A 57,671-nucleotide genomic window follows, 5' to 3' on the forward strand; every position below is an offset into this window, starting at 1 on the left:
ATAAGGTCAAATGCGTTTCAAAACTCTCCACCAATACCAGTTGACAAAGAGCCAAACCAATCGGCTTGAGCCTCAAAAATGATGTTATCAATGTTGCGATTGTCTGACTGAGTTTGTTGAGCATACTATAAGTCGGTGGTGTCCACAGAAACCCGGTAGTTATAGCTGCATAGTTCACTGCTGTTGACCACCAAGCTTATAAGCCTGAAATAAGCGATTCCGTAACCGAACATCATGCGCATACAAATAAAGTCCCTTAACACCACGTTTCATAATGACGTTGATTGCGTTTAGCATCAACGTCATTTTTGCTTCGTGAATGTCCTTTTCTGCTTGCATATCAGGCCGTTTTTTAAAGGCCTCTGGGTCCGTAATTTTAGTGGTATCAATCATAATATGTTCACCATCTGGAGCGAGGTGTACGGGGGGACCAAGTATTATGCCGGTGTAGTTTAAATCAAAGCCCTGACAAGTGTAGATAGACCCAACTTCGTTAATGGATTCGGGAAGCTCCGCCCATGGCGTGGCGGTATAGTTGTATTGATCCCATGGGAGACTAAAGTTGCCCTCAACGATGTAGTGATTACCGCCGTCTAATATGGAAGGGTAACCCGTAGTGGATAGAATCCGCGAAAGGCCAACTTCATTATTTCTCGCCACAATCTGTTGATGCATCTTTTCAGCATCATTGAAGACCCGAAAATCGTAATGATTTGAAAATGAAGGCGTAATTGAATCAAGTCGACCTGAAGTTGTCAGGGTGTTTATCCAATCAATGAGCGCATTGTCCGCATGCATTCGAAACTGCGCATGCAAAGTGACCCACTGTTGGGAATAAGGGGCTAATACTTGTTTTAATCGCGTTTCTGTCCAGTACGTTTTGAGACGCAATACTTGATGCGCGTCAAAAACGATAATTAACACTCGGCACAGTTTCAATAAGTCTACTAATTGATTATCACCGTAAAAATTATTGTAATGATCAGGCTGCGAGAGCAAAAGATGCGCTTCATCAATGATTCCCACATCAAATCCGGTACCATTTTTACGGCACTGATTAATGAGGGTTGTGGGTCGCTGAAAATTCTTTTTATACTCATTCGGCAGACGCCCCGCAATGTTACGATAGACCTTTAATAACTCCGGGTGATTGACGATGAAATAGTTCGTGCTGCCGGATAGTCGGCCTTCTGGAGATTTCGCTGCGGATTGAAGATCATAGTAAAGCTGACTCAAAACGACACTTTTACCGGTCCCAGCTTCGCCAGAGATGACAAAAACACTGGGGCGCTTGTCCAAAAAATGATTTTGCACAAAGGTTTCAGCCTCTGAGACGAGCATCTGTTGTTCAGCGGTGAGCTGTTTTAACGGTGCTAATTTTTCATTTGCTTGATTGGCCAATTGCAACCCTCCTTTTCATTGAATATCACTAGTGTACCGCAATACAATTAATTGACAAATATTGTCTACAATTGTAACCTATAGACGTAGAGTTTACATATGTAGACAGCAAATGACACAAGGAGGCCTGAATCATGAAAATGAGTGGTGAACAACATGAGACGATGCACGATATGGCAGACATGGCGCGGATGAATCATGATAAGATGTCCATGCCTGGTGGGGCGCACATGATGATGGATACCGCCAGTCTGCGGCGAAAATTTTGGATCTCATTAATTTTGACGATACCTATCGTGCTTTTTTCACCAATGATGGGCATGACGCTTCCGTTTCAAATGACTTTTTCTGGCTCTGATTGGCTGGTTGCATTGATTGGCAGTTTCATTTTCGTTTACGGTGGGCAGCCATTCTTTTCTGGCGCGCGTGAGGAACTGAAGACGCATCAACCGGCCATGATGACGCTGATTACGATGGGGATATCTGTGGCGTATGTTTATAGTATCTATGCGGTTATTGCAAACGATGTCTTTGTCGTTACACCAACTGTAACTGACTTTTTCTGGGAACTTGCGACATTGATCGACATCATGCTGTTGGGGCATTGGATCGAAATGGGCGCCGTGATGAATGCGGGGTCTGCTGTTGATAAGTTAGCCAAATTGCTGCCCGACACCGCACACCTTGTTGTTGAAGACGGGACAGTGCAAGACGTGAAGGTGGGAAATTTGCAATTAGGCCAACATGTTCAAATTAGAGCTGGTGAAAAGATTCCAGCTGATGGGACTGTTCTTGAAGGCGCCACAAGCGTCGATGAGGCGATGGTTACTGGAGAGGCTAAAGCGGTGGCTAAACAACCAACCGACACGCTGATTGGGGGCACCATTAACGGAACTGGTACCGTTACTATCGTAATCACTGGTACGGGCGATACCGGATATCTGTCCAAAGTGATGACACTGGTGCAATCGGCGCAGGATAACAAATCACAAACTGAGACAATGGCAGACAAAGTGGCTGGTTATCTCTTTTATGCCGCACTCATCGTCGGCGTTGGGTCGTTTGTAATCTGGTTGATGACAAATAGTTTAGCGGCGGCACTGTCCATCGCTGTGACGGTCTTTGTGATTGCCTGTCCGCATGCACTGGGGTTGGCGATTCCCCTAGTCGTCGCACGTGTGACTTCGTTAGCCGCGACTAATGGGTTACTGATTGCAAACCGGTCTGCGCTGGAACAGATCAATCGTGTCAGATTTGTGTTGATGGACAAGACCGGGACACTGACGGCTGGAAAATTTAGTGTAAATGCTGTTCAATCGTTTACGGATCAGTTTAGCGAAAACGATATTCTAGGAACGATGGCAGCCCTTGAGGGACAGTCGACGCACCCGCTCGCAACCGGCATTATTAGTGCAGCAAAGGCAGCTTCTCTGCAAGTGGCGACTGCTGCAAATGTGCGGCAACAGACTGGTATTGGCTTGATGGGGGACTTAGACGGTCACCACTATCAGATTGTTTCACCCACCTATGTGGCCAAACATAATCTGACAGTGCCGTCAGGTCATTCTGGCAAGCGTGGCGATACGCTGAGTTACCTTGTTGGAAATGAGCAGGTGCTTGGACTGGTTGCACAGGGTGATCAGATTAAGTCGGAAGCACCAGCCATGATTCAGCAGCTTAAACATGACGGCCTGACACCCGTCATGCTGACTGGGGATAATCGTCAGGCAGCACAGGCTGTGGCCGCGGCGCTAGGTATCGATGATGTTCAGGCAGAATTGATGCCGGAGGACAAGGATCGGCTTGTGACCGGGTATCAAAAACACGGCGGGGTCTTATTTGTCGGTGATGGTGTCAATGACGCCCCAAGTCTTGCTCGGGCGGATATCGGCGTGGCAATCGGCTCCGGAACAGACGTGGCCATTGACTCAGCTGATGTGGTTCTAGTCAACTCGAATCCTTACGATATTGTGAAACTGATTGTTCTCGCTAAAACCATGACTCGTAAGATGACGCAAAACATTTGGTGGGGTGCCGGGTATAACATTGTTGCAATTCCGTTGGCAGCTGGTATTTTAGCGCCAATCGGGTTTATTCTGTCACCAATGGTCGGTGCGGTATTGATGTCTTTGAGCACAGTAATTGTTGCGTTAAATGCTTTGACAATCAGACGGGTATAATTACAAAAACGCGTTTCAGCTGGTTGGAAACCCAACCGCTGAAACGTGTTTTTAGATTGCGTCAAATAATTGCAGGTACTTTGTGTTGAAGCGTTGGTGAGAATGCGCATCTGGTACAGACCCAAACCAGCAAACACCAAATGACTAGCTTTGCTGTCCTCGCTTGATTATCAGAAAAAGGTCGCAACAACGCACATACTAAGCGTCTTGTTCGGCACCCTGATAACTTGCTTCATGATAGTTGTTCAATGGGCGCTGGAAGTAGGCGAACGGCTTGAAGCGCTCATCTCGTTTCCATACTGCGAAGTCTTCACTGGAATCCCAAACGGTTAAAATGATATTGTTGGACCGATTCAGTGCCTCTTTCATAAAGTAGATGGCGTGCAAGCCTTCAGGCATTTCGTCAGTAGTGACAAAGTGGTTGGCTTTTGAGTTAAAGACTTTTTGATCATCTGGCGACAAGTTGTCAAAATACATGAAATTAACAAACCTGCCCCAATCAGTTGTTCCCCGATGAAGTTTAATGTCATAATGGACGGGTGAGGTAAACACTGATTCTTGACCAGAAACGTCTAACAAAGCCAGCTGGTCACCAGCTGTATTGGCTTCCAGTAGCAGCATTGGCCGGTCTGGGTTCTTAGCACGAACCTTTTCTAGAACGTCTTTGCTGCCAAAAGTGATACTGAGTTGAGTAATCATAGTCATTCCTCCTTTACTTCATCACATTCATTATACAAGTGATGTGCACTAAATGAAAACGTAAACAACTTATTTATTCTTATTTGAAAGGAAGTTTTTAACTTATGAAACTGACAGTGATTGGGTATTACGGGGGTTACCCGGCTAATGGCGTCGGTACTAGTAGTTATTTAATCGAGGCGGAAAAGTATAAATTACTGCTTGATTGCGGCAGTGGGGCACTTTTGAGTTTACAAGAGCTGCTTGATCCGCTGACACTTGACGGTGTGATCATTTCACATTACCATCACGACCATCTGGCCGATCTCGGGGTGCTGCAGTACTACTGGCAACTGCATGAGGAACGGCCGAATCAAGACGTTTTGCCGATTTATGGGCCAACAGCGGACCCGTTGAATTTTGGCAGCCTGACCTGGCCGCATGCCAGCGTTGGTCGCGGATATACTGCGGATGATACTTTGACGATCGGACCGCTCACGATTTCATTTTTGGAGACCCACCACCCAGTGCCTGCATACGCAATGCGAATCACCGAAACAGCCACGGGTGAGGTCCTTGTTTTCACGGCCGACACGGCATATTTTCCCGAATTAGCACCCTTTGCGCACGACGCTGATCTGTTATTGACGGACACGAATTTCTACGATGACAAGACTGGTAAAAAATGGCATTTAACGGCTGGCGAATCGGGGCAGGTCGCCCATGACGCCAACGCTAAAAAACTCGTACTGACTCACCTGCCACAATGGGGCGACCTTGATCAGCTTGTTGCCCAGGCACAAGCTGCGGCCGGTTCAGGCGTGCAGGTCAGTCACGCCCAGCTTCGGCAAACCTATTCTGTGAAGTAATTGTGACGAAAAACCGAGATTAGTTTGACCTTTTAGTGAACATGGTTTTAAAAGCCGTCAGTCTTCGTTATACTGTGGGTAGAGGTAATCACAGACGACACCGACAAGTTTGGAGGCTAGTGCTATGACGGTTACATTATTTACTTCACCTAGTTGTACTTCCTGCCGAAAAGCCAAAAGATGGCTGCAGGACAATGACATTCCCTTTACTGAACAGAATATTTTTGTGCAGGCGCCTAGTGTTCGCCAACTCAAGTGGATCCTGAGCTTGACCGAAAATGGAACTGAAGAAATCATTTCGAAGCGGTCGAAGGACTACAAAAAATTGAACCTTGATATCGATAAGATGTCAGTGAGCAGTCTCATTCAATTAATTACGGAATACCCAGGGTTGTTGCGTCGACCAATTCTTTTTGATGAGAAGAGATTGCAGGTCGGCTACAACGACGACGAAATTCGACGATTCTTGCCGCGTCACGTAAGAACGGTGGAATTGGAACGGGCCAAAAAACGTGCTAATTTACTGTGACGTCTTCCTTGACGTGGGGCCAATCGCTTGATATACTTGCACTTACTATGGGGATTTTATAAAATCATGTGAAATAACACTCAGGTACTTTACAAACGCGTAAAATCCTTTAAAATTGTAATTAGCAAGATAAGGTACCGGCAGAAAGAGGTGTTGGGTCATGGAAATGGAAAGAATTAACGAAAATACAATTCGTGTTTTGATCGGTAATGACGATTTAACCCAACGGGGAATTACCGTCCTTGATCTGCTTGGTAACCACAAGCAAATAGAAAACTTCTTCTATAGCATTTTGGAAGAGGTCGATGTTGATCATCAATTTCAAGAAACTGATGCCGTAACTTTTCAAGTATTACCAAATCGAAACGGCCTTGAATTGTTTATCAGCAAGAGTAACGCTTCTGATGACCAAGCGGATCCAGACCAAACCGATGACGATGATGATACACCCCAGATTCAATCAATCAAACAAGAAGAGGTGCCTGATTTTCTTAAACGGCAACTCATGCAGACGGATGATGACCAGGGCGTAGCGGATGATGATCAGACTGACAATGGGTCAACTGATCAGACAACTGGCAAGCCAGGTGGCTCACCGCTGCACACGGTTGTACTCAAACTGCACGCGTTTGACGACTTGATTGCCATCGCAAATGTTTTGAATTTGACCGATGTTAAGTCAAGCCTGTATCACTACCAAGACAGCTATTATCTTGAATTTGCTTTTCGGATCAACGAACAATCACCGGAAAGTATTAAGGATGAATTGGCTGTTGCTTATGAATATGCTGAGCAAACCACGATCACTGCGGATGTATTAGATGAACATGCAAAAAAAATCATGGATCAGACAGCGTTAGAGCTCACACGGCGGTATTTTAACAATTAATATCGCGTGTTAATAAGCAGCTGAAACACCACGTCTTCTTTAGCGGAAGATGTGGTGTTTTTTTATGTTCTTTGTCAGCCAGCGTTGTTTTTTGTATTTGTATGTGGTGAGTGCGACTTTCTGGTCAAAAAAGGACCATTCCGGTTTTTCTGAGCGTAGTTACTGAGCAAAGGGGAGGATGAAAAAATGCTTACGGCTCTGGATCACCAACATCAGCTCATACTAGCGACCGATGCATCGCGGGCAACTCATTATTATTGTCCGGGGTGTCGGCACGCAGTCACCCTTCGCAAAGGCCAACGGGTCGTGGCGCATTTCGCCCATCAACCAGGCAATCGATGCAACGTGACCACTGAATCAGAAAGTCAGCAGCATTTAACCGGGAAGTGGCAATTGGCCCGCTTTTTTAAGCATGATGAGGTGCGGTTGGAACCCTATTTATCAGACATTCAACAACGGCCTGACCTGTTATTAATACAGCCCGGCAAACGCGTTGCGATTGAATTTCAGTGTTCACCGCTATCACCATCTAAATTGGCAGCCAGAAACGCCGGTTACCAAAAATTAAATGTCACGCCGGTCTGGGTATTGGGTGATTACTATTTTCAGCACATGAAGTCGCAGTCTCAAGTTGCGTTATTTGCCAATTGGTCCCGAAAATGGGGTTGGTACCTCTTATTTTGGCATACTCAAACGGCCAGAATGGAACTCTGGAGCCAGCTTAAAATAGACCTATTGGGCCGGATCGGGTATCAGCGTTATCAATTGACAGCCGCTGGTGAAAGCCGGTTTATCGAATCCCGGGCGCTTTGTTTTGATGTTTGGCAAATTAAGCAGCTTCGACAGCAAATTACCTACGGGCTTCGTTTTCGAACACATAAATATATGAAATGGCAAAACTTTTGTTACATGCACAATTGCCTATTACAAACGATTCCCAATTGTTGTTTTGAACACGCAATCGTGCCACCGCTGTTTGGAGACTCAATTGCTATTTTACGATATTGCCTGCTGATCTTAATTTCGGACTTGGGACAGCAAAGTGTGTTTTCCTTACAGGACGTCTGGGAGATGGTTGCTGAATTAGGCCAGTTGGTGCCGGTGGGGCAATTTGCAAACTGCAATCAGCGAGTGGTTCGCAATCAGCTGCAGCTGGTTTTAGAGGCGTGGCTCCAAACACTCACGGTGGCCGGTTATCTGCAGCCGCTCACCCATGACACCTGGCAGGTGACGCGACAATTTATCACTGATCCCTGATGGTTTCCATACCGTCTGCGGCTTGTTTTATGCTAAAGTAGGCTTAACACCTGAATTTAAGGAGGAATTATTTTGGCAGATGTAAAACAATTACCGACACGCGATGAAGTCGATCCCGAATTAACCTGGGATCTGACACCTATATACCAAACAACAGCTGACTTTGAGAGTGATTTTAAGGCTGTGCAGGATGCCATTCCTGAGCTTGAACAATTACGCGGCACACTAGCCGGTGGTGCCGACAACTTGTTACATGCAATTACCGCCATATTAGCCGTTATTCGACGAGCCGAGAAGGTCTATGTGTACGCATCTTTAAAACATGATGAAGATACAGGCAATGCCGAAAATCAAGCGTTGAGCGGGCGAACTCAGACACTCTTTACTACGCTGGAAAGTGCCATCGCTTGGTTTGACCCGGAATTATTGGCCCTCGATCCTGATAAATTAACAGCAATGATTACAGAAAATCCCGAGCTTGCAAATTACAAGCACTACATTGACACGATTACTGATCAACGCGAACATGTGCTGGCACCCAGCGAAGAAAAACTGTTAGCTCAAGCTGGTGATGCACTGGGAGCGGCCAGCAATACCTTTGGTGTGTTAAACGATGCTGACCTGGAATTTCCTGTCGTTGAAGATAATGACGGACAGGCAGTTCAATTGTCCCAAGGCGTTTATGATCAGTTGATTCAATCCACCAAACCAGAGGTGCGTCAAATGGCCTTTAAACAGCTCTATGCGGTTTACCATCAATTTCGCCATACGTTGGCTTCAACACTGGCGGGCAACGTTAAAACGCATAATTTTAACGCTCAGGTGCGCCATTATTCAGATGCGCGGCAGGCTGCGTTGAGCGGCAACCACATTCCTGTCAGTGTTTACGATGCCCTGGTTAAGGCGGTAAATGCACATTTGCCGTTGCTGCACCGTTACGTTGCCCTGCGAAAGAAGATTTTGGGACTGTCTGAATTGCACATGTATGACCTATATACACCAATCACTGGTGAACCAAAACTGTCGTACACTTACGCGCAGGCACGCGATGAGGCGGTGAAGGCATTATCGGTTATGGGACCGGATTATTTGGGCAACGTGAAGACAGCGTTTAGTTCGCGGTGGATCGACGTTGTTGAAAATCAGGGCAAGCGCTCCGGCGGCTACTCTTCAGGTATGTACGACACCGCGCCTTACATCTTGTTGAACTGGCAGGACAATCTCGAGAGCCTGTACACGCTGGTCCACGAGATGGGACACACCATGCACAGTTACTACAGCAGTCATAACCAGCCATACCAGTACGGCGACTATTCGATTTTTGTTGCTGAAATTGCTTCTACGACCAACGAAACGCTGCTCACGGATTATCTGTTAAAAACATACGATGATCCGCAAGTACAGGCGTTTGTGCTGAATCACTATCTGGATGGGTTTAAGGGAACCGTGTTCCGCCAGACACAGTTTGCTGAGTTTGAACAGTTCATTCACGAAGAGGACGCTGCCGGTCATCCACTGACAGCGGATCATTTGAGTGACCACTACCTCAAACTGAACCAACGTTACTATGGTGAGGCGGTTATTTCGGATCCTGAAATTGCGGATGAGTGGTCGCGAATCCCGCACTTCTATTACAACTACTACGTTTATCAGTACGCGACCGGGTTTGCAGCTGCTAACACCTTGGCTGACCGAATTTTGAGCGGTGACACGAGCAAACGTGACGCCTATTTGACTTATCTGAAGTCAGGGAGTTCCGATTATCCAATCGAAGTCATGAAAAAGGCCGGCGTTGACATGTCCCAAACGGCTTATCTGGACCAGGCATTTGATCAATTTGAAAAGCGGCTGGATCAATTTGAAGCCTTGATTAATACACTTAATAAATAATGCTCATATCAATAAACGTCATCATCTCCAGAGCGGTTTTTGTCCTCTGAAACGATGGTGACGTTTTATTGCGGTCTGCGTGATGCCCAGATTACAGGATTGCAGTTGATTTGGGCACAGTCATTGACAAAAAAGCACCAGACAAACGGTTGCATTATTGCAATCGCTTGTCTGGTGCTTTGGGTACTTAGACGACGTTTATAAAATATGAAAAGTCGGGTGGTCTTCTTGTTTTTGCTTCGCTAGGGCTTGATTTGCCAGCAAACCTTGGTTTTCGCAGACTTCAAATAACGTCTGATCCGTCACATCGTTTAACATGAGGCCATAGTCTGAAACATCAGCGTTATACAAGATTGCTGTTGACGGGGCATCGACTTTCATTTCTGAAGCCAGCCGCTGATCAGCTTGGAAAGCGCGCTTTGCAATATCTGAGCGCCGGTCTTCACCGAACATATCCACGTCCAGGTGCGTATCATCCGCTAAGCTCATCACCAAGTCATCGCAGTAACGCTCATCGTCATTAATCAAAGCATCCTGCAGTGCCATCAAAAATTGACGACCCCGTTTCTTACCCTGAAAAAGGGCAGCCTTATAGTCCAGAATGGCTTGATAGTGCAGTTGAAAGACCCGGTTTCTCAGGCTCAAATTGTGGCCGTCTTCCTGGTCACATTTCAATTGCTGGTCAATCATTTGCGGCGTGAGCAGCGGGATAAATTGGTAAGAAATGTGGTCGAATATTTCGTCAGCCAGCTTGAGAATACACTGTTCAGACTTCATACATCGACTCCCTAGTGGGTTTATAAATAAGTACACTTCTAACACATTAATTTCCTCCATGTTTGGTCGTGGCCTGACACGACCATCGATTCAAAATAATGATAAAGCATTTTGACGGAATTGCAAGTAATGGGCTTTATTTTAAACATTTCAAAAAATAATGAATCGCCTGTGCTTGCTTTCATGTCTATAATGATGCAATAAAATCATTGATTCGTAAAGTGATTTGAATTAAAGTTTAAGGCGACGTTATTGATTTTAGGTTTGACACATCTATGCTAAAATATAAACTATGTTTGTTTACTATTAAACAAGCGAGTAGTTGAAACTATCGAGGTGACCGTGTTGATTGAAAATTGGGATCATTTTCTACTACCTTATACGCAGGCAGTGGATGAACTAAAGATAAAATTAAGGGGTATTCGCAAACAATTTCAGAATCAAAATCAACGACCTCCGATTGAATTTGTGACTGGCCGGGTCAAACCCGTTGCCAGCATTCAGGAAAAAATGACACGGCGGCATGTAACTGAAGAACGTTTGGAACAGGACATGCAAGACATTGCCGGCCTGCGGATTATGTGTCAGTTTGTTGAGGATATTTATCAGGTTGTGGGTCTGTTGCGGAAACGCTCAGATCTGACCATTCTTGAGGAACGTGATTATATCCATAACGAAAAGCCGAGCGGGTACAGGTCGTACCACATTGTTATTGAATATCCCGTTCAGATGGTGACTGGGGAGAAAAAAATTTTAGCGGAAATTCAAGTTAGAACATTGGCGATGAATTTCTGGGCCACTATCGAACATTCATTGAATTATAAATATCAGGGCGCCTTCCCTGAAGAATTGAGCGCGCGGTTACAGCGCGCAGCGGAAGCCGCATTTAAACTCGATACTGAAATGTCCGAAATTCGTGAAGAGATTCAAGAGGCGCAACACTTGTTTTCATATGGCAAGCGCCCGGATCAGGGGGACAACGAAACGTCATCTCAGCAAACGGATCGTGAAAAGGATGATAACTCTTGAAAATAGCAATTTTTAGTAATGAAGGGCCTGCTTCAAAAAAGGTGGCGGATGCGTTACGGGCTAAGACCAATGCCGAAAAACTGACCATTGATGACGCTCACCCGGATATCGTTATCACAGTTGGCGGCGATGGCACACTGCTGATGGCGTTTCACCACTATCAGGATCAGCTGGCCAATATTCGGTTTGTCGGTATTCATACTGGTCATCTTGGCTTTTATACCGATTGGCGCGACTATGAAGTGGACCAGCTAATTGATAGTCTGGCAAATGATAATGGACAATCTGTCACTTATCCGCTTTTGGATATTGGCGTTGAGTACCAAAACGGCTCGTATGAAAAGTTGCTAGCACTGAATGAGTCAACGCTAAAACGGGCAATGGGTACCATGCAGGCCAATGTTTATATTAAGGATAAACTGTTTGAACTTTTTCGTGGCGATGGCCTGTGCGTGTCAACGCCAACTGGGTCCACTGCCTACAATAAATCAGCTGGCGGTGCTGTTTTAAGCTCGGAACTGGAAGCCATTCAAATGTCAGAGATTGCTTCCATTAACAACCGCGTGTTCCGGACGCTGGGCTCACCATTAATTATTTCGCCGAGCGAATGGGTGCGCGTTGAACCTGTTGAAAAGGGTGAAATGCTGCTGACCTGCGATACGGAGTTGGTCAGCAATCAAGAAGTAAAAGCCATTACGTACCGTATTTCCAAACAGAAGATCGCGTTTGCACAATACCGGCATACCCAGTTTTGGCAACGCGTCTCAGAATCGTTTATCGGGGTCAAACCGAATGACTGAATTTTCCTGGCAATATACGAAAACGACGCCAATTCACGTGCGGACTTTTATGCGCCAAAACGGTATCAGCCGTACGTTGTTAAAACAGATCAAGTTTCAGGGCGGCCAGATCATGGTTAACAGCGAAGCACGCCGCGTGAACACCATGATGGCCGCTGGTGATGTACTGACGGTCGTCTTACCGCCTGAAATCGGCAGTGACCGGATCGTTGCATCGGCCACACCGCTCGATATCTTGTACGAAGACGCGCACTTCTTGGTGGTCAACAAGCCAGCAAAAGTGGCCTCGGTGCCGTCCCATCTGTATCCGGATGATGCGCTGGTTAACCGGGTCAAAGGCTATCTTGTGCGCACACATGCACCTAATCAGGTCACGCATATTGTGACGCGGTTGGATCGAGAGACCAGCGGCGTGGTTCTTTTTGCTAAGCACCATTTTGCGCACACTGTTTTGGATACTCAGCTGAAACAGCATCAAATCAAAAAAACGTATGTCTGCGTCATCAAGGGTCAGCTGCCGGAAAATCATGGCCTAGTTGATGCACCGATTGGCCGTGAACCCGGTTCGTTTATCAAGCGCGCTGTCCGTTCTGATGGTCGACCGGCTCTGACAGAATATTGGCAGATCAAGCGGATGCCACAAGCAAGCTTATTGCGCGTTCAGCTTCACACCGGCCGGACACACCAGATTCGGGTACACCTAACCAGTTTGGGACACCCGCTGTTAGGGGATTTTTTATATGGACAGCAGACGAATCCGTGGATTCACCGTCAGGCGTTGCACTGTGCTCGAGTCAGCTTCTATAATCCGTTTGTACAACAGCAGGTGACCTGTTACGCGCCCTTGCCACAGGATCTCGCAGATTTAATTACCCATGAAGCAGCATTGTGATCATGAAAATTAAATAATTGGTTATCATTAAATTGTGTCAAATGAAAAACATCTGTCTGGCAATCATGTCATTTCAGATGCTTTTTTTGTTCGACATTGTCGTTCTGGGGCTTACATGGCTGTCAATAATTACCGAAAACATGTAACTTAATAAATAGTTGAGCCATTTAACAGTTAATCGTTGCGCTTTCATTTGTGATTTTGTACACTAGTGTTGTAGTCAGTTACTTCAGTCAGCAATTTGGGAGGCCTTTTGAATGAAAGCTGTACGAATCTATGGTGAAAAGGATATTCGAGTTGAAGATGTGACAATTGATGACCCAAAGGACGATAAAGTCCAAGTTCGGGTTAAATATTGCGGGATTTGCGGCAGTGATTTGCACGCTTATCTGGAAGGATGGGGGTTGCCAACCCAACCGCATCCAATCACCGGCAAGACTGTTCCTATTACGCTTGGCCATGAATTTTCGGGTGAAGTGGTGAAGGTCGGAAAAGACGTTGACACCCTCAAAATCGGTGATAACGTTGCCATCGAACCGTTAATTGCCTGCGGCGAGTGTGAAAACTGCCGGAAGGGTGATTATAACTTCTGTAACAAAGCGGTGGCGGCCGATGGTGCCGGGAACTTCCTAGGTTTTTCACAAGACGGCGGTTTCGCCGAATTTGCCAACGTTCAGGGCGTATTTGCTCACAAGCTGCCTGAAGGTATGGATCCCGAATTAGGAGCCGTTGCTGAACCAACAGCCGTGGTTTACGAAGCGGTGAAGCGTTCCGGGTTGCGTGAAGGTCAAAACGTGGCGGTTATGGGTGCCGGGCCAATTGGGCTCCTGATGGCCTTACTCGCTAAGATCAGCGGTGCTAACCATGTGTACATTGTCGATGTTTCCGAAGTACGGTTAAACAAGGCTAAGGAACTGGGCATTGAAAATACCATCAACCCAAACGAAGCTGACGTTAACGATGTGATTCGTAAAGACCTGCCTAATGGCGTGGACATTACTTTTGAATGTGCGGGCGTTCAGGCTACCTTTAACACAGCACTCAAGGTCACTAAACGGACCGGGGTTCTTCAAGTCGTTGCATTGTTTGGCAAGGACGTTTCGATGAATATGACGGATGATGTCATCATGCAGGGTATTAATATCACAACAACTCTGTGCTACAACAACAGCTTCCCTGCAGTACTGGGAATCATCAACAACCACCCAGAGACATTCCGGAAGATCATCACTAAGGAAATTGGTCTTGATCAAGCCGTGGATGAGGGCATCAAAGCACTGGCAGAAGATAAATCGCAAGTGAAAATTTTGGTGTCACCAGATCTGTAGGCCAGAGAGTGGCGTAAGGCGTTTTGAGGCTCCTGCGTAATTCGTTTCGGTACGGCTGTCTAAAAGCACGTCGCAATGACTACAAAGATGGCTGTACCCCCAAAAAGGCTTATAAAAACAACAGTTTGTCTGGTCGTAGAAAACGGGCGACTAAAACAAAAGCGTTTGTGTTTCAAGAAAAAGGCACCTCAGACTAAAACTCATTCCGAATTTTAGTCTGAGGTGCCTTTTATCATTGGAAGCGGTTATTTGGGTTAGGTGATCCGGACGTGTTAAAAGGCTCGTTCCAGTACATTTTAGAAAGAATAAGGGACTGTTGGCCCAGCCGTTACTTCCTACAAAAAAACGTTGAAAAAGGGTTAACCTAAAACACCTAAATTTAAATGATGCTGTGCTGTAAACGCGCTCAGTTTTTTACTGTCTTTGCTGACGGGCACTGGAATCAGCTGTTGTGCAGAGGCTTTACTGATGAAGCCTGCCCAGTCGTCCTGATCCTTTGTATCAAGGTCAAACAAGACATGCTCAACGCCGCTATCTGCCAACTGCGAGAACGTCTGGAAATCTGGTGTGCTGACCGAGGCCCAAATAGCTGCCAAAGTAATGGTCATACCGCCTGCAGCAGCGATGAGGTTGGCCATGGCTTCGGCGTCGATTTCGTGGTTGGCGGTGGTGGCCGCAAAAATCACTTCATCGGCGCCAAGTTGCTGGGCTTCTAACAGGTCGGCTTCCATGATCTTCAACTCAGTATCCGTGTACGTATAATCACCCTGACGCGGTTTAATGATAAAGGTGATACTGCCATCGTGGTCGTGAACGTAAAGGGTGCTTTCAGCCATGACGCCCTTGCTGGGGGTGGTTCCGCCAGCGGTTAAGTTGTCCGCAATGATCACCCGCTGATGGTCAGTGATTATTTCCGGCAATGTTGTGTAATTTTCGATTATTGGAACTTCAATCATGATGGTGCCTCCTATTTTTATGCTAAAATGATTATAGCAAGTTTTTGGGGAGGGTGTGCGATGAAACAATCTCGGCAGCCAGTTCGAAGTTGGTTTTCAAACTGGTTCTTAAACAATAAAGCAGTGGTGTCGCTGATTATTTTACTGTTGATTCTGCTCAATTTATTTATGCTGAGTAAATTACCTTGGCTTTGGTCACCATTAAAGGGCGTTGCCACACTGCTGGGTATCCCAATAATGATTGCTGGGGTTGGGTATTACTTGTTAAACCCGCTAGTGGATCGGTTGGAAAACCAGTTTCACGTGAATCGGCTGATTACGATTGCCGTCGTTTTTATTTTAATTCTGGGACTGATTATCTGGGGTGTCGTGACGCTCATTCCCATCGTTCAGGCACAAGTGGTGAGTCTGCTGGCTAATTGGCCGCGGTACTGGTCTCACCTGGAAGATTTTTTGACGCAGTGGGTGCCGGGATTGCCTTTTGAAGCCTTACATAAACAACTCACGAATTTTAACGATGAAATTGCTAACGTGCTCAAGGGTCGCGGTTCAACGCTTGTGTCCACCTCGCTGACGTCGATCGCAGGGGTGGTGTCACGGGTCTCCACCGCATTGATTGCGGTGATCACCGCACCCTTTATCCTGTTTTATCTGCTCAAAGACGGACATCAGTTGCCAAAGTATTTAACCCATTTCGTACCGTTTCGCAAGCGTGCCTCGGTGCTGCGGGTATTAACGAACATGAATCGCCAAGTCAGCAACTATATTCGTGGTCAGCTGACCGTTGCTTTTTTTGTTGGTGCCATGTTTGCGTTCGGTTACTGGGTTATTGGGCTAAAATTTGCCTTGTTACTGGGAATCGTTTCTGGTATCTTAAATTTGATCCCATACTTAGGGTCATTTTTGGCGATGGTGCCGGCCATTACCGTTGGCGCGTTCGTTTCTCCGCTGATGCTGGTGAAAGTTCTCATCGTGTTTGTGATTGAACAGACCCTCGAAGGCCGGGTGATTTCACCGCTGGTTTTGGGCAATACGCTGGCGATTCACCCAGTGACTATCATTTTTATCCTGCTGGCTGCCGGGAAATTGTTTGGGATTGCCGGTGTCATATTGGGCATTCCGGGCTACGCGGTGATTAAAGTCATCGTTAATGAGTGGTTTGACTGGTACCGGCAACATTCTGACTTTGATGCCGGGGATCCAGACAGCTCGCCGTCAGAAAAGCAGGACGTTCATTCACAAGTGCCGCCTGGAAAATAGTCGGAGGTCTTAATGAAACCTTCATCAAACTTTAAAAGAAAACTTGCATATTTTACAAATCCATGTTAAATTACTGGTTGAGAAATCGTTCGGGAGTAGATGTCGAGAAATCGTCAGCTTCTGTCGAATTTGCACTTCATTAACGCAGTTCCTCGCCGTGCTAACACCGAGGGGTTGCGTTTTTTTATGCCCCATAACATTGTGATATATATCTAAAAGGAGAGTTTTGATGGCTAATCATATCGTATTATTTGAACCATTGATGCCGGCAAACACCGGTAATATTGCGCGGACCTGTGCCGGGACGGATACTATTTTGGACTTGATCGAACCGCTTGGGTTTTCCGTGGACGATGCACACCTGAAACGTGCCGGGCTGGACTATTGGGATAAGGTCGATATCCGTTACCACAAGACGTTGCAAGATTTCATGGCAACTGTGCCTGATTTGAGCCGGTTGTTCTTAGTGTCAAAGTTTGCCGCTCATGCTTATTCTCAACGTGATTACACAGACGTTGCAGGCGGTGATTTTTACTTCTTATTCGGCAAAGAAACAACGGGCCTGCCAGAGCCGTTTATGCGACAACATGCTGAGCAAGCTATTCGGATTCCCCAAGATGACAGTCATATTCGGGCACTGAACTTATCGAACTCGGCTGCTATTGTGATTTATGAAGTTTTGCGGCAACAAGACTTCAATCATCTGGAAGTCAGTCACTTATACGATAATGATAAATTAAAATAACGCGTGGCCAAGTGACATGTGTACACTTAGGATGTAAACAGGAAATTTTATCTCGAAAAAGGGGGCAGTTTTGTGGCACAGAAACGGCGACGAAAAACAACCAGTAAGCGTGGAACAAAACGGCCAACGAAACGCAGGTCCAGTGCTCAGCAGCATCAGTATACTGGAAACATCATCGGGTTGGTGCTTTTGTTGATCTGTCTATTAGCGTTATTACAAGCGGGCATTATTGGTACGCTTGCGGCGAACCTCATTCGTTTCTTTGTGGGAGATACTTACCAATTTATTGGGTTGGTTGGCGGTGCAGTGGGACTTGCTTTACTCATCACCGGTAAATTGCCAACGTTGAAGCGACACTTTATTGTCGGGGTTGGTATTGCGTACGTTGGCTTACTGTTGTGGCTTCATACCGCACTGTTTTTGGCAACTAATCAGCACACCGGTTTTGTTTCGTACACCATGCAATTATTAAATTCAGATATTGGAAACGGCAGTGTCTCGCAACACCTTGGTGGCGGGATGATTGGGGCCGTATTGTTAACGATGACCAATTTTTTGGTCTCATTGATCGGCACACAGATTATCGCGGTTATTTTGATGCTGGTTGGGGTCATGGTGTTCTTTAATATTCCAATGGCGGTCCTTTTTCAGAGCCTTTCAAAGGGCTGCCACGTGGTCTGGCAAGGCATCACGCACGTTTCAACGGGCGTTGTTCATGGGATTCAGGAGATGGCTGCCAAACGACGTGAACGAGCAGCGCAAAAACCGCATGATGATAGCCCAAAGAAACAGCGGCAATCTAAGGTGCCCAATCAGGAGACGACTAGTAAATCGCCGCTCACTGCACCTGAAGACAAGGTATTGCCGACACCCATCGCGGAGCGCTCAGACAACCGGCAGACGGCAAGTGATGACATTCCAATCAGTGTGGCGAGCCAACCAAAGCCTGAGACAGCTGACAAGTCCACAACGGACGACGATGATGACATTGCTATGATTCAAACAGCGGATGACGATCCTAATTATCAGTTGCCAGATTCATCGTTGCTGACGCCGATTCCCAAAAAGGATCAAACGGATGACTATCAAACCATTGAAAAAAACACGAAGATCCTCAAACAGACGCTGACAAGCTTTGGTGTAGATGCCGAAGTGAAACACGTTAATTTAGGGCCATCTGTGACAGAGTATGAACTGCACCCGGCGATTGGTGTAAAGGTGTCGCGAATCGTGAACCTTGCCGATGACCTGGCCCTCGCATTAGCGGCCAAGGACATTCGAATCGAAGCTCCGATTCCGGGTAAGTCACTGATTGGCATCGAAGTCCCTAACCGGGAAATTTCAACGGTTGCTTTCAGGGACGTCAGCGAGGCCGTATCGCATGGGTCTGCCCATATGTTAGAGGTACCGCTGGGCCGTGACGTGACGGGGAAGGTCATTACCAGTGACTTGACTAAAATGCCGCATCTGCTCATTGCCGGGTCGACCGGGAGTGGGAAGTCGGTTGCTATCAACGGTATCATTACCAGTATTTTAATGAATGCTAAGCCAAGTCAGGTCAAACTGATGCTGATCGACCCCAAAAAGGTTGAATTAAGCGTCTATAATGGCATTCCCCACTTATTGACACCAGTTGTATCGGAACCAAAGAAGGCAGCTAGAGCGCTGCATAAAGTCGTGCACGAAATGGAACAGCGGTACGACTTGTTTGCGAAGGTCGGCCAACGGAAAATTTCCGGCTATAACCAATTTGTTCAGCAGCAGAATCAGGAGACGGATAAACCGATGCCGACGTTACCGTACATTGTCGTGATCGTGGATGAATTAGCTGATTTGATGATGACCGTTTCAAACGAAGTTGAGGATGCAATTATCCGCCTTGCACAAATGGGCCGGGCTGCTGGAATCCACATGATTTTGGCGACCCAGCGACCGTCCGTAGACGTCATTACCGGGCTGATCAAGGCTAACGTGCCGTCACGGATTGCTTTCGCAGTTTCAAGCGGGGTGGATTCCCGAACCATTTTGGACACGAACGGTGCCGAAAAATTGCTTGGTCGTGGGGATATGCTGTATCTGCCAATTGACCAAAATTCGCCAGTCCGGGTCCAGGGGGCGTTTATCTCAGACCAGGATGTTGAACGCGTCACTGACTTTATTCGAGAAGAACAACCGGCTGAGTATGATGAACAAATGATGGTCAGCGATGAGGAGGTTGCGGAAGGCGCTGCTGATTCCTCAGAGGATGAGTTATTCAATGATGCTTTAGACTTTGTGGTCGACCAGCAAAAGGCCAGCACATCGTTATTGCAACGTCATTTCAGGATTGGCTACAACCGGGCAGCCCGGCTGATTGATGATTTGGAGCAGGGCGGCTTTATCGGCCCGCAGGACGGCAGCAAACCCCGTCAGGTTTATAAACAAAAATCAGCTGACACGAGTGAGTAAAATTCCTCAGTTTTTAGAATTGCAATTCTCTTCAGTCCACGTTACACTGTTTAGATAGAGAAAAGCCTTTAGAAAGTGGTGCAAACTTCATGCAAAAGAAAAAGAAATCGACCTTTCAAAAAATCACTATGGTCTTCGTGTGGTTAATGATTATCGTTACTGTCGGCTCTCTGGTTGCGACTGCTATCGGATCCTTAGGCGGGTTTTAAACACGCTGCAAGACGGATAAATAAGATTATTAATATGACTGGCCAAGGACACCGCACGTTTGTGAGGTGTCCTTTTTCGATTTGTACGCGGTGAAAGGTGCATTCTGGATGAACTAGGTAACCGCATTTGACCTGTTTCTACAAGAACAATCTTGAGTTGCGCGCTCACTCGCAAGTGACCGAAAGAAAGCAACCGCCTTGACCGGCAAGTAAATTATTCGCGCTGCTATGTGTTTCGTCCCGAGGGGGCAGCCTGCACAACGGGGTCAAGGTTAGTGCTGATGTTAAAGAATTCTTCGTTAATTCATTATCATTGGGCACTTGCATGTTACCCACACAATCTATATAATGTAGTGGTTATTTTATTGAGGGGTGTGAAAAGGTTGACTAATCCACTGATTCAAATCGTTGTATTGCTCGTAGTCTTGGTGGTTTGGCAACTGTTAAAACGGATCAAACCGCTTTCGAAAATGAAAAATGGCCCGTTGTTGGATCTGATTCCAGTGATCTTACTCGCGTTTATGTGGTTTTTAACGCATTCGTGGGATGCACCATGGTTTGCCACGGTGATCTGTATCTGGATGATTGGGGCGATTTTTTTGACCATTGTGTGGGGATTGGCTCGCGGAGAGATATTATGGGATCAATTTTTGCTTCTCTTCTGGCGTGCCAGCCTGATTTTTTTAACGATTGCTTACCTTGTGACAATAAGTGCCAGTTTTTGGATTGTGTAACAAAAAACAAATGGTTTCGTGAAGCCAACACGTGTTCATGAAATTGTTGCACAAGCTCGGAAAATTTAATGAAAATGAACCCTATTGGAAACCCGCCAAACGTACGTTTGGCGGGTTTCTTGGTTTTTTAAAACAATTTGTTAAAATCTTGATATAAAAGTTGGGTGACGTGTGGTAGAAAGTGGGGGCTTGTGGTAAACTTTAGGTAAATTAGTTGACAAAGGGGGAGATTGAATGTTCATGGGAGAATTTGAGCATGCAATTGACACCAAGGGTCGGCTGATAATTCCAGCAAAATTTCGTGAGCAACTTGGTGAAACGTTTGTGATTACACGAGGGATGGATGGTTGTTTGTTCGGCTATCCAATGGCCCAGTGGGAAATTCTACAGAAACGTTTGGCAGCGCTACCGTTAAATAAACGCGATGCCCGGGCGTTTGTGCGCTTTTTCTATTCTGCAGCGACCGAGTGCGCGTTTGATAAACAGGGGCGGGTGAACTTGCCCAAGCCACTGTTGACTCACGCAGAGATTCAAAAACAGTGTGTCATTGTTGGGGTGTCCGAACGGTTCGAAATTTGGAGTCAGGAACGTTGGAACGCCTTTGCCGACAAAGCTGAAGAGAATTTTGATGATATTGCTGAGAACTTAATTGACTTTGACATTTAATGATTCAGTCACACGGTGGGAGGTGACCGCAACACACATGGCAACATATGGACACGTGACGGTATTGTTAAACGAAGCCGTTGCAAACTTACAAGTCGCACCAGATGGACAGTACGTTGACTGCACACTAGGGGGTGGCGGTCATACGGGGAAAATCTTAGCCCAGTTGCAAACTGGCAAGTTATTCTCCTTTGATCAGGATCAAGCGGCCATTACATTTAATCAAAAACAGTACGCCGCTGAGATTGCGGATGGCAGATTGACCTTAATACATGATAATTTTCGTGAGTTAACTTCAGAATTAAGCGCTCACGGGGTTTCAAAAGTCGATGGGATCTTATATGATCTTGGGGTTTCATCGCCCCAGTTCGACGATGCACAGCGGGGCTTTAGTTACCGCTATGATGCACCCCTAGATATGCGAATGGATCAATCACAGAAACTAAGTGCTAAAACGGTAGTCAACGAATGGTCGTATCAGGACCTGGTTCGTATTTTTTACCGTTATGGTGAGGAGCACTTTGCTAAGCAGATTGCCAGAAAAATTGAGCAGCACCGGCAAGATGCACCGATTGAGACCACAGAACAATTAGTTGAGGTCATTAAAGAAGGTATTCCGGCGGCGGCACGCCGGCATGGCGGACACCCGGCTAAGAAAGTTTTTCAGGCCATTAGAATTGCGGTCAATGATGAATTGGGCGCCCTTGAACAGTCTTTGGAGCAGGCTTTAACACGACTCAATCCCGGGGGTAGGGTTTGTGTCATTACGTTTCAGTCACTTGAAGACCGCTTGGTGAAAACCATGTTTAAGGAAAAGAGCAGTTTACCAGAATTACCAGCTGGGTTGCCGGTAATTCCAGACAATATGAAACCGGATTTTAAGTTAATTACGCGCAAGCCAATCTTACCAAGCAAATCGGAGTTAACGGAAAATCATCGCGCACACAGCGCAAAGTTACGAGTCATTGAGAGGAATTGAATGATTGACCATTAATTTTTAAGGAATAGGATGATGAAGTATGGCTCTGAACAATTTGGCAAGACAAACGACGCAAACACCGCAGCCGTTCCAGGCAACGCCTGACGAACAGCCTTTACATAAAGCGGCTACTCGAACCGTTAAGCTCCCAAAGTACTTAGCGACTTCGAAATTTGAAAAATGCTTACTGCTGGTTGGCAGTTTAATGGTGGTTACGATGATGGTTTGGTTGGTCAGTCTGAAGATTGGGGTATCTTCAGCACAACAGCGGTTACAGGACGTGAACACACAGATCACTACCCTGCAAACCAAGAATACGAACAAACGTCAAGAAATTAACGAACTTTCCAACCGGTCCCGGTTAGAAAAGATTGCTAAAAAGGACGGCCTGTCACTCTCGAACAACCAAATAAGGAACGTGAATAAATGAAACAATCACCTAAACGAACGGTGACTAGTCAACAAGCACGACGTAATCGGAGAGTCTTCGGACGCGTTTTATTTCTCATCATTACGTTATTGTTTGTACTATTCATTGCTCGTTTTTCTTATATCGCAATTGGAAAAAATGTTGAAAATGTCAACCTATCGGCGCGGGCTAAGAAACTATATACAGATACGCAAACGGTTAAAGCCCAGCGGGGAACGATTTATGATGCTTCGAACCAGCCGATTGCTGAAGACACCAGTACCTATTCACTGTACGCTGTGCTGGATCACAGTCAGCGCAGTACGGAAGGCAAACCGATGTACGTTCAGAACAAGAAAAAGACGGCCGCTGTTTTGGCGAAGTACTTGCCGATCAGTAAGAAACGGGCGTTGAAATATCTGACACCATCGAGTTCCAAAACATTCCAGGTTGAATTCGGGTTGGCAGGGCAAAACATTTCTCTAACGACTAAAAATAAAATTGAAAAGGCACACTTGACTGGTTTGAATTTTGTCCAGCAACAGGCACGATTATATCCTAACGGGGCGTTTGCCTCCTACTTGATTGGCAATACGTCAACCAGCAGTAAGGGTGTTTTGACTGGTACCATGGGTATCGAGAGCGCGTATAATAAGCTCCTGACCGGGACCAACGGATTTAAGACCATCAAACAGGATAACAACGGGTACAAGATTCCAGGCACGACTCAGAAGGACAAGAAGGCTAAGAATGGCGATAACGTTTATACTACGTTAGATTCACGTTTGCAGACACTGCTGGAAACAGAAATGTCAGCTTTGCAGTCGAAGACGCATTCAAAGTCGTTAAATGCCGTTTTGATGAATGCTAAAACCGGCGCGATCGTTGCTTCGACACAACGGCCAACGTTTAATCCGGAAACTGGTTCAGGCCTGAGCTCGACCAGTACCTGGCGTGATAGTTTGGTACAGGACTTGTATGAACCTGGTTCGGTCATGAAGGTGTTTACCATGGCGGCTTCCATTAATAGTGGGAACTACAACGGGACAGCGACATACCAATCGGGGAAGTATGAAATTGACGGTCAAACGGTACCCGATTGGGAAACCTCTGGTTGGGGCATCATTACCTACAACAAAGGGTTTGCACTCTCCAGTAACGTCGCGATGGCGCATCTGGAACGCCAAATGGGCTCAAAAACTTGGTTAAAATATATTAAACGTTTTAAATTCTTAAAGTCGACCCACTTTGGGTTACCAGGCGAGCAATCAGGCAGTATCCAGTTCAGTCAGGCTATTGACCAGGCTGATACGTCGTTTGGCCAAGGTATTCAAGTCACTGCCATTCAAATGCTGCAGGGATTGTCTGCTATTGCGAACAATGGTAAGATGTTGAAGCCGTATCTTGTTCGTAAAGTGGTGAATCCAAACACTGGTAAAACGGTTAAATCATACGGGAAAAAGGTCATTGGTCAACCAATCAAATCCTCGACTGCTAAGGCGGTCCTAAAGCATATGCAAGACGTTGTGTACAAGTCTTACGGGATTGGTTCTGATTACAAGATCAAGGGTGTCCGCATTGCCGCTAAAACTGGGACTGCTGAAATTAGTAACGGGAAGTCCGGCTATTTAACTGGCGATGACAACTATCTGTATTCCGTTGCCGCAATGGCACCGGCCAATAATCCAAAGTACATCATGTACATTACAATGAAGCGGCCAACGTTACCGGGTACCGAAACGGCGACACAGCTGTTGGCAGGTGTGTTTAAACCTGTGATGAAACGGACATTGTTGGAAGATTCATCAAGCTCATCAACTGAAACCAGTACTAAGATGGTTTCTTACGTTAACCGGTCAGCAAAGGCTTCTGAAGAAACGTTGAAGAAGGCTGGCTACAAGGTCACTGTTCTAGGTTCTGGCAGCAAGGTGGTTAAACAGTCGCCGGAATCTGGTCAGGTGATGATGACGGGGCAACGGGTCATTCTGTTGACGAGCGGCGCCCAAAAGATGCCAAGTATCAGCGGCTGGTCCAAGAGCGATATTCTGCGCTTGGCCGACCTACTTGGGATGAAGGTCACCTTTACGGGCAGCGGCTACGCAAAAACACAAAGTATCAAAGCGGGTCAGGCCGTGAGCGATGAGGAGAACTTAAAGGTCACTCTCGGGAACTGATTCGCAGCAAAAAGAGTGAAAGAGGAGAAATCAATGAGTTCAACAATTGCGTTTGTGATTAGCTTTATCATTACGCTGGTCTGTATGCCAGCCTTGATTCGGTATTTCCGAAGTAAACATGAGGGTCAAATGATTCGTGAAGAGGGGCCTTCATGGCACGAAAAAAAATCGGGGACACCAACGATGGGTGGTCTGATGTTTATCATCGCAATTATTGTAGGCTCATTAATTGCAGGGATGGTTGGCCATATGCTGACACCCGTTTTGTTGATCCTGTTATTTATTTTGATTCTCTACGGCCTGCTAGGCATGTGGGATGACTCAATCAAGCTGTTTCGGCGGCAAAACGAAGGCCTAAAGGCTTGGCAGAAACTGCTGGGCCAAATCGTTGGTGCGGTGGTGTTTCTTCTGGTCTACCTGCACGAAGGCTTACCGCTCGGTATTTTAATTCCTGGATTGGGGAACTTAAATCTGGGGTGGCTCTACTTCTTCTTTGTCGCCTTTTGGCTGGTCGGTTTTTCAAACGCCGTCAACCTGACAGATGGTCTTGACGGGTTAGTTGCAGGACTGGCAACGATTTCGTTTGCAACCTACGGGATCATCGCTGCGCACCAGCACCAGTATGACGTTATGCTATTCTGTTTTGCCGTTGTCGGCGGTGTCCTCGCTTTTTTGGTGTACAACCACAAACCAGCGAAGATCTTCATGGGTGACATGGGGTCACTGGCATTAGGCGGGGCGTTAGCAGCGGTTTCAATTTTATTGCACCATGAGTTGTCACTGCTTTGGATCGGTTTGATCTACGTGTGTGAGACGGCAAGTGTTATTTTGCAGGTTGCTTCGTTTAAACTGACCGGCAAACGAATCTTCCTGATGTCGCCCATTCATCACCACTTTGAAATGAAGGGTTGGAGCGAATGGCGCATTGATTTAACTTTTTGGGCAGTCAGCCTAGTTACCGCTGTAACTGGTATTTGGGCCATGTGGTAATCAGTATTTAGGATATCAATTTAAATTCAAATAGGTGGCGGAATAAGAATAATGAAGGCAATTAAGACGTATCAGGGTAAAAAAGTGATCGTAGTGGGACTTGCGAAGAGCGGGTTCAATGCTGCCAAATTGCTGCACCAGCTTGGCGCTGTTGTGACGGTCAGTGATCAGCAGCCCCTCGATAAAAACACAGAAGCACAGGAATTAACAGCAACCGGAAACTTTACGGTGCTGACCGGTAAGCAAACACCAGACCAGCTCGATGCTGGTTTTGATTTAATGGTGAAAAATCCCGGCATTCCTTACGATGTGCCGATCGTGCAGGCGGCACTTGAACAAAAACTGCCAATTATTACTGAAATTGAACTTGCCAGTGAGATCAACGAAGCGGAGTTGATTGCTGTCACAGGCAGTAACGGTAAGACGACAACTACAACCATGATCACAAAGATGCTCAATCAGGAACGAACCGCTGGCCGCAGTGCCTATGCCGGCAACATTGGAATTCCTGCAAGCAAGGTTGCGGAAACGATGACCTCTGATGACACCTTGGTGCTTGAAACGTCGAGCTTTATGCTGCTTGGGGTTACCGCGTTTCATCCTCACGTTGCTGTTCTGATAAATATTTTCTCAAACCATTTGGACTACCACAAAACCCGTGAAAACTACGTGAAAGCGAAAATGCGGATCACGATGAACCAGACCGCTGACGACTATTTTGTCGTTAACTTTGATTCCAAAGAATTGATTGGGTTAAGCAAACAATCCAAAGCTAAGATCGTGCCGTTTTCACGTGAAGGCGTTACCCATGAAGGTGCCTACGAATCAGATGGCAACCTGTACTTCAAAGATGAATTGGTTATGGCCGCTGCCGATATCAAGGTACCAGGGGACCACAACGTTGAAAATGCGCTGGCCGCTATTGCAGTGGCTAAGATCCATGGCAAATCAAATGAAGCAATCAAACACGTCTTAACGACTTTTGGCGGTGTTCGGCACCGGACGCAATACGTGCTGACCAGTGAGGGTCGGCAGTTTTATAACGATTCAAAGGCGACTGATATGGAAGCCACAGAGATGGCATTGAAGGGCTTCAAACAACCAGTTGTCCTGTTAGCCGGCGGGCTAGACCGCGGGTACACATTCGAACGGTTAGTCCCATTTTTTAAGGCCCATGTGAAGGGTATCGTTTTATTCGGTGAAACCAAGGATCTGTTGAAAGATGCTGCGGAACAGGCGGGCGTACCAACCATCAAGATGAGCGAAAATGCTGAAACAGCTGTACCAACGGCTTATGAAATGAGTGCTCCTGGTGACGTGATCTTACTGTCGCCAGCAAATGCCAGCTGGGATCAGTACCCTAATTTTGAAGTACGCGGGGACAAGTTTATCCAAGCGGTTGAAACACTGACCGGCAAGAAGGAGGAACAATAATGCGATTAATGGTATCGGGTGGCGGTACCGGCGGCCATATTTATCCGGCCCTAGCCGTTATCAATGAACTCAAACGCCAGGACCCGACTGCTGAAGTTATGTACGTCGGCTCACAGCGTGGCATTGAAAGCACCATTGTTCCCGAACTCGGAATTCCGTTTAAGGAAATGGAGATTCAGGGATTCAAACGGTCACTGTCGCTAGAAAACTTTAAGACCGTTTACTTGTTTTTAAAGAGCGTGCACCGCGCCAAAAAACTCGTGCGGGATTTTAAACCAGACGTTGTCCTCGGAACCGGGGGCTATGTCTCTGGTGCTGTACTGTACGCAGCAGCCAAACAGCACGTGCCCACGGTTATTCACGAACAAAACAGTGTTGTCGGGATGACTAACAAATTTTTGAGCCGTTATGTCGATAAAATTGCCATCAATTTTGAGATGGCGCGCGACCAGTTTCAAACTGAAAAAGTTGTGATGACCGGGAATCCGCGGGCGCAAGAAGTGGCCAATATTGAAAGTCATTTTGACTTGGCAACGTTTGGGCTGGATAACACCAAACCAACGCTGCTGGTTGTCGGCGGGTCTCAAGGGGCTTTGAAACTCAATAAGGTCATGGTGGATAGCCTGAAAACCTTTGCGACAAAGGACTATCAAGTCATTTTTGTGACTGGCCCTAAACGCTATGACGATGTGATGGCGCAGGTTAAGGAACTGCAAGCACCCAACATCGCCATTAAATCCTACATCAGCAACATGCCGGAAGTCTTACCGAAGATGGCAGCAGTGGTTGGACGCTCTGGCGCAACCACACTGGCTGAACTTACAGCGCTGGGTGTGCCATCGATTCTGATTCCCAGTCCATACGTGACCGCGGATCACCAGACAAAAAACGCTCAGAGTTTAGTAAACGCCAACGCGGCGTTGATGATCAAAGAAGCGGACCTTTCTGCTGAGACTTTGATCAGTACGGTTGACCAATTAATGACTGATCCTGAAAAACAAGCGGCCATGGCTGCAGCTTCCAAGAAGCTGGGCAAGCCGCACGCGGCTACAGAAATGGTTGATTTGTTGAAGTCGGTGATCAAGACGCACCAGGCTTGATGCCGGCTTCACAATAAATGAAATGACGGCGCTGTTAGTCATATTAGATATCAACTCAAGATTGAATGTGCTGCTGAATTCAGTTTGACCGTACTTGCGACGGTGTTTAATTGCAGATAGCTGAAATGTTTTCCGCAGGGTGGGAGACTCCTGCTGGCGGGACTTTGGACATCAACTCAAGATTGAATGTGCTGCTGAATTCAGTTTGACCGTACTTGCGACGGTGTTTAATTGCAGATAACTGAAACGCGTTCCGCAAGGCAGAGGGCTCCTGCATAAGTGACTCTGGGCACAAAAGTCAGGCCCGGACTTTTATGCCCAGAGTCGCTTATGCTCCGCCCTCTAGGCGCCTTGCTCCACACTCTTGAAAGGAGGCGAACTGAGATGCCCTTTAAATTGGATCGAAAACGGTCGAATCGCAAAGTTGCGGTGACACCGTGGGAGAAGTATCAAAATCGACAAGAGGAACGGGAAAAAGCTGCTAAGAAACAAAAACGGCCGTCCCGAATTGGCACCAAACTGCCACGGCTGAAACATCAAAAACACAGACGGTTACTGAAACGAATGAGTATCCTCGTGGGCATCTTCTTAGTCATCCTATTGTTTGCAGGTTACTTTGCAACGCCCATTAGCCATATTTCGAAGATCACGGTGACTGGTAATCGGGTCGTCAAGACGTCAACGGTTGAAAAAATGACCGGCGTGAAAACGGGCGATTCAATCTATAAGGTCGCCGGCAGTAATGCGAAAACGATTGCGCAACGTGTTACCGCTAAGTATCCGCGAGTAAAGGAAATTTCTTTTAAGATTAAAAATCAAAATCAGCTGACCGTTCACGTGGTTGAATACCAGACTGCCGGGTTTGTCCCAAGCAATGGGTATTATCGCATCGCCTTGGAAAGTGGTGTGATCTCAAAGGAGAAACGAAAGCAGCCGACTGGCAGCTATCCGGTGTATGACAAATTCACTTCGACTCACCGGTTGCACCAAATGATCCTGCAATTTGCAAAATTGGCACCAAAAATTAAAACTGGAATATCAGAAATTCAATTTTCTCCAACAAAATCGAATCCAGAACGTATTCACGTTTTTATGAATGATGGCAATGAAGTTTACGCAACTTTGACAACATTTGCAGCCAAAATGGCGTATTATCCGAGCATTGCAGCAAAAATGAAACGCAAGGGTGTGGTTAATTTGGAAATCGGTGCTTACTCTTACCCGTTTTCAAGTTAAAACCTCGCTATTGTAGGCACTTAGCACTTTTTTATCAGTGTGTATTTGTGGTAAACTAAGTTGTAAACTACGACGATTTAGGTAATAAACAAATATGTCGGAATTAAGGGAGGCTCCTGCATGATGGATACTTCAGGTATGTACGTGGGACTTGATATAGGGACGACCTCAATCAAAGTTATCGTGGCTGAGTATTTGGAAGGTCAATTGAACGTTTTAGGGGTAGGTAATGAACGTTCGGCCGGACTCAGCCGTGGGGTCATTGTTGATATTGATAAGGCAAGCGAAGCAATCAAGAATGCAGTTAAATCTGCGGAGGAGAAAGCTAGCATTGAGATTCACGATGTGGTGGTGGGCATTTCCGCCAACATGTTGAAGATCGAACCGGTGAACGGTCTGGTGGCCATTGGCGACCAAGCGCGGGAAATAACGGACCAAGATGTTCGTGACGTCGCGGCGGCCGCAATCATCCAAAACTTGCCGCCGGAACGCGAGATCATTAATTTGATTCCGGATGAGTTCGTCGTTGACGGCTTTGATGGCATCAAGGATCCGCGTTCGATGGTTGGTGTTCGGTTAGAAATGCACGGGATGTTGTTTACCGGTCCCAAGACGATCGTACATAATACGAAAAAGGCAGTTGAGCAAGCCGGCTTAAACCCGCAGTTAGCGGTTGTGAGTCCAATTGCACAGGGGCTCAGTATTTTAAGCGATGGTGAACAGGACTTTGGCACGATTTTACTTGATCTGGGCGGCGGCCAAACAACCGCAGCTGTGATTCATGATCACAGATTGAAGTATGCTGAGGTGGACCCTGAAGGCGGCGACTACATCACCAAAGATATTTCGGTGGTGTTGAATACGTCAATTGAAAATGCAGAAAAATTAAAACGCAATTATGGGTACGCGGATGCCACCCGCGCTGCTGAAGACAATCAGTTTCCAGTCGACGTGGTAGGCCAAAGCCGTCCCACTGAAATCACAGAGCAGTATCTGGCCGAAATTATTGAGGCGCGGTTATCTCAAATTTTTGATAAGCTGAAGGGCCAGTTAGCTGCCACAAACGCGTTATCATTACCAGGTGGGATCGTTGTCACCGGTGGGGTTGCAGCCTTGCCGGGTATCGTGGACCTGCTGAAGGCAGATTTTGATGACGTGCCGGTTCGGGTTGCCATCCCTGATCAAATGGGGCTGCGCCACCCGTCGTTTACCCAGGCATTGTCACTGGTGAACTATCGGGGTCAGCTTAATGAAATTGACCTGCTTGTTCAATCAGCTTTGGCTGGCAACCAGCAACTCGTTTCACAAATTGCTAAGAAGCCAGCCCCAACGCCCAAGGCTCAGTCGCAGACTGAACCGCAACAGGCAGCAACAGCGACGGAAAAACGTAACAAACAGGCACCTAAAAAGCGCGGTCAAGGACTTAAAAAGTTCTTTAGCGACTTCTTTGACTAATTCGAACCACTGGAGGGATTTCAAATGGAATTTTCGTTAGACTCGACACAGAATCATAGTGCCAACATTAAAGTTATCGGCGTCGGCGGCGGTGGCGGCAACGCCGTCAACCGAATGATCGAAGAAGACGTTAAGGGCGTTGAATTTATCGTGGCTAACACGGATGTTCAAGCCTTAGAAGCTTCAAAAGCTGAGACTAAAATTCAACTCGGCCCGAAACTCACTCGTGGGTTAGGCGCCGGATCAAACCCTGAGATCGGATCAAAGGCCGCTCAGGAAAGTGAAGAACAAATCGGCGAAGCATTAGCGGGAGCCGACATGGTCTTTGTCACTGCCGGCATGGGCGGTGGTACTGGGAACGGTGCCGCACCAATTGTCGCTAAATTAGCCAAGGAACAGGGCGCGTTAACCGTGGGTGTCGTTACCCGACCATTTACGTTTGAAGGCCCTAAGCGTGGCCGCTTCGCTCTTGAAGGCGTGGCTCAGATGAAAGAAAACGTTGATACGCTGATCGTCATCGCCAATAATCGTCTGCTCGAGATTGTTGACAAGAAAACGCCAATGATGGAAGCCTTCCAGGAAGCTGACAATGTGTTACGTCAGGGTGTTCAAGGCATTTCTGACCTGATTACAAGTCCTGGGTACGTGAACTTGGACTTTGCCGATGTGAAAACGGTGATGCAGGATCAGGGTTCTGCTTTAATGGGTATCGGTTCAGCCAACGGTGAAAACCGTACTGAGGATGCCACCAAGAAGGCCATTTCGTCACCACTTTTGGAAGTGTCAATCGATGGCGCAGAACAAGTGCTGTTAAACATTACTGGTGGTCCAGACCTGTCCCTGTTTGAAGCACAGGCTGCTTCAGAAATTGTCTCGTCAGCTGCTACTAGCGACGTCAACATCATTTTTGGGACGTCCATTGATGAAAACTTAGGCGATGAGGTTCGGGTCACAGTTATCGCCACCGGGATCGACCAGCGGAACAAAGGCGGCCGTCCAGGCACACGCAGCGCCCGGCATCTGAGCCAAGATGGTAAATCAGATACACACACAACTCAAAACACGAACCAGTTAGACTCGGATCAGTTGGATCACGGTAGCAACAATAGTGACACCAACAATGATCACATGGTCAGTCACCGACCAGACGCAAGCGAATTCGACGGTGTTTCAAAACCCGACTTCAGCGTCTTCAACAGCGACGACATCGATAGTCAAAACGGCGATGATTCAGGGTTAGATACACCACCATTCTTCAAGCATCGTCGGAAGCAAGACTAATCTGCGCTGACTGGGTTTGCGAAAGGAGCGTAAGAGATGGGAAAATTTAGTATGAGCCGTTTTTTTGGGATCGATGACGATTACGATACGGCTGACTATAATCAAACTGATGAACAAGCGCCGACTGAAAACGATGCGATTCGTTCAGAATTACCGCGTCGCAGCGGCAATAAAGTCGTCTCAATCAACGCACCGCGGCCTTCAGCGAACAAGATTGCCTTGTTCGAACCGCGTTTATACTCTGATGTCCAAGAAATCGCGAGCCAGCTGATCAAAAATCAGGCGGTTATCGTGAATCTTGGCCGAATTGACAAGGGAGAAGCGCGGCGTATCATTGATTTTTTGACCGGCACGGTTTTTGCCATTGAAGGCGATATTGAACGAGTGGGGGACCAGATTTTTCTGTGCACCCCACGCAATTTCGAAATCAGCGGCGACATCTCGGCTAGTCTGAACGATAAGCTCAATTAAGGAGTGAGTCTTTGATCCAAGCAATTAGTATGATTTTTTGGGTGTTATCACACTTAATCGAGCTTTATAGCTGGGCGATTGTGATTTACGCACTACTAAGCTGGTTTCCAGGAGCCTACCAAACCGCATTTGGTCAATTCCTGGCGCGAATCGTTGAACCGTTCCAACGCTGGTTTAACTTTGCACACATTGGCATGATTGGCTTTGCACCAATCGTTGCCTTGATTGTGCTGCAGGTTGTCAGTTACGGGCTGACGTTCGTTGAGCAAATTATTTTTCGACTATTAGGGTATTAAAAAGACTTTATGAGGTTTGTAGGAGGAGTTAAAATTGGCTGACAACATCGCACAGCACTTCCGTCGGGAGGAAGCTCCCTTCGTTGAGAGTGCCACAGGTTGGATTCAACAGGCCAACGACGAATATCGTCCCATTTTGACTCATTTTTTGAATCCTCGGCAACAGTATATCTTGGAAACACTTGTAAACCGGGTGACGGGTGTAAAATTACGGCAAAATGGCGGTTATCCTGGGGCAGAAATGCAACGAGGGTTGATTTATCCGGATTATTTTGAAACGAGTGATTCGGATTTTGAGCTGAACCTTTTTGAAATCGATTACCCGGTCAAGTTTTCCGAACTGCACCATGGTCAAATTCTTGGCTCGATGCTGGCAGCCGGTATCGATCGCGACGTTCTTGGTGATATTATAACCGACGGCACGCGTTGGCAGGTATATACAACGTCAGAAATGGCAGCGTATATTAGTGATCAGGTAACCCGGATGGGGAAAATCAAAGTGCGACTGCTGCCGCTTGAATTGACAGCGCATATTGCACCGTTAACGGCTTGGGAAGATGAAACGACGACGCTGTCATCTGCGCGGGTCGATAACGTGGTTGCCACGGCGTTTCATTTATCGCGGCACCATGCCAAGCAGTTGATTGAAGCTGGAAAGATCCAACTCAATTGGAACGACTTTGAACGTCCGGATTACCAGTTGGCTCACCAGGATATCATTTCAGTTCGCGGGTTCGGCCGAGTTAGATTGAACAGTGTTGATGGTGTCACCAAGCGTGATAAGCTACGTGTCACGTTGTCAGTATTACACAAGTAAACGGGGAGGAACTCTTATGGTACTAAGCCCACTGGATATTCATAATAAGGAATTTTCAACAAAGTTACGTGGTTATAACATTGATGAGGTCAACGATTTCTTGGAACAGATCATCAAGGACTATCAGATTACGTTGGATTCAAACAAGAGCTTGACGGAACAGCTGGATGCCAGCAATGAAAAGCTTAAGTACTTCAATGATTTGAAGGATTCGTTGAACCAGTCCATCATTGTTGCGCAGGAGGCCGCTGATAAGGTGCGGGCAAATTCCCAAAAGGAAGCCGACATCATTAATCGCGAGGCCCAAAAGCAGGCCAATGACGTGGTGAGCGAGGCAACCGATAAGGCCAACCAATTACTTGAGGAAGCTTCAAATCGGGCTAAGCAATTAGCCGTTGAGACGGATGATTTGAAAAAGAGTACACGTGTCTTCCGACAACGTTTGCAGGTGATGCTTGAATCCCAGTTAGAAGAGATTAAGTCGGACAACTGGAATGAGTTGTTAAAGGACGATGGCTCCTCATCTTATGAAGACATCAAGAAAGCCATTTCTGATAACAGTCTTGACAATGACGCTGAAGATGGCGTAAACTCAGACACACAAGCAGATGATGATTCCGATCAGATTTACGATGCTGACCAGCCAGTTGATCCGGAGCACGATACGCGGACCGAAACGGTGGTCATTTTCCCAGATGATGATCAAAAGGCGTAATTGTTTGCGCAAATGAATACCGCACAAGAAGAACAGCAAGTCAGATAAGATACATACAAGCGAGCCGGAAACTGGTGAAAGTTCGGCGGTCCCTGTTGTCTGACGGATCATCTTCTAGCTGTTTGGCTGAAGCAGTAAGCCAAGCCGGTTCGACCCGTTATCGTCATGTAAGAAGAATGCTAAATTCTAAAAATTGGGTGGTACCACGAAGACTTCGTCCCTTGGATGAGGTCTTTTTTTGTTGCCATGCAAAAATTCAAGGAGGGACCCTAATGCGGGTTAAAGATACGCTGAACTTAGGTAAGACCAAGTTCAAGATGCGCGGAAACTTACCAGTCAAAGAAGTTGAACGACAAAAGGCTTGGGAAGACAACGGCGTCTATCAATTAAGACAAAAATTAAACGAAGGCAAGCCAACATTTATTTTACATGATGGCCCACCATACGCGAACGGCGACATTCACATGGGTCACGCGTTGAACAAAATCTCGAAGGACTTTATTGTGCGCTACAAGTCCATGAACGGCTTCCGGGCACCCTACGTTCCTGGTTGGGATACCCATGGGTTGCCCATCGAACAAAAACTGACGCAACAAGGTTACGACCGTAAGAAGATGTCCACGACTGAATTCCGTGAACTTTGTCGCAAGTACGCTTTGGAACAGGTTGACCGCCAACGTGAAGAATTTAAGCGGTTAGGCGTTGCCGGCGATTGGGATGATCCTTACCTGACTCTGAAGCCCGAATTTGAAGCACAGGAAGTTCGGACGTTTGGCGCATTTGCTAAACGTGGGTTGATTTTCCGCGGCAAGAAACCAATTTTCTGGTCTTGGTCCTCAGAATCAGCCTTAGCAGAAGCCGAAGTTGAGTACCATGATGTGACTTCACCTTCCGCCTTTTACGGCGAAAAAGTGATTGATGGCAAGGGTGTTTTGGAAAACGACAACACTTATCTGGTTGTTTGGACGACCACACCATGGACTATTCCAGCTTCCGAAGGGATTACGTTGGATGCCACTTTCGACTATTCTGTTGTGCAGCCTGAAGGCGAAGACCGTAAATTCGTTGTGGCCACTGAATTGTTAGCCGACTGCAGCGAGAAGTTCGGTTGGAAGAACGTCAAGACATTAAAGGTTGTCAAAGGTCAAGAGTTGGACCGTGTGTTGTGCCAACACCCATTTGATGAAAACCGCAAACTTGTCACGATGATGGGCAATTTTGTGACGTTGGATGCCGGTACTGGTTTGGTTCATACCGCCCCTGGTTTTGGGGAAGATGACTTCTATGTCGGAAAACAATACGACCTGCCTATTTTTGTGCCAGTTGATGATAAGGGGTATATGACTGAAGAAGCCGGCCCTGATTTTGCAGGGGTCTTCTACGATGACGCCAACAAGATCTCACTGGACAAGTTAAAAGACGCCGGATTGTTACTCGATTACATGCCGTATGAACACAGTTACCCATTTGACTGGCGGACGAAGAAGCCCGTTATCTTCCGGGCAACGCCGCAATGGTTTGCTTCTGTGGATAAGATTCGTGATGAAATTTTGGATGCCATTGAAGATGTTCAATTCTTCCCAGACTGGGGCAAGAAGCGGCTTTCAAACATGATTCGTGACCGTGGCGATTGGGTCATTTCACGGCAACGTGTTTGGGGTGTGCCGCTACCAATCTTCTACGGTGAAGACGGCGAAGCTATTATTACTGAAGAGACGATTGAACACGTTGCCCAACTCTTTGGGAAGTACGGTTCAAACGTTTGGTTTGACCGGGATGCAAAGGACTTGTTACCTGATGGATTCACTTCAGAACACTCACCAAATGGCAAATTCACCAAGGAAAACGACATCATGGATGTTTGGTTTGACTCCGGTTCTTCTCACCAAGGTGTCTTGGAAGAGCGGCCAGATCTCAGCTACCCAGCTGATATGTATCTGGAAGGTTCCGACCAATACCGTGGCTGGTTCAACTCAAGTCTGATCACCAGTGTTGCCGTTTCAGGTAAGGCCCCATATAAGCAGGTCTTATCACAAGGGTTCACCCTTGATGGTCAGGGTCATAAAATGAGCAAGTCATTGGGGAACACGATTGCCCCAGCCGAAGTCATTAAAAAGATGGGCGCTGAAATTGTTCGTTTATGGGTCTCGTCAGTTGATTCCAGTGCTGATGTTCGGGTTTCCATGGAAGCCTTCACGAAGACGTCTGACGCCTACAAGAAGATTCGGAACACCGTTCGTTACATGTTGGCCAACACTACCGATTTTGATCCTAAGACAAACGGGTTGGCATACGATGACCTTGAACCAGCTGACCAGTACATGCTGATCAAGTACAACCACTTAGTAGCTGACTTGAAGGCTAAGTACGATTCATACGACTTCTTGGACATCTACAAGCAGGTCATGAACTTCTTCATCTCCGAACTGTCTGCTTTCTACCTGGACTTTGCCAAGGACATCCTGTACATCGATCCAGAAGACAGTCACACTCGGCGTTCAATGCAGACCGTCTTGTATGAAATGACGGTTGGGCTGACCAAGTTACTGACCCCGATTCTGCCACACACGACCGAAGAAATCTGGCCGTTCTTAAAGGAACCAGAGGACTACGTACAATTAGCAGAAATGCCGACACCGCAACACTTCGACAACGAAGAAGCCGTTTTGAAGACTTGGGAAGGTTTCATGGAACTGCGGAGCGATGTTTTGAAGTCGTTGGAAGAAGCACGGGATGCAAAATTGATCGGTAAGTCATTGGAGGCACGTTTAGACCTTTACGTTGACGACCGCAACAAAGGCTTGGTTGAAGCGTTAGGGGCTGATGTCCGTCAAGTACTGATGGTTTCAGATCTCGAAGTGCACGCCATGACTGATGCACCTGCTGACGCTGAAAACTTTAACGATGGCGTTGCCACAAAAATCTCCCACGCAGCTGGTGAGGTCTGTGACCGTTGTCGGATGACTACCCAGGATGTTGGTTCTGACAAAGATTACCCACACTTCTGTGCACGTTGCGCTAAAATTGTTCGCGAAAACTTCCCTGAAACGAAGGGCGTAGAATTCGACGATTTTAAAGCAGAAGATTAATTTTAAAACACGTTTTCCTGATTTTTAGGGCAAAATAGTCGCCAGCGACTTGACGGAACTGGTACACTGTTAATAGCTATAAAATGCGGGCTTTCGTAACCAAGCTATTGGTTAATAGACGAAAAGAGGGTTCGAAACGGTAGTGTTTTGGATCCTCTTTTTGGTTAGCGGGGAACAAGACGGTTAGGAGGCAGGCGTCTCCTGCCTTATGGTACTTGTTTTGGTACGGTGGCCAAGAAATTGCAGAAAACACCGTATTATATGATGTGCCAGAAGTTGCTTGCGCAGGTGCCAATTGTCTTGCAGCCTTTGTCTGGTTTAGAGGGTCCAACTATCTCCAGTAACCAATAGTAAGACTTGTATGATGAAATACGAAAATAACTTGTAAATAGGGTGGTGTAAACTATGATCAAAGGAACAGTCGATCGGTATAATGAGCAAAACGGTTTCGGGTTTATTAAGAGTGAGACCGGTGAAAACATTTTTGTGCACTATACGGGCATCGAAATGTCTGGCTACAAGAGTTTGAAGCCCGGCCAAGAAGTTGAATTTGTGATCGTTGAAGGACAAAAAGGTCCTCAAGCAGCACGGGTGCGTCCCGTTGAACAACCGGTTGCTGGCACGACTGAAACTTCTGAAGAAACCCCTAATAAATAGGGGAACGATTGCGTCTGACCCTAATTCTGGGTACACTAGGTCTTGATAAGTTAATCGAAACAACATGACCGAATAAGATTGGGGATTGAACACTATATGAATATGGAAGAACGGGTCTTAAGTACCGAGAAAATTTACGATGGTGTCATCATTAACGTTGAAAAAGAAAAGGTCGCCTTACCAGACGGCCATGAGTCGTATCGTGAAATTGTGCGGCATTCCGGTGCCGTGGCAGTTTTGGCGATCACCAATGATAACAAGGTGATCCTTGTTAAACAGTGGCGATCCCCGATTGCGAAGACGACCCTCGAAATTCCGGCCGGCAAGTTGGATGATCGCGACGAAGGGAATGCGTTGCACGCGGTGAACCGGGAATTGAACGAGGAAATTCGTTTGAAGGCGACCCAGCTAAAAAAGGTGACGGGTTTTTACTCATCGGTCGGTTTTTCTGATGAATACATGACCCTGTATGTTGCTAAGAATTTGAAACCGGTCAGTGACGAACTGCCTCGTGATCCGGGCGAAGATCTGAAGGTGAAGGCGTATTCGTTGGACGAATTAAAAGCGTTGATGGCAACCGGTCAGATTGAAGATGCCAAAACGGTTATGGCCATTTGGTACTTTGAGCTCATGCAGCTCAAACAAGCACAAGACTAGCAGGGGGGTGACCACAATGGCAAGTCGCGATTCTGACGATCAGTATGAAGCATCACAGGAGGAGCAGCCCCTGAGTCGGTCTGCCTACCGAAAGCAACAGCAAGCTGAACAAGATGCGTTTTTAAAGCGGGACCGCAAACGGGTTCAGGCTGAAAAACGCTACGCCAAGCAGCACCCTCAGGGAGATCCTGAGCAGGCCGCACAGGTTGCTGATTTTGATGAAGAAAAGATCCAGCGGCTCAAACATCGTTTAAATTGGGCCATTGCAGGATTGAGTTTAGGCATTATTATCGTGTTCTTAATTTTGAGATTTGTTGAATTTTAGTGGTGTCAATAATGGGGTTATTATAGAAGGGAAGATTGACAGTGACAGTTGGTATTTTATGTGCGATGGACGAAGAAATTGCAACCTTAAAGGAAGCTCTTCAGGACGGTTTTACAACAGATATTTCCGGCATCGATTTCTACCAAGGTAAAATTAGCGGCCAGGAAGTCGTTCTGGTACGTTCAGGAATCGGCAAAGTCGAGGCAGGTTTGACGACTGCTTTGCTAATTACCCGATTCCACGTGGACGTTGTCATCAACTCCGGTTCAGCCGGTGGCATTGGTGACGGTTTGAAAGTGGGCGACGTTGTGTTATCAACACAAACCGCTTACCATGATGTAGATGCCCAAGTGTTCGGCTATGAATACGGCCAGTTGCCGCAGCAACCAGCCCGGTTTGATGCAGATAAGACATGGCTGGATAAAATTGCTTCGGCAGCCAAGTCGACGGGGTTAAACGTTAAGCAGGGGCTGATTGTTTCTGGTGACCAGTTTATCGCCAGCAAGGCCGCAACAGACGCTATTTTGAGCCACTTCCCAGATGCGCTTTCCAGTGAAATGGAAGGTGCAGCTGTGGGCCAAGTTGCCAACCAGTTCCATACCCCCTACGTAGTGGTACGGGCGATGTCAGACGTTGGTGATGAGGATGCCGGCGTTAGTTTTGATGACTTTATTATCGAGGCTGGAAAGCGATCAGCCAAGATGTTATTAGCTTTACTAGCAGCAGAATAAGACGGAGGAAATTGCAGTGAAGGAAATTTATTTGGATAACGCAGCGACAACACCGATTTCAAAAGAGGTCCTCGCTGAAATGACTGACAAGTTAGCCAACATGTACGGCAACGCGTCGACCTTGTATGGGTTAGGACGCGAGGCACATACCTTATTGGAAAACAGCCGTCACATTATTGCCCAGAGTTTGAACGCGGACGATGACGAGATCATCTTCACCAGTGGCGGATCAGAATCCGATAATACCGCTATCACCCAAACGGCGATTGCTAGGGAGAATTTAGGCAAGCACATTATCACAACGGCGATTGAGCACGAAGCTGTTTTAAAACCGTTGCATTTTCTTGAAGAGCGCGGTTTTGACGTGACTTATCTGCCCGTCGATGAAGAGGGTCAGATTAGTTTGGACGATTTCAAAGCAGCGCTGCGTGATGATACGATCTTGGTCACCATCATGACTGGGAACAATGAGGTCGGGTCGCACATGCCAATTCATGAAATTGGTGAGATTTTAAAAGACCACCAAGCTTGGTTCCATACGGATGCTGTGCAGGCATACGGTTTGTTAGACATTGACGTCAAACGTGACCATATTGATATGTTGTCAACGTCAGCGCACAAGATCAATGGGCCAAAGGGAACCGGGTTCTTGTATCGTAAGACAGGCATCAACTTCCCAAGCTTTATGAAGGGCGGCGACCAGGAGGAAAAACGGCGTGCTGGGACTGAAAATATTCCTAGCATTGCTGGCTTTGCGGCCGCAGTTCAGACCATTACGCCTGAAGAGAAGGCACATCGTCAGGAAAAGTATCACCAGTTCAAACAGGAAATCTTTGACGGGCTCACTGCCGCGGGTGTTGATTTTGCGCTCAACGGCTCAATGGTCGAGACGAACTTGCAACACGTGATGAATATCTGGATCAAGGGTGTGTCCACCTATGTGATGCAAACGAATCTTGACTTGGCTGGCATCGCTGTTTCCGGCGGGTCGGCCTGCACTGCGGGGTCGATTGAGCCTTCCCACGTGCTGACCGCAATGTTTGGTCCTGATTCACCCCGAATTTCCGAGTCAATTCGGATCAGTTTTGGCCGTTATACAACGGAAGACGATATTCAGGCTTTGATTACCGCCATTACAAAAATTGTGACCCGTTTAAAAACGAGAAATGAGGTGCATCAATAATGGCATTTGATAAAACAGTGACTTTACAAGGGGATACAACAGCGTACACACTGAGCCCCAAAGTTAAGAAATACACCTTAAAAGACTTGGGCTTCCAAGAAACCAAGGTGGGGAATTTTAGTTTGAAACGGTCACTTGACCCTAAATCCCCGTTTAATCCAAGCATTGAACTTAAGGTGATGGTCAACAGTACGTTAGATGGTTTTAAAATGGCCGCGGTTGCCTCGAAGGGGACGCGCGAAGTGAATCTCTTTAAAATGGACAGGGCCGCTGAATATGCTGAGCAATTCCACTATTTAATGGAATCGTTCATTGAACGCGACGTATTTGAAACGGCTGCTGAATAATTTATTAACAGACTGGGACAAAAAGTGATTTTGCTTCAAGAATATACGAACCTCCACCTAAAAACGATCCATGTTTTTAGGTGGAGGTTCTTTATTTGACGGAAAACGTGCTTTTGTTTGCACGTTTAGGCGAGGGATAGATGGGGCAACATTTCAGCAACAAATTTAGGCAGGATTACCGGTCATATGGTGTTTTTTCGTTGCCCCAGCAATTCGAACATCGCCGTTTTCTTTTCTGGTAAGTGAGTGGTTATTCGCGATAAAGCCCCTATGTGGCTGATTGCGATCTCTTGTATTAATCAGGCATTTTCGATTTGCGGATTCAAAAGGGGTATCGCTCATTGATGTCCCCCAAAAAGTCAAGTTAAAGTGCTTGCATTGCACGAAACCGGCGAGTACACTTAAACTTACTGGATTTTTACGACCTTCAACTCGTGGATTCTCCAGAATCTAAATAGAAGTGATGGTGATTTTATGCAAGACAACAGCCAAACACGTGTGGTTGTCGGCATGAGCGGCGGGGTTGACTCCTCCGTTGTAGCGTTGCGCTTAAAGCAGCAGGGTTACGACGTCATTGGTGTGTTCATGAAAAACTGGGACGACACCGATGAAAACGGGGTCTGCACAGCCACAGAAGATTACAAGGACGTGGCGAAGGTGGCTGCCAAAATTGGTATACCATACTATTCCGTTAACTTTGAAAAGGAGTATTGGGACCGCGTGTTCACGTACTTTCTTGATGAGTATAAGAAGGGCCGGACACCGAACCCTGACGTCATTTGTAACAAAGAGATCAAGTTCAAGGCGTTCTTGGACTACGCATTAGACCTTGGGGCGGACTACATTGCAACCGGGCACTACGCTCAGTTAAATCGCGATGCTGACGGTCACATGCACCTGATGCGTTCCGTAGATACCAACAAGGATCAGACCTATTTCCTGAGCCAGCTCTCGACTGAACAGCTGGATCGGGTGATGTTTCCAATTGGGGACATCACAAAGCCGGAAGTACGTCGAATTGCTAAAGAGGCCGGGTTGGCAACCGCTGACAAGAAGGACTCCGTTGGGATCTGCTTTATTGGCGAGAAGAACTTCAAGGGTTTCTTGGGTCATTATCTACCAGCAACGCCAGGCAAGATGCTGACGGTTGATGGTGAGGAAAAGGGCCAGCATGCTGGTCTGATGTATTACACCATTGGTCAGCGTCGCGGTTTGGGTATCGGCGGCGATGGTGAGGATAACGAGCCGTGGTTTGTTATCGGCAAGGACTTGAAGAAAAACATCCTGTACGTGGGCAAGGGTTATCATAACGAGCACTTGTACGCAACGCACCTGGATGCTTCCGATATTCACTGGGTCAACTCGATTGATCGCGGCCAGGACTTCCACTGTACAGCGAAGTTCCGTTACCGTCAGGTCGATACGGGTGTGACCGTTCATCTCTCTGACGATGGCCAGAAGGTCACCGTTGAATTTGATGATCCAGTTCGGGCCATCACACCAGGTCAGGCCGTCGTGTTCTACGATGGCGCTGAGTGCCTGGGCAGTGCCATTATTGATGCTGCTTACAGTAAGAACCGTGAGTTACAGTACGTTTAAGTCAAGATGAGCGACGTTTGATTCCTGTTTGGGAGTCGGGACGTCGTTTTTTTGATCACAATCGGCAGTGCGCTCTTTACGAGGTTGCGAAAGTAGGATGGCCTCGAATCGACGGGGGTGAGAACCGTTGTTTTCGCGAATAGGATACGCTTTACATAAACGCTATTAACAGCGCTTTCAAAACAAGCTACACTTTGAATTTCACCGTCAAAACTGGCATAATAAGACTGATTGTTTTTAGTTTACGAGTAAGTGAGGGATTGCATTGAAGTTATATTTTCTGCGGCACGGTAAAACTGAATGGAACCTGGAGTCACGGTATCAGGGTGCTGGCGGTGATTCACCGCTGTTACCGGAAAGCTATGCTGAGATTCATCAGGCAGCAGCGTATTTGAAACAGTTTCACTTTAGCCACATTTACGCGAGTCCAATTAAGCGGGCGCGGGATACAGCAATGAATGTGCTGAACGATTTGCCGGGCGATACCCCACTCAGTCTGTTGAACCGGCTAGAAGAATTTCACCTTGGGCGGATGGAAGGGATGACCTTTGAAGCTGCGAAGGCGAAATTTCCTGATGAATTCAACGCGTTTCGCAACGCACCGGACAAGTACCGGCCGGTAGAAATCGGCGGTGAATCATTCCACGAACTGATTGCACGTATGACGCCGGCAATTCAAATGATTGTCGCAGCGCACGACACACCGGACCAAAATGTTCTGGTGGTCAGTCATGGAGCGGCCCTGAACGCTGAAATTAATGCCCTGCTCAAGACACCGTTAGCGCATTTGCGTGACCGCGGCGGTTTGACGAATACGTCGACCACCATCCTTGAAACGACCGATCATGGGTCCAGCTTCCAACTGGTCGCCTGGAATAAAACGGACTATTTAAAACGCAAACTCGATGCTACTGACACGATTTAAACGAGGAAAAAGAACTGACACGATTTAAACGAGGAAAAAGAATGGATAAAGATAAATTAAAAGCCGAACGTGATGAAAAACAGAAGGCTTCCGAAAAATTGATGCACCAACTGATTCAAGAAATTGATGATGATCCGGATAACTACCATACGTACTATGACTTAGGTGCGCTGCTAGTTAACCTGAAGAGTTATTCGCAGGCTGAAGAACTGCTGATGAAGGCGATGGGCAGATTTGGCGACAAGAGCAGACAGGCCAAGGATACGTTGACGTATGGCCTGGGTAACGTTTACTACGAAGCTGGCGAGTACCAAAAAGCAATCGCGCAGTTCACACAAGTCAAGGATAAGAAATTGCAAAGCGACGCCTATTTGATGCTTGCGCAATCGTATATGGGCAACGGTGACCATAAAACGGCGCTCGCCTTTGCGATTACTGCCGGGGATACCCACAAACAGGATCCACAGGTGAACCAGCTGATTGCCGATAATTTACTGGCCCTCGGGAATTTCAACCAGGCCGCCGACTATTACGATCAGGTGTTGTCGGCTGACCCGAAAAATGGGCACGCTCAATTTGATCGCGGTATCGCAGCGGTCGTTCTTGGTCAGGACGCAGCTGCCTACTTTGACCATGCCAAGACACTGGACCCAGACTATTACCAAAAAGGTCAGTCACGTTTAAAAGACATTCAAACGTTTTTGAATAAGCAAAATAAAGATCAGAATCAAAACTAAAAGGAAGGGTGTTTCAACATGGCAAGCGAAAATATGAACTTGTTTGGCGATGACCAGCCTGACACACAGTTATACATTGTCGGCCGCGTTGCCACCACCTTCTTTGAAAGCCCCGACAACTTCTACAAAGTTCTTTTGGTGAAAGTTCAGCAGACCAACATGAACTGGACGGACAGTGAAATCGTGGTGACAGGAAATTTCGCCAACATCAAGGAAGAAAATCCGTACCGTTTCTTCGGAAAACTGGTTGACCATCCAAAATATGGCAAGCAGTTCCAAGCGGCTAATTATCAAAGCGAGGTACCGACTTCGCGTGAAGGGGTCATCGGTTATTTAGCAAGCGATGAATTTCCTGGGCTTGGGAAGAAAACGGCAGAGAAAATCGTTGACGCGTTAGGACCGACTGCAATCGATCAGATCAATAAAGATGCTAGTGTGTTGGCCGATATTGGCTTATCAGCGAAGGTCAAGACAACGCTGGTGGACAATCTGGCTGAAAACAATGGTGTCGAACAGATCATCATCGGCCTGAACGGGTACGGGTTCGGATCTTCGCTGGCGAGTGCCACCTATGACCGGTATAAAGAAAAAACACTGACGGTGATTCAGGAAAATCCCTATCAGCTGGTTGAGGACATCAATGGTGTGAGCTTTAAACGCGCTGATCAGATTGCCGAACAGCTCGGTATTGGTGCGCTATCAGACCAGCGGATCCAGGCGGGGCTGCTTCAGGAACTCAACGAATTGGCGATGCAGGATGGCAACACATACACCACCGCTCAACCGTTGCTGACCGGGACGATCCGCCTGCTGCAATCCAGCCGTAATGAGGCCGTAAATCCCAAATTGGTTGCGGATCAGTTGCTTGCCCTGGCCAAGGTTCAAAAAATCGTCGGCGAAGGTGACAAGATTTACCTGAAGAACCTGTACGATACTGAGTGGCAAATAGCCGAACACCTGAACCGCATCAATAATGGCGACGAACTCAAGTCGTTTAATGATGAGGCCATCGAAAAACAGATGCGCGTGGTGGAACGCAACCTCGGCATTGATTATGATGAGTCACAGGAAACGGCAATCTTGACCGCGATGAAATCACGGGTGTTTATTTTAACCGGTGGCCCTGGGACGGGGAAAACCACGATCATCAACGGTCTTGTGAACCTATACGCGCGTCTGCACGAGTATTCGCTGGATATTAATCAGTACAAGGATAAGCCGTTTCCAATTCTTCTCGCTGCGCCAACTGGTCGGGCTGCCAAGCGGATGAGTGAAACGACGGGGTTGCCCGCCAGCACCATTCACCGGCTGCTGGGTCTGAACGGGCACGAGGGCAATGATGCTAACGCCGCCAAGGACTTAGAGGGCGCGCTGCTGATTGTTGACGAAATGTCCATGGTGGATGTGTTCTTGTTTCGAACACTGCTGCGGGCAATTCCTGATACGATGCAGGTCGTTTTGGTTGGGGATAAAGATCAGTTGCCATCAGTTGGTCCTGGTCAAGTCTTTCACGATTTGCTTGCAAGTCAGCGGGTGAAAGCGATGGAGCTGGATACCATTTATCGACAGGGTGAAGCGTCTTCGATCATCCCGTTGGCTCACGACATTAAAATGGGCCGGCTGCCGGCTGACTTTGATAAGAACCAGCCCGACCGGTCGTTTATCAGTTGTTCTGCCGCACAGATGCCGTCCGTGATTGAACAAATCATTGGCAAGGCCAAGCAAAAGGGTTTTTCTGCTGAAAATGTCCAAGTCCTGGCGCCAATGTACCGCGGTCCGGCTGGGATCACCCGGTTGAACACAATCATTCAAGAAATTATGAATCCGCAGACCGAGACTCACCGTAAACAGGTCGAGTTTCGTGGCGAGATTTTTCGAATTGGCGACAAGGTACTGCACCTGATCAACAGCCCAGAAAATAACGTGTTTAATGGGGACATTGGTGAAATTGTCGGCATTACCATGGCGAAGGATAAGGGCAATGAGGATAAGGCTGATAAGTTGACCATCGCCTTTGACCAGACTGAAGTCACCTATAACCGGAATGATTGGAATCGCCTGACACTGGCTTATTGCACTTCGATCCATAAGGCCCAGGGGAGCCAATTTCAAATGGTGATCCTCCCGATGGTCATGCAGTATTCACGGATGTTGGAACGCAATTTGCTGTATACGGCTGTTACCCGGGCAAAGAAGACATTGATTCTGTTAGGCGAACGGCGTGCTTTCGAACAAAGTGTGCAGCGTGTTTCCATTAATCGAAAAACGATGCTGGTGGACCGCTTGACGCAGACACTCACCGAGTTACCAGCAGATGAAGTTGTCCAAAATACGGTGCCGGAAGAATCATCTGACACACGTCGGGATGATGATTCTGGCAAAACTGCAGCGACTGAACCGGAAGCGTCGTTTGAATCAGTGCCTGAGACGACTGACAGCAACGAGACGCCACTGGCTTCTGAGATGAAGCCTCAGGGCACCGCAACGGATTCGCCAACGGATGTGGCTGCAAAGCAGGATACCGTTTCCAACAACGGGGTGCTCACCATGGCCCTGATTCAAAGTGGCCAAATTGATCCGATGATCGGTATGGGTAAATTATCACCCAAATCGTTCATGACAAGTCATGACTAACCGCTTGTACTTCACGGTAAAAGTTGCGATAATGGGAACATGGTCAGTACAGCGACTACTGACATTGATAAACGGATTAAAACTGGCGCCAACGTTGCGTCAGATCACTCACAAAATTCATGGAGGTTCACCATGCCTAATCAAAAACAAACCAAGCACCCGCTAAAGTTGTTTGCGCTGAATTCCAACCGGCCCTTAGCTGAAAAAATTGCCGAAGCTGCCGGTGTCGAACTCAGTCAAGCCAGTATCAAACATTTTAGTGACGGTGAAATTTCAATTACCATTACAGAAAGTATCCGGGGATCAGATGTTTACTTGATTCAATCTGTTTCAGATCCTGTTAACACCATGTTGATGGAACTCTTGATCATGGTCGATGCAGCGCGGCGTGCAAGCGCACATTCAATCACCGTTGTAATTCCATACTACGGCTATTCCCGAGCTGATCGGAAAGCCCGTTCGCGGGAACCAATTACGGCTAAACTTATTGCGTCAATGCTTGAGGCAGACGGTGTTGACCGGGCAGTGACCTTAGATTTGCATGCGGCACAGTTGCAAGGATTCTTTGATATTCCGGTCGATCACCTGGAAGCAACGCCACTGCTGGCACGGTACTTCTTTGAACACGATCTATTGGACAACCTGGTCGTGGTCTCACCAGACCACGCTGGCGTTTCAAAGGCTCGCCGGATGGCTGACCTGTTACACGCGCCACTGGCCATTATTGACAACCGGGACCCTGACAAGTCCACTACGAAAGCTGAGGCCGTTATCGGTTCAGTAGCCGGTAAGAACGCGGTTTTGGTCGATGATATTATCGATACGGCGGTGCGAATCTCGATTTCAGCTCAAACACTGAAGAACGCTGGTGCCAATGAAATTTATGCCGTTGCGACCCACCCAGTCTTTAGTCAAGATGCCGTTAAACACATGACTGAATCCCCATTGAAGAAGGTCATTGTGACAGATTCCATTCAACTGCCTGAAGCCAAGATGTTTGATAAAATTGAAATCGTGTCAGTTGGTGATCTTATTGGTCGCGCGATTCGGCGAATTTATCAGGAACGCAGTGTGGGTAAACTTTTCTTAAAAGAAGAGCGTGAAAGCACGAAACCGTAGAATTAAATTATGATTAATACACCCGGGTAGTGCCTTATTGGCCATTATCCGGGTGTTGTTGGCTTTTAATCTCCTAAAGTGAGGCGATAATCAAATGACAACAGGATTAGCTTTAGCAAAACAGGTTCGCGATGGTGAGGTCAACGCGACTGAACTCGTTCAATCGGCTTTGGACCGGGTGGCGCAGAATAACCCGGGCTTAAATGCGGTCACGTCAACACGCGGCATTGAAGCATTGGCCGAAGCGGCTGTGCTTGAGGATCACGGCCAACCGTTTCTGGGTGTTCCGTTACTCATCAAAGGTCTCGGTCAGTCTTTAGCCGGCAGTCCGAATACGGGTGGTTCTAAACTATTGGCGGACAGTGTGTCTTCTGAAACAGATTTCTTTGTGCAGCAGTTGCAGGCGGCGGGGTTTATTATTATTGGGCAAACCAACGTGCCAGAGTTTGGCTTTAAAAATATTACGGATTCGCAATTATATGGACCGGCACACAATGCTTGGAACCGGTCATACTCACCCGGTGGCTCAAGTGGCGGCTCAGCAGCGAGTGTTGCTTCGGGAATGGTACCGATTGCGGCGGCCAGTGATGGTGGCGGGTCAATTCGAATCCCCGCCAGTTTCAGCGGGTTAGTGGGGCTAAAACCGACGCGTGGTCGAGTGCCGGTTGGCCCTGGTGACTGGCGTTCCTGGCAGGGAGCGGCTATCAACTTTGCGCTGACGCAGTCGGTTGACGATACAGCGGCATTACTGGATGCGATGCAGACAGTGCAGCCGGCGGCCGTTTTTCAGGTGCCGTTGAACCAACGGGGCTTTTTGAAAACAGTGGCTGATGCTAAACCATTGCGAGTCGCTTTTAGCACGACTTCACCCGTTGGCACACCGGTATCAGATGATGCGGTGCAGGCTGTGAACGAAGCTGCCGAGTTTTTGGCACAGCATGGTTACGATGTTGTAGAAGCACATCCTGATTTGGATGGCATCGCGCTCATGCACAGTTACTACATCATGAACGAAGCAGAAACGACCGCTATGTTGGATGACTTGGCTTTCGGCCTTGGCCGACCTGTTCAAAAAAATGAGGTTGAACCACTTACTTGGGCGTTGGGCGAAACCGGCCGGCATTTATCAGCGGCACAGTACAGCAAGTCTTTGGGGCTTTGGGACCAAGCAAGTTACACCATGGCTCAATTTCAGGCTCAATACCCGTTATATCTCACGCCAACAACGGCTGATAGCGCACCACGGGTGGATGATCCGCTTATTTCGGCAACCAATCTTGATAAAATAAAGGCCATTGACTCGTTTTCACCGGCCAATCAGCAGCAGTTGATATACGACCAATGGCTGCCGGCACTGACGCGGTCACCCTTTACCCAGCAAGCAAATCTAACGGGGCAGCCGGCAATTAGTCTGCCGACCCACATGACAGCAGCCGGAATGCCTTTAGGAGTTCAATTAACTGCCTTGAAGGGGCAAGAAGCACTATTATTGCAAACTGCTAAGCTTTTTGAGCTAGAAAATCAGTTTCATTTGTTACACTAGTGTTTGGTAACAAAAAGTAGGGAAAAGAAGGAAAATGAGATGGGTTTAAAAAAGGTATTACTTGGTGTGGGCAGTGTGGCCCTTGCTTTAACTCTGGCAGCATGCGGCAACCAGAGCAGTCAGTCCAGCGGGAAAATGGCTGACAAACAGGTCTTAAACCTGAGCACCACAGAAACAATCTCCACGTTAGACGATTCACAGGCATCAGAATCAATCAGTTTAACACAGCTTTATTCGACCGGTGAAGGTCTTTATCGGTTAGGGAAAGATTCTAAGCTCGAAAATGCGTTGGCAAAGAGTTCCACTAAGTCAAAGGACGGGCTGACCTACACGTTTAAACTGCGGACCAACGATAAGTGGCAAAACGGTCAGAAAGTGACAGCTAAAGACTTTGTTTACAGTTGGCGTCGAACCGCCGACCCGAAGACGAAGGCTGGGTATTCGTACATCTATGACGGTATTAAAAATTTTGACGCCATTCAAAAGGGCACGATGAAGCCCGATAAACTGGGTGTCAGCGCGCCGAACGATTCAACGCTAGTCGTTAAATTAAGCAAGCCGGTGCCGTACTTTAAATTACTGCTGGCATTTCCAACGTTCTTCCCAGAACAGCAATCCACAGTTGAGAAGTATGGTTCGAAGTACGGCACCAGCAGCAAGACGTCGGCCTATAATGGGCCGTTTAAGTCAGTTGGCTGGAACGGTACGAACAACACTTGGAAACTGGTTAAGAACCCGAATTATTGGGACAAGAAACACGTTCATCTAAGTACCATCAATTTTCAGGTCGTCAAGAGCCCGGAAACTGGGTTGAACCTCTATGAACAAAAAAAGCTGGACGTGACCCCATTATCAGGAACACAGGTCGCTAACTACCAAAACAAGACTGGGTTTAAGAAGTTTGTTGGTGGGTCAATGATGTATCTTCAGATCAATCAACGCCGCAATAAGGCGTTAAAGAACCTGAAAGTGCGTCAAGCACTGTCACAGATCATCAACAGACAGTCGCTCGCTACAAGTGTCTTGCGTGACGGTTCAACGGCTCCTAAGGGCTTCGTTTCTACGAACTTCTACAAGAACCCAAAGACTGGTGCGGACTTTGCCAGCGACGCTTACGTTAAGTCTGGTGTGACCTACAACGCCAAAAACGCTAAAAAATTGTGGCGTGAAGGCATGAAGGCAGTCGGTGAAAAGAAATTAACACTGACATTGTTGAGTGACGATACTGATCAAGCGGATACAACCACGCAGTATCTGCAAAATCAGTTCCAGAAATTACCTGGATTGAAGGTCAACATTGAAAACGTGCCGAACAAGAACCGGCTTGCAAGGTCTTCAAGCGGCAACTTTGATTTGGTTATCTCCTCATGGGGTGCTGACTTTGCGGATCCAATCAACTTCCTGGATCTTCAGACAAAGAGTAACCCGACGAACAATGGCCACTGGGTCAACGCTGAATATGACAAGTTGATTTCTGCTTCCAGCAACCGGGATGCCAATAATAAGCAAAAACGCTACGAGGATCTTGTTAAGGCTGAAAAGGTACTGATGAAAGATCAGGGCGTTATCCCGTTGTATCAACCATCAGTTACGGAACTTTGGCGCCCAACGATTCACGGTTATGTTTGGAATCCTGCTGGCATGAGTCGCGGTTATAAAGAAGTTTATATCACTCAAAAATAAGGTTTAATGCTGGTGTAACGCTGAATTCTGTCACCTGTTGTGCACCTCAATAAGTCATTATTAAAAAGTCGCTTCACAATGTATCTAAGTTGTGAAGCGACTTTTTTAATTATTTAATAAGAAATAGCAGTGATATTTTCACAAGGTTACAATAAAACGGGCAATTATCGAATAATTTAGCCTCGTTTTTGCAACAATAAACGCGCCAGCTGGCAATTAATCAGTAATTTCAAAAAAGAGAAAAGAAAACGGTTACTTTTTATCCGGACAATTTGATTTTCAATCATTTGTGAAAATGAACAGTACTTGCCGATATTTATTGAAATTTATCCTGAAACATGATATACCTGAATAAGAACAAATGAAAACGGTACCACCAACTGCTGTGCCATATTTGGGCACAGTAAGTACTAGGATAATTGGGGGATGCATCATGAACTTTGAAGACTTATTAACTGAACAGCGAAACCGCCACTCAACGCATATTGACCAAGCAGATTCAAATGAGATGGTCGATATTATTAATCGTGAGGATCAACGTGTGGGGCGGTCAGTTCAAAAACAGCTACCACAAGTGGCTGAAGCCATCAACCTTGCAACCAAGCGGTTTGACCAAGGTGGCCGATTGATCTACATCGGTGCCGGTACGTCGGGCCGGTTAGGTGTCCTCGATGCAACAGAATTAAGACCAACGTACGGTTTGGAAGAATCACAAACGTTTGGTATTATCGCAGGCGGTCCAGAAACGATGTTTCATACCATTGAAGGCGTGGAAGATTCAGGTGAACTGGCTGAAGAGAACTTAAAGGACGTTTCGGTCGGTGAAAAGGATATTGTTATTGGCATCGCCGCCAGTGGGGCGACGAACTATACGGTATCAGCATTGGCTTACGCTAAGAAGCTGGGTGCGCTCACCATTGCATTAGCGTGTGTGCCTGAAAGTCCATTGGAGAAAAACGCCGATGTTGCCATCTGCCCAATCGTGGGTCCGGAGGTTATTACCGGGGCAACACTGATGAAGGCTGGGACCGCACAGAAGATGGTGCTCAACATGCTGTCTAGCGGAATCATGATTCGATCAGGCAAGGTCTATCAAAACCTGATGATCAACGTGACCCCAACCAATGACAAGACGCAACGACGGGCAAAACGAATCATTGCGGCAGCCACTCAAACCTCAACCTTGGCTGCGGAACGGGCGCTGGCGAGAGCCGACAACAACGTGCCGCTGGCGATTCTGTTAATTGAAACTAAGGGGACAATTGCGGAGGCTAAGAAGCTGCTGGCTCAATCTGGCGGTCATGTAAGTGATGCTGTGAAGTTGAGCTTGCAGTAAGGCTGGCGTACGGTTGATAAAATAGGTTTCGACTATGAAACAGCGTAAACCCTACCCTGAAATTTTGACGTCAATCACCATGAAGAACAGTACAATTAAGCATTCAATCAGGTATCTGAGGTTGGGTGCTTTTATGTTGCTGTATTTCTGGTTTCAAAAATAGGAAGAAACATCGTTACGGTGTTGTCAGATTTGAAAAATTGCCGTGATGGAATACTGGCTGAACAGTATTTGTGGGCAATTTCGCAGTTTTTTAGAGTATCATTAGATAGCAGACTGATTTTATCTGGCTGATACGTGTTCCGGAGGCAAGAGGTTGCATTTAAGTCAGCTTTTCTCCATGCTTGTTGATGAAATAAGAAGGTTTAGTTAGCCCTGATCAGATAGCACATTAATTTTATCTAGCCGAAACGTGTTCCGAAAGGCAAGAGGTTGCACCTAAGCCAGTCTAGGGATAATAACCAAGCCCGGGTTATTATCCCTAGATTAACTTAGGCTCCACCTCTTAACCGCCTTTCTCCACACTCTTACCCTTGCATTATCCCCCCATTCCCCTTAAACTTAATAGGTATGATGATTTGAGAGAAGAGAGGACGATTTATTGATGTATCTGGCAGATGAGAACCGTTATGATGGGCGGATGCCCGTTCGGCGTGCCGGGAACAGCGGGTTGCAATTGCCTGCCGTTTCTTTTGGCATGTGGCACAACTTTGGCGATGACGCCAACTATGCAGATAGTGAAAAGATTTTGCTCAAAGCGTTTGATAGTGGCATTTTCAGCTACGACTTAGCTTACAACTACGGCCCCGAGTCTGGCGCCGCTGAGCGGTTGTTTGGTCAGATTTATCAAGCCGACCTGAAACCATACCGTGATGAGTTGGTCATCACAACGAAGGCCGGTTTTCACATGTGGCCAGGACCATACGGCCAAATGAGTTCCCGTAAGACACTGATGACGGCTCTGGATAACAGCTTGAAGCGAATGGGTCTCGATTACGTAGATATCTTTTACAGTCATCGGTTTGATCCCGATACCAACCTAGAAGAAACCGCGATGGCTTTAGATGACCTTGTTCGGTCGGGTAAAACGCTGTACGTTGGTATTTCCAACTATGACAATGCTCAGACCAAGGAAATCATTAAGTACTTCCACGAATTCCACACACCATTCGTTTTAAACCAGTTATCGTATAATATGTTGAATCGTGATGTTGAGACGGATGGTGTTTTAGACACCCTGAAGGCAAATAACGTTGCAACGGTCGCCTATGGGCCGTTGGCTGAAGGGTTACTGACAAACCGTTATCTTGGTGGTATTCCAGAAGATTTCCAAATTCACTGGAGCAGTACCGCTGTGATGAATCAGGGTCGTGAAGCGTTAACTAAAAAATTGAACCAGCTAAACGAAATCGCACAAAATCGTGATCAGACAATGGCGCAAATGGCATTGGCCTGGCTGCTCAAAGATGACGTTGTGGCGAGCGTTGTGACAGGCGCTTCTAAGGTGTCACACTTAGAAGATAACCTCAAAGCAGTTCAAAATACAAGCTTCACAAAAGACGAATTAGAACAGATCGAGACAATTTTGCACGCTTAATTTTTGATGATATTTTGGGGCCTCTATTTCAATCGCGGATCGAAATGGAGGCCTTTCGTAAGACGATGAACAATTGCGCCTGACGGTAGCGGCAGCTATTGAATTCAAATCAGGCAGCAGGATGGGGGCAGACCTTGACACAGAAAGTAACCATTCGTGACCTTGCGGAAGCAGCAGGCGTTTCAGTCACGACCGTTTCACAAATATTAAATGGTAAGGGCGAACGTTTTAGCAGTGATACGCAGGCACGCGTGTTGAAGTTGCAGAAAAAATTGGGGTACGTGCCGGACTACAACGCCCGAAATTTGATCATGCGGTCGACACAGACCATCGGAGTGCTGGTGCCCAATCTTGCTAACCCATTCTTTAGTATGTTCATTAAAGGCATTCAACAAGCCTCGCAAAATAATAAGTTTATTCCGATCATTTTTGATGCCAATCATAACCAAGAACTGCAAAATATGTACCTTGAAGAACTGATCAAACGGGCGGCCAACGGATTGATCATTGCGAGTGCCACGTTAGATGCCAACGATATCGACCGTATCTTGACTCGAAACGGTATTCCGTACCTGTTATTTGACCAAAACGATGCCCAGATCGGTGATCGGGTTTGGGTGGATGATTACAAGGGCGGTCAAATGGCCGCCAATTACCTATTATCGGCTGGGCACCGTGATATTGCATTGCTGGTGGGGGATGAGATCACCCAAAACATTCAACAACGGATCAACGGATTTCGCTCAGTGATGGCAAAGTATCATTTATCGCTGACGGATGAACGGGTCATTCAAAATAAAATGACCAAACTGGGAGGCTATCAAGCCGTTGATGACTTAATAGCTTTGAAACCAAGCGCCATTTTTGCCATTAATGACGAAATGGCTATTGGTGTGTACCGCGGACTTCAAGAACGTGGTTATCGCATCCCGGAAGACGTGTCGATCATGGGTTATGACGACATTGATCTAGCGGACTTTGTGATGCCGAAATTGACAACGATCCACCAACCAGCATTTGAGATGGGACAAGTAGCAACGGAACTTCTCATTGAACGTATTCAAAATCCACGATTGGCACATCAGGACAAACAGCTGCCGCTTGAGCTGATTGTTCGGGATAGTGTAAAGAATGTGTAGTCAATACAAAAAAAGTCACACTTTCTTAACAAAATATACAATAAGTTCATAAACACCATTCAAAATACAAACATCTGTATACAAACCAAATATGAATATTATGTGAAGAAACTATGAGAAAGTTCTGAAATCCTTTATAATAAAAGGATTTCAGGGCTTTTTAAATTTAATCAGTTCTCAATCTTTTAATTTTATACATATAAATGTGTATAATAAATGATTTACCCCTGAATATTCATAATAAATGTGTATTTAACACATCCGTATTCACACCAATATTAAAATGTGAAATAGTCTACATTCTGAGTGTTAAGAACCTTTAGAAATCGCTTACATTCTATCGTATTCTAGAGATGTTCAAAAGAGATAGGAGGTAACGCAAAATGACAAAACCTATTCATGTAACATCCGAAATTGGGAAGCTAAAGACGGTTCTCTTGAAACGCCCAGATGTTGAAGTTGAAAACTTCACACCAGATATGATGCCTCGGTTATTGTTCGATGACATTCCATATTTGCCAACTGCCCAGAAGGAACATGACTACTTTGCTGATACTCTAAGAGATAACGGGGTCGAAGTCCTGTATCTTGAAAAACTCGCCGCTGAAGCACTGGATGCTGGTGGTGACGAAGTGAAGAACACCTTCCTTGAAACGATGTTAGCTGAATCTGGCTATGCTGCCGGTGTTACGCACGATGCTTTAAAGGAATATCTTAGCACAATGACGACTCAGGCCATGGTCAACAAGATCATGGGCGGTATTCGGAAGAACGAACTCGACTTTGTCCCACGTGACTTAGTGAGTGCTGCTGAAGAAGAGGATTATGAATTCTTCATGGATCCAATGCCTAACCTCTACTTCACCCGTGATCCTGCCGCTTCCATCGGGGACGGCCTGAGCATTAACCACATGACTTTCCCAGCCCGACAACGGGAATCACTGTTCATGGAAAACATCATTAAATACCACCCACGGTTTGCAAACCAGGGCCTTCAGGTATGGCGTGATCGGAACCATACGACCCGGATCGAAGGTGGGGACGAATTAGTTCTCAGTGATACGGTCTTAGCCATTGGGGTTTCCCAACGGACTTCCGCAGATGCGATTGAAGACATTGCCCGCAATCTCTTCAGCAGTGACAGCGGTTATGAAAAGATCATTGCCATTCGCATCCCACATAACCATGCCATGATGCATTTGGACACTGTGTTTACGATGATCAACAAGGATCAGTTCACAGTTCACCCAGGCATTTTAGGCGAAGGCGGTCACATCGATACCTGGACAATTACCCAGGGCAGCGATGGTGAATTAAGCCTCGATCACAGAACGGATCTGAAGCAGGTCCTGAAAGATGCCCTGCATCTGGATGACCTTGATTTGATTCCAACTGGTAATGGTGACCCAATCATTGCCGGGCGTGAACAATGGAACGATGGTTCTAACACGTTAGCGATTGCACCAGGTGTGGTTG

Annotated in this window: 52 protein-coding genes (1 of these 52 running past the window's edge); 47 read left to right on the forward strand and 5 right to left on the reverse strand. The window is 46.8% G+C overall.

Annotated elements, in window-relative coordinates; translation table 11 throughout:
* Positions 1–174: 174 nt before the first annotated feature.
* Positions 175–1,401, reverse strand: a complete 1,227-nt coding sequence (locus FC82_RS08155; protein ID WP_056996700.1) for a DUF2075 domain-containing protein — start codon at positions 1,399–1,401, stop codon at positions 175–177.
* 134 nt (positions 1,402–1,535) lie between these two features.
* Between FC82_RS08155 and FC82_RS08160 the strand changes: the two genes are divergently transcribed.
* Entirely contained in the window at positions 1,536–3,581 is a 2,046-nt protein-coding gene (locus tag FC82_RS08160) for a copper-translocating P-type ATPase (RefSeq protein ID WP_412778475.1), read from the forward strand.
* A 198-nt stretch (positions 3,582–3,779) separates the two neighbouring features.
* Here FC82_RS08160 and FC82_RS08165 read toward each other — a convergent pair whose 3' ends face one another.
* Positions 3,780–4,280 carry a hypothetical protein gene (locus tag FC82_RS08165; protein ID WP_054760118.1) on the reverse strand — a complete coding sequence of 167 codons (501 nt, stop codon included), beginning with the start codon at positions 4,278–4,280 and terminating at the stop codon, positions 3,780–3,782.
* Between the two features lie 104 nt (positions 4,281–4,384).
* Here FC82_RS08165 and FC82_RS08170 point away from each other — a divergent pair, with 104 nt between their 5' ends.
* From FC82_RS08170 to pepF, 5 genes are all read left to right on the forward strand, one after another.
* Complete coding sequence (locus FC82_RS08170) at positions 4,385–5,128, forward strand: MBL fold metallo-hydrolase (RefSeq protein ID WP_056996701.1); 744 nt, start codon at positions 4,385–4,387, stop codon at positions 5,126–5,128.
* 124 nt (positions 5,129–5,252) lie between these two features.
* The gene (gene spx, locus FC82_RS08175; protein WP_054760120.1) at positions 5,253–5,657 is read left to right on the forward strand and encodes a transcriptional regulator Spx; all 405 of its coding nucleotides are present in this window, start codon (positions 5,253–5,255) and stop codon (positions 5,655–5,657) included.
* A gap of 160 nt (positions 5,658–5,817) precedes the next feature.
* The gene (locus FC82_RS08180) at positions 5,818–6,546 is read left to right on the forward strand and encodes an adaptor protein MecA (RefSeq protein ID WP_054760122.1); all 729 of its coding nucleotides are present in this window, start codon (positions 5,818–5,820) and stop codon (positions 6,544–6,546) included.
* A 186-nt stretch (positions 6,547–6,732) separates the two neighbouring features.
* A complete protein-coding gene (locus FC82_RS08185) occupies positions 6,733–7,803 on the forward strand; it encodes a competence protein CoiA (protein ID WP_056996702.1) in 1,071 nt (356 codons plus the stop codon).
* Between the two features lie 72 nt (positions 7,804–7,875).
* Entirely contained in the window at positions 7,876–9,693 is a 1,818-nt protein-coding gene (gene pepF, locus FC82_RS08190; RefSeq protein ID WP_056996703.1) for an oligoendopeptidase F, read from the forward strand.
* Between the two features lie 198 nt (positions 9,694–9,891).
* On the opposite strand, the gene FC82_RS08195 is transcribed toward pepF, so the two are convergent.
* Positions 9,892–10,530, reverse strand: coding sequence for a DsbA family protein (locus FC82_RS08195; protein ID WP_153020969.1), 639 nt, complete (start codon positions 10,528–10,530; stop codon positions 9,892–9,894).
* 285 nt (positions 10,531–10,815) lie between these two features.
* Here FC82_RS08195 and yjbM point away from each other — a divergent pair, with 285 nt between their 5' ends.
* From yjbM to FC82_RS08215, 4 genes are all read left to right on the forward strand, one after another.
* Positions 10,816–11,499 (forward strand): GTP diphosphokinase, encoded by a 684-nt coding sequence (gene yjbM / locus FC82_RS08200; protein ID WP_056996705.1) that lies wholly within the window; start codon positions 10,816–10,818, stop codon positions 11,497–11,499.
* Positions 11,496–12,299 (forward strand): NAD kinase, encoded by an 804-nt coding sequence (locus FC82_RS08205; protein WP_056996706.1) that lies wholly within the window; start codon positions 11,496–11,498, stop codon positions 12,297–12,299. Before yjbM ends, FC82_RS08205 begins: the two co-directional genes overlap by 4 nt.
* Positions 12,292–13,191: an RluA family pseudouridine synthase gene (locus FC82_RS08210; RefSeq protein WP_056996707.1), complete on the forward strand. Its 900-nt coding sequence runs from the start codon at positions 12,292–12,294 to the stop codon at positions 13,189–13,191. The genes FC82_RS08205 and FC82_RS08210 overlap by 8 nt, the downstream gene beginning before the upstream one ends.
* Positions 13,192–13,448: 257 nt before the next feature.
* Complete coding sequence (locus FC82_RS08215) at positions 13,449–14,519, forward strand: 2,3-butanediol dehydrogenase (RefSeq protein ID WP_056996708.1); 1,071 nt, start codon at positions 13,449–13,451, stop codon at positions 14,517–14,519.
* Positions 14,520–14,878: 359 nt separating this feature from the next.
* Here the strand turns inward: FC82_RS08215 and FC82_RS08220 are convergent, their stop codons facing one another.
* The gene (locus FC82_RS08220; RefSeq protein ID WP_056996709.1) at positions 14,879–15,475 is read right to left on the reverse strand and encodes a copper homeostasis protein CutC; all 597 of its coding nucleotides are present in this window, start codon (positions 15,473–15,475) and stop codon (positions 14,879–14,881) included.
* Between the two features lie 60 nt (positions 15,476–15,535).
* On the opposite strand from FC82_RS08220, the gene FC82_RS08225 reads away from it, so the two are divergent.
* The 26 genes from FC82_RS08225 to FC82_RS08345 all read left to right on the forward strand — a co-directional run bounded on the left by FC82_RS08225 (position 15,536) and on the right by FC82_RS08345 (position 41,883).
* Positions 15,536–16,735, forward strand: coding sequence for an AI-2E family transporter (locus FC82_RS08225; RefSeq protein WP_056996710.1), 1,200 nt, complete (start codon positions 15,536–15,538; stop codon positions 16,733–16,735).
* A gap of 229 nt (positions 16,736–16,964) precedes the next feature.
* On the forward strand, positions 16,965–17,480 hold the full coding sequence (locus FC82_RS08230; protein ID WP_054760133.1) for a tRNA (cytidine(34)-2'-O)-methyltransferase: 516 nt from the start codon (positions 16,965–16,967) through the stop codon (positions 17,478–17,480).
* A gap of 72 nt (positions 17,481–17,552) precedes the next feature.
* The gene (locus FC82_RS08235) at positions 17,553–19,928 is read left to right on the forward strand and encodes an FtsK/SpoIIIE family DNA translocase (RefSeq protein WP_056996711.1); all 2,376 of its coding nucleotides are present in this window, start codon (positions 17,553–17,555) and stop codon (positions 19,926–19,928) included.
* A gap of 89 nt (positions 19,929–20,017) precedes the next feature.
* The gene (locus FC82_RS16490; protein ID WP_082620271.1) at positions 20,018–20,137 is read left to right on the forward strand and encodes a DUF4044 domain-containing protein; all 120 of its coding nucleotides are present in this window, start codon (positions 20,018–20,020) and stop codon (positions 20,135–20,137) included.
* Between the two features lie 383 nt (positions 20,138–20,520).
* A complete protein-coding gene (locus FC82_RS08240) occupies positions 20,521–20,871 on the forward strand; it encodes a DUF3397 family protein (RefSeq protein WP_056996712.1) in 351 nt (116 codons plus the stop codon).
* Positions 20,872–21,105: 234 nt separating this feature from the next.
* Positions 21,106–21,537 carry a division/cell wall cluster transcriptional repressor MraZ gene (mraZ, locus tag FC82_RS08245; protein WP_054760142.1) on the forward strand — a complete coding sequence of 144 codons (432 nt, stop codon included), beginning with the start codon at positions 21,106–21,108 and terminating at the stop codon, positions 21,535–21,537.
* Positions 21,538–21,574: 37 nt separating this feature from the next.
* A complete protein-coding gene (gene rsmH / locus FC82_RS08250) occupies positions 21,575–22,516 on the forward strand; it encodes a 16S rRNA (cytosine(1402)-N(4))-methyltransferase RsmH (protein ID WP_054760187.1) in 942 nt (313 codons plus the stop codon).
* A gap of 40 nt (positions 22,517–22,556) precedes the next feature.
* On the forward strand, positions 22,557–22,946 hold the full coding sequence (gene ftsL / locus FC82_RS08255; RefSeq protein WP_054760145.1) for a cell division protein FtsL: 390 nt from the start codon (positions 22,557–22,559) through the stop codon (positions 22,944–22,946).
* Positions 22,943–25,099: a penicillin-binding transpeptidase domain-containing protein gene (locus FC82_RS08260; RefSeq protein WP_056996713.1), complete on the forward strand. Its 2,157-nt coding sequence runs from the start codon at positions 22,943–22,945 to the stop codon at positions 25,097–25,099. Before ftsL ends, FC82_RS08260 begins: the two co-directional genes overlap by 4 nt.
* A 33-nt stretch (positions 25,100–25,132) precedes the next feature.
* On the forward strand, positions 25,133–26,089 hold the full coding sequence (gene mraY, locus FC82_RS08265) for a phospho-N-acetylmuramoyl-pentapeptide-transferase (protein WP_056996714.1): 957 nt from the start codon (positions 25,133–25,135) through the stop codon (positions 26,087–26,089).
* A 51-nt stretch (positions 26,090–26,140) separates the two neighbouring features.
* Positions 26,141–27,523, forward strand: a complete 1,383-nt coding sequence (gene murD / locus FC82_RS08270; protein ID WP_056996715.1) for a UDP-N-acetylmuramoyl-L-alanine--D-glutamate ligase — start codon at positions 26,141–26,143, stop codon at positions 27,521–27,523.
* Complete coding sequence (gene murG, locus FC82_RS08275; RefSeq protein WP_056996716.1) at positions 27,523–28,623, forward strand: undecaprenyldiphospho-muramoylpentapeptide beta-N-acetylglucosaminyltransferase; 1,101 nt, start codon at positions 27,523–27,525, stop codon at positions 28,621–28,623. Before murD ends, murG begins: the two co-directional genes overlap by 1 nt.
* Positions 28,624–29,007: 384 nt before the next feature.
* Entirely contained in the window at positions 29,008–29,859 is an 852-nt protein-coding gene (locus FC82_RS08280; protein WP_056996717.1) for a cell division protein FtsQ/DivIB, read from the forward strand.
* A gap of 123 nt (positions 29,860–29,982) precedes the next feature.
* The gene (gene ftsA / locus FC82_RS08285; protein ID WP_056996741.1) at positions 29,983–31,314 is read left to right on the forward strand and encodes a cell division protein FtsA; all 1,332 of its coding nucleotides are present in this window, start codon (positions 29,983–29,985) and stop codon (positions 31,312–31,314) included.
* Between the two features lie 24 nt (positions 31,315–31,338).
* Complete coding sequence (gene ftsZ / locus FC82_RS08290) at positions 31,339–32,595, forward strand: cell division protein FtsZ (protein WP_056996718.1); 1,257 nt, start codon at positions 31,339–31,341, stop codon at positions 32,593–32,595.
* A 36-nt stretch (positions 32,596–32,631) separates the two neighbouring features.
* Complete coding sequence (locus tag FC82_RS08295; RefSeq protein ID WP_056996719.1) at positions 32,632–33,066, forward strand: cell division protein SepF; 435 nt, start codon at positions 32,632–32,634, stop codon at positions 33,064–33,066.
* Positions 33,067–33,095: 29 nt separating this feature from the next.
* Positions 33,096–33,362, forward strand: a complete 267-nt coding sequence (locus FC82_RS08300; RefSeq protein WP_056996742.1) for a YggT family protein — start codon at positions 33,096–33,098, stop codon at positions 33,360–33,362.
* 34 nt (positions 33,363–33,396) lie between these two features.
* Positions 33,397–34,179 carry a YlmH family RNA-binding protein gene (locus tag FC82_RS08305; protein ID WP_056996720.1) on the forward strand — a complete coding sequence of 261 codons (783 nt, stop codon included), beginning with the start codon at positions 33,397–33,399 and terminating at the stop codon, positions 34,177–34,179.
* Positions 34,180–34,195: 16 nt separating this feature from the next.
* Positions 34,196–34,894 carry a DivIVA domain-containing protein gene (locus FC82_RS08310; RefSeq protein WP_054760147.1) on the forward strand — a complete coding sequence of 233 codons (699 nt, stop codon included), beginning with the start codon at positions 34,196–34,198 and terminating at the stop codon, positions 34,892–34,894.
* A gap of 272 nt (positions 34,895–35,166) precedes the next feature.
* A complete protein-coding gene (gene ileS / locus FC82_RS08315) occupies positions 35,167–37,983 on the forward strand; it encodes an isoleucine--tRNA ligase (RefSeq protein ID WP_054760148.1) in 2,817 nt (938 codons plus the stop codon).
* A gap of 405 nt (positions 37,984–38,388) precedes the next feature.
* Positions 38,389–38,640, forward strand: a complete 252-nt coding sequence (locus FC82_RS08320; protein WP_054760150.1) for a cold-shock protein — start codon at positions 38,389–38,391, stop codon at positions 38,638–38,640.
* A gap of 96 nt (positions 38,641–38,736) precedes the next feature.
* A complete protein-coding gene (locus FC82_RS08325; protein ID WP_054760152.1) occupies positions 38,737–39,297 on the forward strand; it encodes an NUDIX hydrolase in 561 nt (186 codons plus the stop codon).
* A gap of 16 nt (positions 39,298–39,313) precedes the next feature.
* Entirely contained in the window at positions 39,314–39,622 is a 309-nt protein-coding gene (locus FC82_RS08330; protein WP_054760155.1) for a hypothetical protein, read from the forward strand.
* A gap of 41 nt (positions 39,623–39,663) precedes the next feature.
* The gene (locus FC82_RS08335; protein WP_065101449.1) at positions 39,664–40,353 is read left to right on the forward strand and encodes a 5'-methylthioadenosine/adenosylhomocysteine nucleosidase; all 690 of its coding nucleotides are present in this window, start codon (positions 39,664–39,666) and stop codon (positions 40,351–40,353) included.
* Positions 40,354–40,369: 16 nt separating this feature from the next.
* Positions 40,370–41,536 carry a cysteine desulfurase family protein gene (locus tag FC82_RS08340; protein ID WP_054760157.1) on the forward strand — a complete coding sequence of 389 codons (1,167 nt, stop codon included), beginning with the start codon at positions 40,370–40,372 and terminating at the stop codon, positions 41,534–41,536.
* The gene (locus FC82_RS08345; RefSeq protein ID WP_056996721.1) at positions 41,536–41,883 is read left to right on the forward strand and encodes a DUF1831 domain-containing protein; all 348 of its coding nucleotides are present in this window, start codon (positions 41,536–41,538) and stop codon (positions 41,881–41,883) included. Before FC82_RS08340 ends, FC82_RS08345 begins: the two co-directional genes overlap by 1 nt.
* A gap of 165 nt (positions 41,884–42,048) precedes the next feature.
* On the opposite strand, the gene FC82_RS16895 is transcribed toward FC82_RS08345, so the two are convergent.
* Positions 42,049–42,225, reverse strand: a complete 177-nt coding sequence (locus FC82_RS16895) for a hypothetical protein (RefSeq protein ID WP_161939719.1) — start codon at positions 42,223–42,225, stop codon at positions 42,049–42,051.
* A 132-nt stretch (positions 42,226–42,357) separates the two neighbouring features.
* Between FC82_RS16895 and mnmA the strand changes: the two genes are divergently transcribed.
* The 11 genes from mnmA to arcA form a co-directional block, all read left to right on the forward strand.
* Positions 42,358–43,482: a tRNA 2-thiouridine(34) synthase MnmA gene (gene mnmA, locus FC82_RS08350; protein WP_056996722.1), complete on the forward strand. Its 1,125-nt coding sequence runs from the start codon at positions 42,358–42,360 to the stop codon at positions 43,480–43,482.
* A gap of 265 nt (positions 43,483–43,747) precedes the next feature.
* On the forward strand, positions 43,748–44,407 hold the full coding sequence (locus tag FC82_RS08355; RefSeq protein WP_054760158.1) for a histidine phosphatase family protein: 660 nt from the start codon (positions 43,748–43,750) through the stop codon (positions 44,405–44,407).
* A gap of 41 nt (positions 44,408–44,448) precedes the next feature.
* The gene (locus FC82_RS08360) at positions 44,449–45,144 is read left to right on the forward strand and encodes a tetratricopeptide repeat protein (protein WP_056996723.1); all 696 of its coding nucleotides are present in this window, start codon (positions 44,449–44,451) and stop codon (positions 45,142–45,144) included.
* An 18-nt stretch (positions 45,145–45,162) separates the two neighbouring features.
* A complete protein-coding gene (gene recD2, locus FC82_RS08365; protein ID WP_056996724.1) occupies positions 45,163–47,778 on the forward strand; it encodes an SF1B family DNA helicase RecD2 in 2,616 nt (871 codons plus the stop codon).
* A 132-nt stretch (positions 47,779–47,910) separates the two neighbouring features.
* Positions 47,911–48,897: a ribose-phosphate diphosphokinase gene (locus FC82_RS08370; RefSeq protein ID WP_056996725.1), complete on the forward strand. Its 987-nt coding sequence runs from the start codon at positions 47,911–47,913 to the stop codon at positions 48,895–48,897.
* Between the two features lie 94 nt (positions 48,898–48,991).
* Complete coding sequence (locus FC82_RS08375) at positions 48,992–50,440, forward strand: amidase (RefSeq protein WP_056996726.1); 1,449 nt, start codon at positions 48,992–48,994, stop codon at positions 50,438–50,440.
* Between the two features lie 39 nt (positions 50,441–50,479).
* Positions 50,480–52,123 carry a peptide ABC transporter substrate-binding protein gene (locus FC82_RS08380; RefSeq protein ID WP_056996727.1) on the forward strand — a complete coding sequence of 548 codons (1,644 nt, stop codon included), beginning with the start codon at positions 50,480–50,482 and terminating at the stop codon, positions 52,121–52,123.
* Between the two features lie 433 nt (positions 52,124–52,556).
* Positions 52,557–53,459, forward strand: a complete 903-nt coding sequence (gene murQ / locus FC82_RS08385; RefSeq protein WP_056996728.1) for an N-acetylmuramic acid 6-phosphate etherase — start codon at positions 52,557–52,559, stop codon at positions 53,457–53,459.
* A 604-nt stretch (positions 53,460–54,063) separates the two neighbouring features.
* Positions 54,064–55,056: an aldo/keto reductase gene (locus FC82_RS08390; protein ID WP_056996729.1), complete on the forward strand. Its 993-nt coding sequence runs from the start codon at positions 54,064–54,066 to the stop codon at positions 55,054–55,056.
* Between the two features lie 134 nt (positions 55,057–55,190).
* Complete coding sequence (gene rbsR, locus FC82_RS08395; protein ID WP_054760160.1) at positions 55,191–56,195, forward strand: ribose utilization transcriptional repressor RbsR; 1,005 nt, start codon at positions 55,191–55,193, stop codon at positions 56,193–56,195.
* Between the two features lie 383 nt (positions 56,196–56,578).
* On the forward strand, positions 56,579–57,671 hold the 5' portion of the coding sequence (gene arcA / locus FC82_RS08400; protein ID WP_056996730.1) for an arginine deiminase. The gene runs 143 nt beyond the window's last position; only the first 1,093 of its 1,236 coding nucleotides appear in the window; the start codon lies at positions 56,579–56,581; its stop codon lies off the right edge, out of view.

This window comes from Secundilactobacillus collinoides DSM 20515 = JCM 1123 (genome assembly GCF_001435975.1).
GTDB classification, from domain to species: Bacteria; Bacillota; Bacilli; order Lactobacillales; family Lactobacillaceae; genus Secundilactobacillus; species Secundilactobacillus collinoides.

Excerpts from the sequence above, each read along its gene's own strand:
- FC82_RS08210 (WP_056996707.1), top strand. The coding sequence starts at position 12,292 with ATGACTGAATTTTCCTGGCAATATACGAAAACGACGCCAATTCACGTG.
- FC82_RS16895 (WP_161939719.1), bottom strand. The coding sequence starts at position 42,225 with ATGAGCGATACCCCTTTTGAATCCGCAAATCGAAAATGCCTGATTAAT.
- FC82_RS08185 (WP_056996702.1), top strand. The coding sequence starts at position 6,733 with ATGCTTACGGCTCTGGATCACCAACATCAGCTCATACTAGCGACCGAT.
- ileS (WP_054760148.1), top strand. The coding sequence starts at position 35,167 with ATGCGGGTTAAAGATACGCTGAACTTAGGTAAGACCAAGTTCAAGATG.
- FC82_RS08170 (WP_056996701.1), top strand. The coding sequence starts at position 4,385 with ATGAAACTGACAGTGATTGGGTATTACGGGGGTTACCCGGCTAATGGC.
- murD (WP_056996715.1), top strand. The coding sequence starts at position 26,141 with ATGAAGGCAATTAAGACGTATCAGGGTAAAAAAGTGATCGTAGTGGGA.
- FC82_RS08300 (WP_056996742.1), top strand. The coding sequence starts at position 33,096 with ATGATTTTTTGGGTGTTATCACACTTAATCGAGCTTTATAGCTGGGCG.
- FC82_RS08375 (WP_056996726.1), top strand. The coding sequence starts at position 48,992 with ATGACAACAGGATTAGCTTTAGCAAAACAGGTTCGCGATGGTGAGGTC.
- rsmH (WP_054760187.1), top strand. The coding sequence starts at position 21,575 with ATGGCAACATATGGACACGTGACGGTATTGTTAAACGAAGCCGTTGCA.
- FC82_RS08160 (WP_412778475.1), top strand. The coding sequence starts at position 1,536 with ATGAAAATGAGTGGTGAACAACATGAGACGATGCACGATATGGCAGAC.
- ftsL (WP_054760145.1), top strand. The coding sequence starts at position 22,557 with ATGGCTCTGAACAATTTGGCAAGACAAACGACGCAAACACCGCAGCCG.
- FC82_RS08330 (WP_054760155.1), top strand. The coding sequence starts at position 39,314 with ATGGCAAGTCGCGATTCTGACGATCAGTATGAAGCATCACAGGAGGAG.
- FC82_RS08295 (WP_056996719.1), top strand. The coding sequence starts at position 32,632 with ATGGGAAAATTTAGTATGAGCCGTTTTTTTGGGATCGATGACGATTAC.
- FC82_RS08310 (WP_054760147.1), top strand. The coding sequence starts at position 34,196 with ATGGTACTAAGCCCACTGGATATTCATAATAAGGAATTTTCAACAAAG.
- murG (WP_056996716.1), top strand. The coding sequence starts at position 27,523 with ATGCGATTAATGGTATCGGGTGGCGGTACCGGCGGCCATATTTATCCG.
- FC82_RS08380 (WP_056996727.1), top strand. The coding sequence starts at position 50,480 with ATGGGTTTAAAAAAGGTATTACTTGGTGTGGGCAGTGTGGCCCTTGCT.
- mnmA (WP_056996722.1), top strand. The coding sequence starts at position 42,358 with ATGCAAGACAACAGCCAAACACGTGTGGTTGTCGGCATGAGCGGCGGG.
- FC82_RS08325 (WP_054760152.1), top strand. The coding sequence starts at position 38,737 with ATGAATATGGAAGAACGGGTCTTAAGTACCGAGAAAATTTACGATGGT.
- mraY (WP_056996714.1), top strand. The coding sequence starts at position 25,133 with ATGAGTTCAACAATTGCGTTTGTGATTAGCTTTATCATTACGCTGGTC.
- ftsA (WP_056996741.1), top strand. The coding sequence starts at position 29,983 with ATGGATACTTCAGGTATGTACGTGGGACTTGATATAGGGACGACCTCA.
- FC82_RS08260 (WP_056996713.1), top strand. The coding sequence starts at position 22,943 with ATGAAACAATCACCTAAACGAACGGTGACTAGTCAACAAGCACGACGT.
- FC82_RS08370 (WP_056996725.1), top strand. The coding sequence starts at position 47,911 with ATGCCTAATCAAAAACAAACCAAGCACCCGCTAAAGTTGTTTGCGCTG.
- FC82_RS08230 (WP_054760133.1), top strand. The coding sequence starts at position 16,965 with ATGGCTAATCATATCGTATTATTTGAACCATTGATGCCGGCAAACACC.
- mraZ (WP_054760142.1), top strand. The coding sequence starts at position 21,106 with ATGTTCATGGGAGAATTTGAGCATGCAATTGACACCAAGGGTCGGCTG.
- FC82_RS08225 (WP_056996710.1), top strand. The coding sequence starts at position 15,536 with ATGAAACAATCTCGGCAGCCAGTTCGAAGTTGGTTTTCAAACTGGTTC.
- FC82_RS08360 (WP_056996723.1), top strand. The coding sequence starts at position 44,449 with ATGGATAAAGATAAATTAAAAGCCGAACGTGATGAAAAACAGAAGGCT.
- murQ (WP_056996728.1), top strand. The coding sequence starts at position 52,557 with ATGAACTTTGAAGACTTATTAACTGAACAGCGAAACCGCCACTCAACG.
- ftsZ (WP_056996718.1), top strand. The coding sequence starts at position 31,339 with ATGGAATTTTCGTTAGACTCGACACAGAATCATAGTGCCAACATTAAA.
- FC82_RS08180 (WP_054760122.1), top strand. The coding sequence starts at position 5,818 with ATGGAAATGGAAAGAATTAACGAAAATACAATTCGTGTTTTGATCGGT.
- FC82_RS08390 (WP_056996729.1), top strand. The coding sequence starts at position 54,064 with ATGTATCTGGCAGATGAGAACCGTTATGATGGGCGGATGCCCGTTCGG.
- FC82_RS08220 (WP_056996709.1), bottom strand. The coding sequence starts at position 15,475 with ATGATTGAAGTTCCAATAATCGAAAATTACACAACATTGCCGGAAATA.
- spx (WP_054760120.1), top strand. The coding sequence starts at position 5,253 with ATGACGGTTACATTATTTACTTCACCTAGTTGTACTTCCTGCCGAAAA.
- FC82_RS08345 (WP_056996721.1), top strand. The coding sequence starts at position 41,536 with ATGGCATTTGATAAAACAGTGACTTTACAAGGGGATACAACAGCGTAC.
- FC82_RS08280 (WP_056996717.1), top strand. The coding sequence starts at position 29,008 with ATGCCCTTTAAATTGGATCGAAAACGGTCGAATCGCAAAGTTGCGGTG.
- FC82_RS08165 (WP_054760118.1), bottom strand. The coding sequence starts at position 4,280 with ATGATTACTCAACTCAGTATCACTTTTGGCAGCAAAGACGTTCTAGAA.
- FC82_RS16490 (WP_082620271.1), top strand. The coding sequence starts at position 20,018 with ATGCAAAAGAAAAAGAAATCGACCTTTCAAAAAATCACTATGGTCTTC.
- FC82_RS08195 (WP_153020969.1), bottom strand. The coding sequence starts at position 10,530 with ATGGAGGAAATTAATGTGTTAGAAGTGTACTTATTTATAAACCCACTA.
- FC82_RS08215 (WP_056996708.1), top strand. The coding sequence starts at position 13,449 with ATGAAAGCTGTACGAATCTATGGTGAAAAGGATATTCGAGTTGAAGAT.
- FC82_RS08320 (WP_054760150.1), top strand. The coding sequence starts at position 38,389 with ATGATCAAAGGAACAGTCGATCGGTATAATGAGCAAAACGGTTTCGGG.
- recD2 (WP_056996724.1), top strand. The coding sequence starts at position 45,163 with ATGGCAAGCGAAAATATGAACTTGTTTGGCGATGACCAGCCTGACACA.